At 36.2% G+C, this 55,625-nt stretch carries 56 protein-coding genes and 1 tRNA gene; 37 read left to right on the forward strand and 20 right to left on the reverse strand.

Features of this window, described 5'->3' with window-relative positions:
* Positions 1–140: 140 nt before the first annotated feature.
* The gene (locus HHL23_RS19295; protein WP_169236388.1) at positions 141–581 is read right to left on the reverse strand and encodes a hypothetical protein; all 441 of its coding nucleotides are present in this window, start codon (positions 579–581) and stop codon (positions 141–143) included.
* A 466-nt stretch (positions 582–1,047) separates the two neighbouring features.
* Positions 1,048–1,118, reverse strand: a tRNA-Gln gene (locus HHL23_RS19300).
* Positions 1,119–1,374: 256 nt separating this feature from the next.
* Between HHL23_RS19300 and der the strand changes: the two genes are divergently transcribed.
* Positions 1,375–2,685, forward strand: a complete 1,311-nt coding sequence (gene der / locus HHL23_RS19305; RefSeq protein ID WP_169236389.1) for a ribosome biogenesis GTPase Der — start codon at positions 1,375–1,377, stop codon at positions 2,683–2,685.
* 83 nt (positions 2,686–2,768) lie between these two features.
* Complete coding sequence (upp, locus tag HHL23_RS19310; RefSeq protein WP_169236390.1) at positions 2,769–3,422, forward strand: uracil phosphoribosyltransferase; 654 nt, start codon at positions 2,769–2,771, stop codon at positions 3,420–3,422.
* A 1-nt stretch (position 3,423) separates the two neighbouring features.
* Here upp and HHL23_RS19315 read toward each other — a convergent pair whose 3' ends face one another.
* The 3 genes from HHL23_RS19315 to HHL23_RS19325 all read right to left on the reverse strand — a co-directional run bounded on the left by HHL23_RS19315 (position 3,424) and on the right by HHL23_RS19325 (position 6,571).
* Positions 3,424–4,113, reverse strand: coding sequence for an alpha/beta fold hydrolase (locus HHL23_RS19315; RefSeq protein ID WP_169236391.1), 690 nt, complete (start codon positions 4,111–4,113; stop codon positions 3,424–3,426).
* Positions 4,114–4,273: 160 nt separating this feature from the next.
* Positions 4,274–4,927 carry a ComF family protein gene (locus tag HHL23_RS19320; protein ID WP_169236392.1) on the reverse strand — a complete coding sequence of 218 codons (654 nt, stop codon included), beginning with the start codon at positions 4,925–4,927 and terminating at the stop codon, positions 4,274–4,276.
* A 123-nt stretch (positions 4,928–5,050) separates the two neighbouring features.
* Positions 5,051–6,571, reverse strand: coding sequence for a helix-turn-helix domain-containing protein (locus HHL23_RS19325; protein ID WP_169236393.1), 1,521 nt, complete (start codon positions 6,569–6,571; stop codon positions 5,051–5,053).
* An 89-nt stretch (positions 6,572–6,660) separates the two neighbouring features.
* On the opposite strand from HHL23_RS19325, the gene aceB reads away from it, so the two are divergent.
* The 8 genes from aceB (at position 6,661) to HHL23_RS19365 (ending at position 13,943) form a co-directional block, all read left to right on the forward strand.
* Positions 6,661–8,238 (forward strand): malate synthase A, encoded by a 1,578-nt coding sequence (gene aceB / locus HHL23_RS19330; protein ID WP_169236394.1) that lies wholly within the window; start codon positions 6,661–6,663, stop codon positions 8,236–8,238.
* Positions 8,239–8,455: 217 nt separating this feature from the next.
* A complete protein-coding gene (gene aceA / locus HHL23_RS19335; RefSeq protein WP_169236395.1) occupies positions 8,456–9,736 on the forward strand; it encodes an isocitrate lyase in 1,281 nt (426 codons plus the stop codon).
* A gap of 126 nt (positions 9,737–9,862) precedes the next feature.
* Complete coding sequence (locus HHL23_RS19340; protein WP_169236396.1) at positions 9,863–10,252, forward strand: acyl-CoA thioesterase; 390 nt, start codon at positions 9,863–9,865, stop codon at positions 10,250–10,252.
* Positions 10,253–10,417: 165 nt separating this feature from the next.
* Positions 10,418–10,864: a 6-carboxytetrahydropterin synthase QueD gene (queD, locus tag HHL23_RS19345; protein WP_169236397.1), complete on the forward strand. Its 447-nt coding sequence runs from the start codon at positions 10,418–10,420 to the stop codon at positions 10,862–10,864.
* A gap of 29 nt (positions 10,865–10,893) precedes the next feature.
* Positions 10,894–11,685 (forward strand): UDP-2,3-diacylglucosamine diphosphatase, encoded by a 792-nt coding sequence (locus tag HHL23_RS19350; protein WP_185194895.1) that lies wholly within the window; start codon positions 10,894–10,896, stop codon positions 11,683–11,685.
* A gap of 179 nt (positions 11,686–11,864) precedes the next feature.
* Entirely contained in the window at positions 11,865–12,848 is a 984-nt protein-coding gene (locus tag HHL23_RS19355) for a LuxE/PaaK family acyltransferase (RefSeq protein WP_169236398.1), read from the forward strand.
* A 40-nt stretch (positions 12,849–12,888) separates the two neighbouring features.
* Complete coding sequence (locus tag HHL23_RS19360; protein WP_169236399.1) at positions 12,889–13,380, forward strand: phosphate ABC transporter permease; 492 nt, start codon at positions 12,889–12,891, stop codon at positions 13,378–13,380.
* A gap of 17 nt (positions 13,381–13,397) precedes the next feature.
* Positions 13,398–13,943 (forward strand): hypothetical protein, encoded by a 546-nt coding sequence (locus tag HHL23_RS19365; protein ID WP_169236400.1) that lies wholly within the window; start codon positions 13,398–13,400, stop codon positions 13,941–13,943.
* A gap of 26 nt (positions 13,944–13,969) precedes the next feature.
* On the opposite strand, the gene HHL23_RS19370 is transcribed toward HHL23_RS19365, so the two are convergent.
* From HHL23_RS19370 to aqpZ, 7 genes are all read right to left on the reverse strand, one after another.
* Positions 13,970–14,773, reverse strand: a complete 804-nt coding sequence (locus tag HHL23_RS19370; protein ID WP_169236401.1) for a GLPGLI family protein — start codon at positions 14,771–14,773, stop codon at positions 13,970–13,972.
* An 8-nt stretch (positions 14,774–14,781) separates the two neighbouring features.
* Positions 14,782–15,384, reverse strand: coding sequence for a hypothetical protein (locus tag HHL23_RS19375; RefSeq protein ID WP_169236402.1), 603 nt, complete (start codon positions 15,382–15,384; stop codon positions 14,782–14,784).
* A complete protein-coding gene (locus tag HHL23_RS19380; protein ID WP_169236403.1) occupies positions 15,368–16,339 on the reverse strand; it encodes a hypothetical protein in 972 nt (323 codons plus the stop codon). The genes HHL23_RS19375 and HHL23_RS19380 overlap by 17 nt, the downstream gene beginning before the upstream one ends.
* Before the next feature lie 12 nt (positions 16,340–16,351).
* Positions 16,352–16,543 carry a hypothetical protein gene (locus tag HHL23_RS19385; protein WP_169236404.1) on the reverse strand — a complete coding sequence of 64 codons (192 nt, stop codon included), beginning with the start codon at positions 16,541–16,543 and terminating at the stop codon, positions 16,352–16,354.
* Positions 16,533–17,483, reverse strand: coding sequence for a grasp-with-spasm system ATP-grasp peptide maturase (gwsG, locus tag HHL23_RS19390; protein ID WP_169236405.1), 951 nt, complete (start codon positions 17,481–17,483; stop codon positions 16,533–16,535). Before gwsG ends, HHL23_RS19385 begins: the two co-directional genes overlap by 11 nt.
* A gap of 52 nt (positions 17,484–17,535) precedes the next feature.
* Positions 17,536–17,709 (reverse strand): hypothetical protein, encoded by a 174-nt coding sequence (locus tag HHL23_RS19395; protein WP_169236406.1) that lies wholly within the window; start codon positions 17,707–17,709, stop codon positions 17,536–17,538.
* Positions 17,710–18,549: 840 nt separating this feature from the next.
* Entirely contained in the window at positions 18,550–19,266 is a 717-nt protein-coding gene (gene aqpZ, locus HHL23_RS19400) for an aquaporin Z (protein WP_169236441.1), read from the reverse strand.
* A gap of 219 nt (positions 19,267–19,485) precedes the next feature.
* On the opposite strand from aqpZ, the gene HHL23_RS19405 reads away from it, so the two are divergent.
* The 15 genes from HHL23_RS19405 (at position 19,486) to HHL23_RS19475 (ending at position 37,618) form a co-directional block, all read left to right on the forward strand.
* The gene (locus HHL23_RS19405) at positions 19,486–20,106 is read left to right on the forward strand and encodes a DUF5715 family protein (RefSeq protein ID WP_169236407.1); all 621 of its coding nucleotides are present in this window, start codon (positions 19,486–19,488) and stop codon (positions 20,104–20,106) included.
* A 186-nt stretch (positions 20,107–20,292) separates the two neighbouring features.
* Entirely contained in the window at positions 20,293–21,030 is a 738-nt protein-coding gene (locus HHL23_RS19410) for a hypothetical protein (RefSeq protein ID WP_169236408.1), read from the forward strand.
* A 67-nt stretch (positions 21,031–21,097) separates the two neighbouring features.
* Entirely contained in the window at positions 21,098–21,673 is a 576-nt protein-coding gene (locus HHL23_RS19415) for a hypothetical protein (protein ID WP_228464870.1), read from the forward strand.
* 110 nt (positions 21,674–21,783) lie between these two features.
* Positions 21,784–22,452 (forward strand): sensor histidine kinase, encoded by a 669-nt coding sequence (locus HHL23_RS19420; protein ID WP_317174717.1) that lies wholly within the window; start codon positions 21,784–21,786, stop codon positions 22,450–22,452.
* Positions 22,421–23,098 (forward strand): response regulator transcription factor, encoded by a 678-nt coding sequence (locus HHL23_RS19425; protein ID WP_169236410.1) that lies wholly within the window; start codon positions 22,421–22,423, stop codon positions 23,096–23,098. The genes HHL23_RS19420 and HHL23_RS19425 overlap by 32 nt, the downstream gene beginning before the upstream one ends.
* Before the next feature lie 156 nt (positions 23,099–23,254).
* Positions 23,255–24,595, forward strand: coding sequence for a T6SS phospholipase effector Tle1-like catalytic domain-containing protein (locus HHL23_RS19430; protein WP_169236411.1), 1,341 nt, complete (start codon positions 23,255–23,257; stop codon positions 24,593–24,595).
* 189 nt (positions 24,596–24,784) lie between these two features.
* Positions 24,785–26,710 (forward strand): ABC-F family ATP-binding cassette domain-containing protein, encoded by a 1,926-nt coding sequence (locus HHL23_RS19435; RefSeq protein ID WP_169236412.1) that lies wholly within the window; start codon positions 24,785–24,787, stop codon positions 26,708–26,710.
* A 319-nt stretch (positions 26,711–27,029) separates the two neighbouring features.
* Positions 27,030–27,386, forward strand: coding sequence for a hypothetical protein (locus HHL23_RS19440; RefSeq protein WP_169236413.1), 357 nt, complete (start codon positions 27,030–27,032; stop codon positions 27,384–27,386).
* 80 nt (positions 27,387–27,466) lie between these two features.
* Complete coding sequence (locus HHL23_RS19445) at positions 27,467–27,661, forward strand: hypothetical protein (RefSeq protein ID WP_169236414.1); 195 nt, start codon at positions 27,467–27,469, stop codon at positions 27,659–27,661.
* 189 nt (positions 27,662–27,850) lie between these two features.
* Positions 27,851–30,235 carry a TonB-dependent receptor gene (locus tag HHL23_RS19450; protein ID WP_169236415.1) on the forward strand — a complete coding sequence of 795 codons (2,385 nt, stop codon included), beginning with the start codon at positions 27,851–27,853 and terminating at the stop codon, positions 30,233–30,235.
* Positions 30,236–30,285: 50 nt separating this feature from the next.
* Positions 30,286–30,858, forward strand: a complete 573-nt coding sequence (locus HHL23_RS19455; protein WP_169236416.1) for a hypothetical protein — start codon at positions 30,286–30,288, stop codon at positions 30,856–30,858.
* 138 nt (positions 30,859–30,996) lie between these two features.
* Entirely contained in the window at positions 30,997–32,331 is a 1,335-nt protein-coding gene (locus HHL23_RS19460) for a trigger factor (RefSeq protein WP_169236417.1), read from the forward strand.
* A gap of 225 nt (positions 32,332–32,556) precedes the next feature.
* Positions 32,557–33,243 carry a hypothetical protein gene (locus HHL23_RS19465; protein WP_169236418.1) on the forward strand — a complete coding sequence of 229 codons (687 nt, stop codon included), beginning with the start codon at positions 32,557–32,559 and terminating at the stop codon, positions 33,241–33,243.
* A 153-nt stretch (positions 33,244–33,396) separates the two neighbouring features.
* Positions 33,397–36,252, forward strand: coding sequence for a M16 family metallopeptidase (locus HHL23_RS19470; protein WP_169236419.1), 2,856 nt, complete (start codon positions 33,397–33,399; stop codon positions 36,250–36,252).
* Positions 36,253–36,365: 113 nt separating this feature from the next.
* Positions 36,366–37,618, forward strand: a protein-coding gene (locus HHL23_RS19475; RefSeq protein ID WP_169236420.1) for an IS3 family transposase whose coding sequence is annotated in 2 segments (ribosomal slippage) — positions 36,366–36,693 and positions 36,693–37,618 — 1,254 coding nt in all. Because the reading frame shifts where the segments join, the coding sequence is not laid out codon by codon here.
* A 49-nt stretch (positions 37,619–37,667) separates the two neighbouring features.
* On the opposite strand, the gene HHL23_RS19480 is transcribed toward HHL23_RS19475, so the two are convergent.
* Both HHL23_RS19480 and HHL23_RS19485 read right to left on the reverse strand, forming a co-directional pair.
* Positions 37,668–38,252: a DUF3109 family protein gene (locus tag HHL23_RS19480; RefSeq protein WP_169236421.1), complete on the reverse strand. Its 585-nt coding sequence runs from the start codon at positions 38,250–38,252 to the stop codon at positions 37,668–37,670.
* Between the two features lie 5 nt (positions 38,253–38,257).
* Positions 38,258–39,163 (reverse strand): DUF6427 family protein, encoded by a 906-nt coding sequence (locus HHL23_RS19485; RefSeq protein WP_169236422.1) that lies wholly within the window; start codon positions 39,161–39,163, stop codon positions 38,258–38,260.
* Between the two features lie 42 nt (positions 39,164–39,205).
* On the opposite strand from HHL23_RS19485, the gene HHL23_RS19490 reads away from it, so the two are divergent.
* Positions 39,206–39,439, forward strand: a complete 234-nt coding sequence (locus HHL23_RS19490; protein WP_169236423.1) for a DUF6341 family protein — start codon at positions 39,206–39,208, stop codon at positions 39,437–39,439.
* 78 nt (positions 39,440–39,517) lie between these two features.
* On the opposite strand, the gene HHL23_RS19495 is transcribed toward HHL23_RS19490, so the two are convergent.
* The 6 genes from HHL23_RS19495 to HHL23_RS19520 form a co-directional block, all read right to left on the reverse strand.
* Positions 39,518–39,955, reverse strand: coding sequence for a universal stress protein (locus HHL23_RS19495; protein WP_169236424.1), 438 nt, complete (start codon positions 39,953–39,955; stop codon positions 39,518–39,520).
* A gap of 60 nt (positions 39,956–40,015) precedes the next feature.
* Complete coding sequence (locus HHL23_RS19500; protein WP_169236425.1) at positions 40,016–40,621, reverse strand: fumarylacetoacetate hydrolase family protein; 606 nt, start codon at positions 40,619–40,621, stop codon at positions 40,016–40,018.
* 13 nt (positions 40,622–40,634) lie between these two features.
* Positions 40,635–41,207: a hypothetical protein gene (locus HHL23_RS19505; RefSeq protein WP_169236426.1), complete on the reverse strand. Its 573-nt coding sequence runs from the start codon at positions 41,205–41,207 to the stop codon at positions 40,635–40,637.
* A gap of 20 nt (positions 41,208–41,227) precedes the next feature.
* Positions 41,228–41,626: a putative signal transducing protein gene (locus HHL23_RS19510; RefSeq protein WP_169236427.1), complete on the reverse strand. Its 399-nt coding sequence runs from the start codon at positions 41,624–41,626 to the stop codon at positions 41,228–41,230.
* A 3-nt stretch (positions 41,627–41,629) separates the two neighbouring features.
* Positions 41,630–42,394 carry a 3'-5' exonuclease gene (locus HHL23_RS19515; protein WP_169236428.1) on the reverse strand — a complete coding sequence of 255 codons (765 nt, stop codon included), beginning with the start codon at positions 42,392–42,394 and terminating at the stop codon, positions 41,630–41,632.
* An 85-nt stretch (positions 42,395–42,479) separates the two neighbouring features.
* On the reverse strand, positions 42,480–43,193 hold the full coding sequence (locus tag HHL23_RS19520) for a CDP-alcohol phosphatidyltransferase family protein (protein ID WP_169236429.1): 714 nt from the start codon (positions 43,191–43,193) through the stop codon (positions 42,480–42,482).
* An 89-nt stretch (positions 43,194–43,282) separates the two neighbouring features.
* Here HHL23_RS19520 and HHL23_RS19525 point away from each other — a divergent pair, with 89 nt between their 5' ends.
* From HHL23_RS19525 to HHL23_RS19575, 11 genes are all read left to right on the forward strand, one after another.
* On the forward strand, positions 43,283–45,211 hold the full coding sequence (locus HHL23_RS19525) for an LTA synthase family protein (RefSeq protein WP_169236430.1): 1,929 nt from the start codon (positions 43,283–43,285) through the stop codon (positions 45,209–45,211).
* A gap of 304 nt (positions 45,212–45,515) precedes the next feature.
* A complete protein-coding gene (locus HHL23_RS19530; protein ID WP_169236431.1) occupies positions 45,516–45,935 on the forward strand; it encodes a DUF2147 domain-containing protein in 420 nt (139 codons plus the stop codon).
* A gap of 108 nt (positions 45,936–46,043) precedes the next feature.
* Positions 46,044–46,541 carry an RNA polymerase sigma factor gene (locus tag HHL23_RS19535; RefSeq protein WP_169236432.1) on the forward strand — a complete coding sequence of 166 codons (498 nt, stop codon included), beginning with the start codon at positions 46,044–46,046 and terminating at the stop codon, positions 46,539–46,541.
* A gap of 1 nt (position 46,542) precedes the next feature.
* Positions 46,543–47,157 carry a hypothetical protein gene (locus tag HHL23_RS19540; protein WP_169236433.1) on the forward strand — a complete coding sequence of 205 codons (615 nt, stop codon included), beginning with the start codon at positions 46,543–46,545 and terminating at the stop codon, positions 47,155–47,157.
* A gap of 100 nt (positions 47,158–47,257) precedes the next feature.
* On the forward strand, positions 47,258–48,238 hold the full coding sequence (locus tag HHL23_RS19545) for a pyruvate dehydrogenase complex E1 component subunit beta (RefSeq protein ID WP_034748438.1): 981 nt from the start codon (positions 47,258–47,260) through the stop codon (positions 48,236–48,238).
* A 116-nt stretch (positions 48,239–48,354) separates the two neighbouring features.
* Positions 48,355–50,349, forward strand: coding sequence for a KUP/HAK/KT family potassium transporter (locus tag HHL23_RS19550; protein ID WP_169236434.1), 1,995 nt, complete (start codon positions 48,355–48,357; stop codon positions 50,347–50,349).
* A 67-nt stretch (positions 50,350–50,416) separates the two neighbouring features.
* On the forward strand, positions 50,417–50,890 hold the full coding sequence (locus HHL23_RS19555) for a Fur family transcriptional regulator (RefSeq protein ID WP_169236435.1): 474 nt from the start codon (positions 50,417–50,419) through the stop codon (positions 50,888–50,890).
* Positions 50,891–50,893: 3 nt separating this feature from the next.
* Positions 50,894–52,627, forward strand: a complete 1,734-nt coding sequence (locus HHL23_RS19560) for an OstA-like protein (protein ID WP_169236436.1) — start codon at positions 50,894–50,896, stop codon at positions 52,625–52,627.
* A 269-nt stretch (positions 52,628–52,896) separates the two neighbouring features.
* Positions 52,897–53,820 carry a hypothetical protein gene (locus HHL23_RS19565; RefSeq protein ID WP_169236437.1) on the forward strand — a complete coding sequence of 308 codons (924 nt, stop codon included), beginning with the start codon at positions 52,897–52,899 and terminating at the stop codon, positions 53,818–53,820.
* 1 nt (position 53,821) lies between these two features.
* Positions 53,822–54,649, forward strand: coding sequence for a hypothetical protein (locus HHL23_RS19570; RefSeq protein ID WP_169236438.1), 828 nt, complete (start codon positions 53,822–53,824; stop codon positions 54,647–54,649).
* Positions 54,650–54,651: 2 nt separating this feature from the next.
* Positions 54,652–55,428, forward strand: coding sequence for a hypothetical protein (locus HHL23_RS19575; RefSeq protein ID WP_169236439.1), 777 nt, complete (start codon positions 54,652–54,654; stop codon positions 55,426–55,428).
* Positions 55,429–55,625 lie beyond the last annotated feature (197 nt).

The raw sequence follows: 55,625 nt of genomic DNA on the forward strand, positions 1-55,625 counted from the left end.
TCAAAATGGAACTTCGGGATATGATTACTGCAATTTTAATCGTATTTGCGGGCGGGGATCCAGGAAAGGTTTTCAAAACATAAGAATGCAAAAAAAAATGACCGGAATTTCTTCCGACCATGACTAGAAATTTTCCGCTTTTATTTTTTAGGTATAATATCAAAATCAAGTCGATAAGAGATTATTTTAATAGAATCATTTTCTTTCTGGAGTCTAAAATATTCTTTTGTTTGAGTGGAATCTCTTGTAACAAGATATGAAAGTTTATATTTGGAGATAGGATTAGATCCCTTAATTATTTGTGTCCAGCTATCTGTAAGTTCATAATCTTTTACTTTTCCAAAATCATTATCTGTTTTATCTAAAATTTGTTCAAATCTTTCTTTTCCTACTTCCTTAAAAAATCGATCACTAAATAATTTAAAGACTTCTTTTTTATTATTATCTTCTTTTACTAAAAAATAAAATTTATTAATAACCTTTTGAGCGTCTTGTTTATCAGATTCTCTATTTTCATAGATTTTATCGTAGCTACAGCTTAAAAGAAATATGCTAAATAAAATTAAAAGGTATTTTTTCATTGTCTATAAAAATTGCTTAATGTGTTGAGCAAATATAGATATTTTACCCCTAATTAATAAAGTGTTAAATCCTAAAATGAAAGTCTTCCCGAAAAAGGTTAAGCCACTTTCAGCCACTCATTACTATTATACCATAGCTAACCTCGAAACTAGGTAAAACACCATTAGAATAGCTTGAAAATAATCTCTGAACTATATAGATTCCGTAACAGGAAACCAACCTTGCGTAATGCAGAAAGAATCGTGTATCGTCCAGATTGGAATTTTAGAATATTTATATTTTCTCTTCAAAGAAAACTTACCCTCATATATCTACATTGATTGGGAAGCTACAGCCAAGTTTCATAAAATGTAATAATGAATGTTTTTTACAAAAACAGTGACCAAAATCGTGACCAAGTGACCAAAGGTGACCAAAATAAAAGAGCAATCAACTGATATTCAGAAGATTGCTTAATTTAGATTGTAGACCCACAGGGATTCGAACCCCAACTGATGGTACCAAAAACCAGAGTGCTACCGTTACACCATGGGTCTGTGTTATTTTTTGGTGAGGCAAAATTATAAAAAATATTTGATTGAAAAAATATTTTTTGCAAATCAATAGCGAAAAAATGAGTGTTTATCTATAATTGCGTGATTTTTAACTAAATAGATCACATAACAAATGAGTGAAAAATAGTTTCAACGGTGGTGTTTTTTAATCACTAAATAATAAAATCTTATCTTTGCAAAAAATTGGGCTCCAAAAGTTGGAGATACCCATTAATAATTTCATTTATTAAACATTTTTATGTCAAATATTGTCGCAATCGTTGGGCGTCCCAACGTAGGAAAATCAACACTTTTTAACCGTTTACTAGAAAGAAGGGAAGCCATCGTAGATTCTACGGCTGGGGTTACCAGAGACCGTCATCACGGGAAATCTGACTGGAACGGAGTAGATTTTACAGTTATAGATACAGGCGGATATGATGTAGGAACGGATGATATTTTTGAAGAAGAGATCCGCAAGCAGGTTCAGTTGGCAGTAGATGAAGCTACGTCTATCATTTTTATGATGAATGTAGAAGAAGGACTTACTGATACAGATTATGAGATCTACCGTCTTTTAAGAAGATCAAATAAACCGATCTACGTTGTTATCAATAAAGTGGATTCTTCAAAAGAAGAACTTCCCGCTACAGAATTCTACCAGTTAGGTATTGAAAAATATTACACACTTTCTTCAGCTACAGGTTCCGGAACAGGAGAGATCTTGGATGATATCGTTAAAGATTTCCCGACAACAGACTACAAAGATCCATTTGAAGGTCTGCCTAAGATCACCATTGCAGGACGTCCAAACGTAGGAAAATCTACTTTGACCAATGCTTTACTTGATGTAGAAAGAAATATTGTAACCGATATTGCAGGGACTACAAGAGACAGTATCCAGACGCTTTATAATAAATTCGGATATGAGTTTGTGTTGGTAGACACTGCCGGAATGAGAAGGAAGTCTAAAGTAAATGAAGACTTGGAATTCTATTCGGTAATGAGATCCATTCGTTCCATTGAATTTTCTGATGTGGTCATCATTATGGTAGACGCTACATTAGGATGGGAATCTCAGGATATGAATATTTTTGGATTGGCACAAAAAAACAGAAAAGGAATTGTGATTGTGGTCAATAAATGGGACCTTGTAGAAGACAAGAAGACCAATACCATGCGTGATTTCGAGAAAGTGATCAAAGATAAAATCGGTCAGTTCAGTGATATTCCTATTTTATTTATTTCAGCTTTAACAAAGCAGAGAATTTTAAAAGCTGTGGAAGTGGCTATGGAAGTCTTCGAAGCACGTAAAATGAAGATCAAAACTTCAAAGCTAAACGAAATAATGCTTCCTATTTTTGAACGCACGCCGCCGCCGGCCAACAAAGGAAAATATATTAAAATCAAGTATTGTGTACAGCTTCCAACGCCGTCACCACAATTTGTATTTTTCTGTAACCTGCCGCAGTACGTAAAAGAACCTTACAAAAGATTTACTGAAAACCAGCTGAGAAAAGAATTCGGATTTACCGGAGTTCCTATTGAAGTGTATTTCAGACAGAAATAAAAAACAATCCCTTTTAGATTTTTCTAAAAGGGATTTTATTCATATTAAAGTTAATATTTTAAATAAAAAGTTTTTTCAGAATAATGAATACAATTGTATTGTCAAAACAATTTTCTTTAGTAAACTCCTGGATCAATGAGCTTAGGAATATAGACATCCAGCATGACAGAATGAGATTCCGTAGAAATATGGAACGTATAGGTGAGATTGCAGCTTTTGAGATCAGTAAAGGATTAGAATATAAAGAAGTAGAGATCCAAACGCCCTTAGATAAGATCAAAGTTCAGGAAATTGCAGTTCAGCCTGTGATTACCACTATTTTGAGAGCAGGAGTGCCTTTATTTGAAGGAATCCTGAGTTATTTCGACAGAGCAGACTGTGGTTTCGTTGCTGCTTACAGAAAGCACGATGCCAATGATTATTTTTCGATCAAACAGGATTATCTTACCTGCCCGAATATTGAAGGACGACCATTAATTGTCGCTGATCCAATGCTGGCAACAGGAGCCTCTTTAATTGAAGCCATTAAAGATCTTTTGACCAACGGAACTCCAACCCAGTTGCATATTGTTGTGGCTATCGCTTCCAGACAGGGCGTAGAAACCATTGAGAAAGCTTATCCTGATGCAAAAATTTGGGTAGGAGCTATAGATGAAGGCTTGACTTCAAAAGGGTACATCACACCAGGACTTGGCGATGCTGGAGATTTAAGCTACGGTGAAAAACTACAACGATAAATTAAGAAAGATTCCAGAAATCTTTCATCAGATCAAATAATAAATTAGGCCGTACTTTTTCCATAGGATGCTTGGTATCCGGAAGTATGGCCAATTTTGCATTTGGAATACTGCGGTAAGCAGCAAGACTTTCCTCTATACTCACCATATTGTCTTTGTCTCCGGTCATGATCTGTACCGGAATAGCAATAGCCCAAAGACTACTTTCGTTCAGGGGGGGATTTTTACCAAGTGAAACCATCATCTCTGCAATGGCAGGCAGGAGCTGTTTCCATTGTGCTCCGTGTTGGTTTTCCAGCTGTTCGGCATATTGGGGAACTTTCAGAAGAATAGCTTCCGGGTCCAGCATTTTACTTTCCTTTAAAGCCTGTTCCTCGGTCCAGTCGAATTTTGTACCCAGAGTCATAATAGAATGAATTCTTTCAGGATATCTTAGCGCACAGCAAAGCGCTGCATAACCTCCCATACTGTGTCCGAAAATACAGACCTCTTCTAAATTTTCTTTCTCTAAATAGTCTCTTACTTCCTCGGTGTATTTTTCAATACTGATGCCGTTTTCCGGGAGTTCTGTTTTTCCGTGTCCTGAAAATAAAAGCGTATGGATATTAAAATATTCTGACAATTTCTTTTCGTAAGGCTTAAAAATATCACGGTGTCCCAATGCACCATGCAGCAAAAGCAGATTTTTCATGATCTAATAGTTTACCGGAAAATTAGGAAAAAGAATTGAAAGCAGAAAGGGAATTGAGTTGGAGGGTATTAGTGTATGAGAGTTTTAGTGTTTCGATGGTTAACAACTAATAACTGCCAATCAACAACCAGATCTACCCTAAGACTCTCAAATCCTTATACTAAACATCCACCGCCATCACCAAAACACTCACTTTATTATCACCTGCATTCAAAATCTCCCAGGCGATCGAGGAGACTGTGTTTCCCGTGGTGAAAACATCATCAATCAAAAGAACATGCTTTCCCGAAATAGGTTTTGAAAGAGAAAACGGATTAGCCGTTTCCAAACGGTGTTTTTTATCCTTGAGTGCCTGTGCTTTTGAATAGTGATTTCTTTGGATTAATTCATGGTCAAACGGAATATGATAAAACGTTGATAAAGTTTCTGTAAATACATGCAGCTGGTTATAACCCCGTTCCTTTAATTTTTTAGGATGGAGTGGAACAGATACCAGAATATCAGGTTTTTCATCATTGAAACTCAGACGTTCTGTAACCAAATGCGCAAGAGTTTTACCTGCATTTTCTCTGCTTTTGTATTTTAGTTCGTGGATGAGTTTTTGACTTAAACTATCCTTCTGGAAATTCATCAAAGCATACGTGTTTTCAACTGGAAACAGCAACTTGCATTTTTCTTTAATGAAATTTTCGCCAAAATAATCAAAATGGGTAAAATGAATCTGTTCAAAACATAAACTGCAAACCAAAAGATCTGCGTCAATGATTCGGCTGCATTGAATACAGCGGTTGGGAAAAAATAAATCTAATATCATTGTGTGTTTTTTAAAATTAGAAGTTAGAAACCAGAGATTAGAAGTTAGAAGTGGAAATTTTAATTTTGCAACTATCAACTATCAACTATCAACTATCAACTATCAACTATCAACTATCAACTATCAACTATCAACTATCAACTGTTTTCTGATCTTCTCAATCGCATTCTTCATACTCAGGTTAAAATGCTCTTTTTCCAGTCGGACCGGCGGTGACTGCCGTACTTCACAATCCGGAATACTGCAGGACTCGCAGGTGACTCCTACATTAATTGTCTTTAAAGTCTGGGATTTTATAAAACCGATCTTTTTGATGGTCTGGGAGTTTAATAAAATTCCAAGGCAATAGCTTCGGTTACTTCCATCTGAAAACGGATTTTTCTGTGAAGTGGAAATCACCAGATAACTTACCCCTTGGTCCTTGTAATGGGAAATTTGGGCATCGGTAAGTGTCTCATTCTCCTTTAAATGATGCAGGTTTTTTACCGCAATCCATCTTCGGCAATAGTGTTCGTTCATGGCATTGGCGTGTGGCGCCTGCTGATGATTCAGGTGAAGTTCCTTTAAGATCTGGATCTTATCTGAATTCTTTTTCTTGACCAAACACAGGTAAAATAAATCCTTTATTCCCAATTCGGAAGAAAGCAGATTGGTAAGTCTGTAATAAAAAGTTTCCGGAGAATCTGTGAAACTTTCAATCAGCTCTTCAAAGCTTTTCGGTTCCCAGGTGTGCTGGAGTAAAAATTCTGAGGTTTTTTCAAGCGTTTTTTCCTTTGAAATTAATAAAGCTCCGGCAAAATAAGATGCATAAAAATTATTCAGAATTTCTTCAAAACTTCCGAAATCCAGCCACGAATAAGTATTGGGACGAATCTTTAATTCCAAAACATTAAACCCTATTTCCTTGGCCAGGATAAATGTTCTTTGATCTTTTTCAAGTTTCCGGTTCAACAGTAACAGTTTCTGTTCAGGAACAAACAGGGAACGGAGGTTATCCAGAATTCCAAACTGTTCAAAATCCTCAGACCGGATGCTGTAATGAAACTTTTCTGTAAGAATACTTTCCAAAACAGATGCTCTCAGATCTTTGTTGATATCCAATCCGTTTTCTTTAATGAATTCAGCTGTTTTATCCTCAATTTCAGGGAAATAATTATCATACAGCTCCTGAAAAGATCTGAGTACGGCAAAATAAAAACGTTCTTTTCCTAAATTATAATTCTGTGAAATCTCAATTAATGCATTAATGAAAGCGGTTACCTTTTTAGGCGCATCGCTGATGATGCTGATCAGGTTGTTTTTACTGATCCCAAAAAGATCCAGCGGTACTTCCTTGAAAAAATCCGATTGCAGGATCTCATTGAATGGTGCCAAACTTTTATCCAGTTTAGTAGAAACCAGTTCATCAAAAGTAGAGCCCAGTGATTCCGAAAGCTGGATGATTTTATCATGCTTCGGATATTTTTTTCCGTTTTCAATTTCATTAAGGTAAGATTTGGATAAACCGGTCTTTACTGCAAGATCCTGCAGAGACCAGTTTTTCTTTTGTCTCAGCTGTTTCAGCTTTAGTCCGAAAACTGTTTTGATAAAATCACTGTCTGAATTCATATTCAAATATAAATAATTGAATGCGATTATTCGCATAATAAATTTTTAAAATATTTAGCGAACGTTCGCTGATTGTGAAAATTTTTATTTATGTTTGTAACATCGAATCACAAAATCAATAGGTTATGGAAACCAGAACTCAATTAAAAATAAAAGCTAAGAAGCAGTTTGAAGAAATTTTCACTCCGGAACTGACCGATTTTCTGATAGCTCTTCATCAGAAATTCAACCCAAAAAGACTGACGCTTTTAGAAGAAAGAAAAAAAACACAGCAGTTTTTTGATTTGGGAAATCTTCCTCAATTTTTTCCTGAAACTGAAGACGTGAGAAGCGGAAGCTGGACCTGTGCATCACTTCCCGCTGACCTTTTAGATAGAAGAGTAGAGATCACAGGACCTGTAGACCGGAAAATGATCATCAATGCACTGAATTCCGGAGCATCAACCTTTATGGCTGATTTTGAAGACAGCAGCTCGCCAACCTGGGAAAACTGTATTCAGGGGCAGATGAATCTGGCGGATGCCGTAAGACGGAATATAGATTTCACCGCTGAAAATGGAAAATCTTATCAGCTCAATGAAAAAACAGCTGTTCTTCAGGTACGTCCAAGAGGCTTGCATCTCCCGGAAAAACATATAGAGATCAATGGTGAAGAAACATCAGGCTCACTGACTGATTTTGGAATCTATTTTTTTAACAATGTTCAACAGTTATTGAAAAACGGAAGCGGTCCCTATTTTTACCTTCCGAAATTAGAACATTATAAAGAAGCACGCTGGTGGAATGATGTTTTCGTTTTTGCCCAGAATTATCTTGGAATTCAAACAGGAACCATCAAAGCAACTGTTCTGATCGAAACCATTACCGCTTCATTTCAGATTGATGAAATTTTATTTGAATTAAAAGATCACAGTGCGGGACTGAATTGCGGAAGATGGGATTATATTTTCTCGTACATCAAAAAATTCAGAAATCTTCCCACGTTTATGGTGCCGGACAGAGATCAGGTGACCATGGCCTCACCGTTTATGAACGCCTATTCAAAAAGAGTAATCGAGATTTGTCATAAAAGAAACGTTCATGCCATCGGAGGAATGGCAGCACAGATCCCTGTAAAAAACGATGATGAAGCGAACAACGCTGCTTTTGAAAAAGTAAGAAAAGACAAGGAGCGTGAAGTGAAAAACGGTCACGACGGAACCTGGGTGGCACATCCTGCTTTGGTCTCCATTGCAAAAGAGATTTTTGACGAGCATATGCCAACTGAAAATCAAATCGATAAAAAATTTGAATACCATATTAAAGAAGCAAATCTGCTGGAAGTTCCACAAGGTGAAATCACCGAAAAAGGAGTCAGAAAAAACATCAATGTAGGTATTCTCTATCTGGAAAGCTGGCTGATGGGAGTTGGTGCAGCAGCCATTTACAATCTGATGGAAGACGCCGCTACCGCAGAGATCTCAAGAACGCAGCTGTGGCAGTGGTTACAAAACGAAGCCAAGCTCGATAACGGCAAGGTATTGACCCGTGAAATGATTCTTCAATGGGAAGCTGAAGAAATAGATCACATCGAAAACTATGTAGGTGAACAGCGTTTCAAAAACGGAAAATTCAATCTTGCGAAAGAACTTTTCAACGAACTGGTATTTTCAGAAAAATTTGAAGAATTCCTAACCTTGAAAGCATACCCGTTCATTGCGTGAGAGCGTATATGAGTAGGAGAGTTTTAGAGTAGGAGTGTGGGAGAGTTTTTGGGTAGGAGAGCTTTTAGTGTAAGAGAATTGAGGGGTAAAAAACATGAAGATTTTATTATACTAAAACAATCTACTTTAACTCATCATTCATATCTCATCAATTATATCTCAAACGATGCTAAGACTCTCTCACCCTAATCCCTAATAAACAATAAATCCAAATATTATGAAAACAAGACAAGAACAAATCCAGGCTTTAGAACAGGATTGGCTAAACAATCCCCGCTGGACCGGAGTAAAAAGAACGTATAGCGCTGAAGAAGTATTAAAACTTCGCGGCTCTTACAAAATAGACTATACCATTGCAACAGAAATGGCTAACAAATTCTGGGATAAATTAAATAATCAGGATTATGTAGCCGGACTTGGTGCCCTGACAGGAAACCAGGCGGTTCAGGAAGTGGATGCGGGACTGGAAGCGATCTATCTTTCAGGATGGCAGGTAGCTGCTGATGCTAATTTATCAGGAGAAATGTACCCTGATCAGTCATTGTACCCTGCGAACTCAGTGCCTTCTGTGGTGAAAAAGATCAATAATGCTCTGTTGAGAGCAGATCAGATCCAATCGGTAAGTGGAAACGGAGATAAAGAATATCTGGTTCCCATCATTGCAGATGCCGAGGCAGGATTCGGAGGCAACCTGAATGCTTTTGAACTGATGAAACAGATGATCGAGGCAGGAGCAGCAGGTGTTCATTTTGAAGATCAGCTTTCTTCAGCAAAAAAATGCGGACACCTGGGCGGAAAAGTTTTAGTTCCTACTCAGGAAGCTATTAATAAACTGGTTGCAGCCCGTCTGGCTTCAGATGTATTAGGCGTTCCAAGTATTATCATTGCAAGAACAGATGCAGATGCGGCAGATCTTCTGACCTCAGATATTGATGAAAGAGACCGGAGATTTGTGACGGGAGAAAGAACCACCGAAGGCTTTTACGTCGTAAACAATGGAGTAGAGCAAGGAATAGACCGTGGTTTGTCTTATGCGCCTTACGCAGACCTGATCTGGATGGAAACTTCTAATCCCGATCTGGAGCAGGCAAGAAAATTTGCAGAAGGAATTCATGCGCAGTTTCCGGGAAAAATGCTGGCTTACAACTGTTCACCGTCATTCAACTGGGCGGCAAGATTAAGTGTGGAAGAAATGGGTAATTTCCGTGAAGAGCTTGCGAAAATGGGCTATAAATTCCAGTTTATCACACTTGCTGGTTTCCATGCACTGAATACGGCCATGTTTGAACTTGCTCTGGCATACAAAGAAAGAGGAATGGCTGGCTATTCCGAACTTCAGGAACGTGAGTTTGCTCTTCAGCAGAAAGGATTCAGAGCGGTAAAACACCAGTCGTTTGTAGGAACGGGGTACTTTGATGAGGTACAGAATGTGGTGACTAATGGCTCTTCCGCAACGGTTGCTATGAAAGATTCTACAGAAACAGCACAGTTTCATTGATCATTTTCCATATTATATAAAATTTTTCGAGGTGAACCTTCTCAGTTTTGAGAAGGTTTTTTGATCGAAATTAGAATTAAAAATTTAAAGTTTATATATTTGATTAGTAATGAAGAAGAAAGCATAATGGAATTAATGTATCAAAAAGAAATACGGGTAACAGAAGAGCATATTGACAAAAATCGTCATGTCAATAATGTGCAGTATGTACATTGGGTAGAAGAAATTGCCGCTGAACATTGGGATTCTTTGAAGCACAAAACTGAATTTGCTGAATTTGCATGGATACTCGTTGATCACCATATTCAGTACAAAAAACAGGTGTTTTTAAATGATGTGATCACCATCAGAACTTATCCAAAACCCCCAGAAGGCATAAAGCAACCCCGAAAAGTTGAATTCTACTGCAATGATAAACTCGTGGTGGATTCAGATACGCTTTGGGTATTGGTGGATCTGGAAACTCAAAAGATGAAAAGACTGGAAAGTGACTGGCTAGATACGATTGCAGAATAACCATATTCATTCTGTGGAAAATTTATAACTGAGCGAACGTAATGGAATTTTAATACTTTATTCATGTGTTTTGCCAAATTTTTAACGCTAAAATAATAGCTTTCACTATTGTTTTTCCCGATGTAATACGCAACTTATAATTATGTTTTATCCTATCTTTGCATTATGATACGTATTACAAAAACTTTCACATTCGAAACAGCCCATGTGCTGTACAACTATGATGGGAAATGTAAAAATATGCACGGACATTCCTATAAACTGTTTGTAACGGTAAAAGGAAGGGTGATTAATGATTTGGAGAATCCTAAAAATGGGATGGTAGTGGATTTCGGAGATATAAAGAGTATCGTAAAATCTGAGATCGTAGATCTTTGGGATCATGCAGTCCTTGTTAATGCATTGTCTCCCCATAAAGAACTGGGCGAAGATCTTGAAAATAAAGGTCATAAGGTGATCTATTGCAGTTTTCAGCCTACCTGCGAAAATATGCTGTATGCTATTGCTGCAAAAATAAAATCAAAACTTCCGGCTGAGGTTTCTCTGGCCTATCTTAAACTTCACGAAACAGAAAACTCTTACGGAGAATGGTTCGCAGAAGATAATAAGTAACAGTATTTTACTCATAAAAATTCAGACCGGTGTTAAAAACGATCATTAATTTAGAACCTGGAAAAAAAGTCTATTTCGCTTCAGACCAGCATTTTGGTGCTCCTAATCCTAAGGAAAGCAAAGTGCGTGAAGAGAAGTTTATCCGCTGGATGGACGAGATCAAGGAAGATGCCCAGGTTTTGTTTTTAATGGGGGATCTTTTTGACTTCTGGCACGAGTGGAAACATGTTATTCCAAAAGGATATGTGCGCGTTCTCGGAAAAATTGCAGAACTGAAAGACAAAGGAATCCATATTTATTTCTTTGTAGGTAACCATGATCTCTGGATGAAAGATTACCTTGAAGAAGAAATAGGATGTACCGTTTTTTATAAGAAGCAGTATTTTGAGATGGGTGGAAAAGAATTTCTTCTGGCTCATGGAGACGGTCTCGGACCTGGCGACAAAGGATACAAAAGAATGAAAAAACTGTTTACCAATCCAGTAGCACAGTGGTTTTTCAAATGGTTGCATCCCGATATTGCGATGAAAGTGGCCCTGTATCTTTCACAGAAAAATAAAATGATCTCCGGCGAAGAGGATAAAGCCTTTTTAGGAGAAGAAAAAGAATTTCTGATTATCTACTCAAAAGAAAAACTGAAGACTGAGAAAATAGATTACTTTATCTACGGTCACCGCCACCTTCCGATGGTTCTGGATTTGGAACAGAAAGCGAAATATATTAATCTGGGAGACTGGATTTCCTATTTTACTTACGGAGTCTTTGAGCTTGATTTTGAACTGAAAACGTTTAAAGACGGCACAAAAAAAAATTACCCCTGAGAGAGGTAATTTTCGAATGAACCGAAGCTCACTCTTGTTTTTAATCCATATTCCAAATTAATAATTGCAAGAAGTTTACCAAAGTTTAATTCTTCAATTAAAAAAATATTAAAAAAAAATACACCTTTTTGTAATTGTCTCATTTTCAATAGTTAATGAGTTTTAAATAGTCTTTAAAATTGGAAAATATATTCAGCATACAGACAGAGCAGGATTTCCTGGATGCATCGTTGGCCGCTTTTCATTACCAATATGAACATGTTGAGATATACAGAAAGTTCGTGGATTATCTGAAAATAAACCCCGATGAGGTGAATACGGTGACGAAGATTCCTTTTCTACCGATAGAAATGTTTAAAAACCATCAGATCCTGGACAAAAATACAAAGACTGATTTGTTTTTTCAGAGTTCAGGAACGACGCAGATGAATCTTTCAAAGCATTATATTGCAGATCCTGATCTCTATGAACAAAGCATTTATAAGAGTTTTGAACAATTTATAGGAAAGCCTGAAGATTTTATTTTTCTGGGTCTGCTTCCGAGTTATCTCGAGAAACAGAACTCTTCTTTGATTTATATGGTGGATTATCTAATGAAGAGGTCTGCAAAACCGGAGAACGGCTATTTTCTTTACAATCATGCTGAGCTGTTTGAACTTTTAAATAATTTGAAAGATAAGAAGGTCATTCTTTTTGGGGTGTCTTTTGCTCTTTTAGATTTCCTGGATTCCGTGGAATCTCTTAATTTTTCTATTGCTGAATCTCAGAATCTGACGGTTATTGAAACCGGAGGAATGAAAGGAAGAAAAGAAGAGATGACCAAAGATGAACTTTTGAAAATTCTTCAGAGCGGTTTTAAAACAGAGAAGATCTATTCAGAATATTCAATGACGGAACTGCTTTCGCAGGCCTATTCTTTAGGAAACAATGAATATCAGTGTCCCAACTGGATGAAAATACTGGTGCGGAATGCAGAAGACCCTTTTTCCTATGAACAGGAGGGGAGAACCGGAGCAGTCAATATTATTGATCTGGCTAATATCCACTCATGCTGTTTTATAGCAACACAGGACTTAGGTAAAACGCTTTCAGGTGGCAAATTTCAGGTGCTGGGAAGAATAGACCATTCCGATATCCGCGGATGCAGTTTGCTGGTATCGTAAAATTCAGTTTTAAATAAAATAAATCCTTATTATGAATCTCATGAAAAATTTCTTTTTAATAACACTGTTGATTGGGTTTTCTGATCTTTTATCTGCGCAGAAAAAGCAAGAAAGAGATATCTGGTCCGGAACTTATCTGGTGAATGAGATCAATAATAAAGTTTCCACGATTACAGATACTTTAGTGATGTCAAGAATTAAGGATGCTAGTCCTAAAGAAATTCCGGCAAAAGAAGAATCCGATCTGGCCCGATGGTCGATGACCTCAAAAAGAGATGGAGGTAAGGATAAAATCACAGTCAAGCAGTTTTTATTTGATGTTGAAGATGACGAAGATGGCTATAAAGAATTTGGCTGGACAGATCTTCATAAGGAAGGAAAAATGAATTGTATCGATGGCGGACATTTTTTTATTTGCCAGACACAGCCCAATACGACCGTTATGTTCGGAAAAGATGAATCTTATTTTACAAAAACGGGTATTTTCGGGATTTGGCTGCATTATGGGGTGGTTGAACTGCAAAAGAGATAATCTGAATTTTAATTAATATGCTGAAGATAGAAGAACTTGTTCATGCTTATATCCATTCACACTGCGATTTTGAAAAAGAAATTGTACTGACGAATTATTTCCAGGCCGACTGGGAAGCGGATATGTTGTTCATTGATTCTGAAGGGTTCAGCCATGAAATTGAGATCAAGCTTTCAAAGAGTGACTTCAAAAATGATTTCAAAAAATCATATCTCAATAAAGAGACCGGCGAAAAATTCCTGAAACACGATAAAATCTCCTGCGGTGACTATATATGCAACGCGTTCAGTTTTCTGCTTCCGATGGGAATGATAGAACACACTGTGATCCCTGAACATTGTGGGATTATTGAATTCTATCATAATGCAGACACCTGGGAAACAGAATTCTACCTCATACGCAGTCCCAAAAGAGTACATGAAGATCCTTACTGGAAACTGAATGATAAAGATCTTTTTATCCGGAAAATGGCGTTAAATCTGCTACAGCGAAAAATGGAAATCAAGGGGAAACACGAAGAACTTATTTTTAAAAATCCTTTTGACATTAAAAAGATTAAATAACCCGAACTTAGGTTAAATTTAGTGAATTATGGATATTTTATAGCTTCCGAGAGTTCAATAGGGTTATTGTTGTTTTTCAACTGTTTTTGTTTAAATTCAGTAAGTTGCTTAAAGTTAGGGGTTACTACTCTTCCTGATTCATCCACAACCTTCATTACAGCTTTTCCTGCCTTGAGTTCCTTGTAAGGATCATTATAATAATCCTCATAAAGTTTGTTTAATTGTTTTTGAGTAACCGGAATGAAATCGGTTTCCATATTTACTTCTCCATTATCTTTTTTAAGTTCAGTCATTGTAAAAATATAATTATTTCCTGAATCTCTTATGTCTATTATAAGACCAGGCAAAGAATTAAAAACATAAGGTCCTTCCTGAAAAGGAATTTCTTTAGCAAACCACGCTATCCAATCTCTTCCCTTATAATGTAAAGTAGCTTTCTGGCAATTTATATTATCAATATTTTTTGTTTCTTCTATAATTTTCCAATCTAATTTAGGCCAGTCTTCTTTCAGAGAATACCTATCCAAACCAATTATATAATATTTTTCTATTTTATTCTCTTTTTTGTTTTTTGTTATCATAAAATCAAAATCCGCTGCTTTTGTCCGAACATCTAAATTATGAATAGCTAACGAATCTATATGATACAAATCGTAAGAATAAAACTTCGAAATTTCATCTTTGACATCTAATAGCATCTTTTTATTTGCTGATTCATTTTTTGTAGAATCTATTTTATATGTCATCTGATAATAAATCCTATATGTCTGGCCCTGAAAAGCAGTAAGGCATGATAAAATAAAAAGGAAAGTTAAAATATTTTTTTTCATAAAGTTTTTTAATTAAGAGGTTCTACATATCCGTCCCATAATAAGTTATTATTTTCAAAGAACATATCATTAATTTCTTTGTTAAACTTTTTATAGTCGGGATCTTTAGGATAGTTAGGATTATTTATTGCTACAAACCTGATCACCCCGCCATCAACTTTTTTGAACAAATCAAAAACCTGAAATTTTCCAAAAGAGTAACGAGAAAACACTTGATTTAAATCTTCTTTATGTGGTATTCCAGAATATCTTTTTTTCACTTCTTCAATAGAAACTCCTTTATAATAAAAGCCTAAAATATTTGAAAATGTAGGCTGATAAGTATACATAAATAAAAACTGCTCTGTATAATTTTGCGGAATATTATGATATAACAATTTTCTCATTTCTGAGGAAGTGAAATATATATATTGTTTATCCACTTTGTTATACACATAATCCCCATAAGTATAAAAATCAATTTGGTTTTTCCCTTGATCAAAGTATAATTTAAACTTGCTATATGAGTGATTATCAGATTCTACTCTTTGCTCTTTTAAAAAATAATAATTTTGACAACTCGTTAAGCAGAATAAAGCCAATATGCTTATATATTTAATAAATCCATTCATTGGTGTGAATATTATAATTACAATTTACGAAATATCCTTCTCTTTCCGGTATATATTCTGGGATAAAGCTTGCAGTACAGGCATATCTTAATTCACAATCTTTACATGGGTGAATTTTATCCCTACTTAAATTCCATAATACAGAGAGGATTAATAAACTTTCTTCTATTTCTTCTTTTGACCCTAAAAATAATCCATAATCTTTTTGATCTACGGCATTTAACCTTATTCTCCCCAAATGATCTACGAGAATAGTTTTGTATAGCCCAAGATTAAATTTTTTTGCTGTAAGGAATGCTCTATGATTGATAGCGATTGTATCAATACTCGATTTTGGAACAAATAAATTACTTCCATCTTGCTTTAAATAATATAAATTTATCCTGCCGTAGTTATCTTCCTTCGAATATGGCGACTGATAAAAATAGATACTTTTTAATCTTTGCTCTTTTAATACTACAGAGGAAGTGAAATTTTCTTGGTAGGGCAATGATACAGATAAATCTATAACACAAGATTTTTGAAGAGAATTCAGTACATTATGGATTTTTTTTACATCCACATTAAGTGAAAAATGTAGATGTAAACGCTTAACTCCCAAATAATCAATTCTATCCGAAATATATTGCATTTTGTCTATTAAATCATCTGATACAATAATTGTAGCAAATTCAATTTTTGAGACATCATCATTAAAACAATCATCTGAAAGATTCGGAAAATGGTCTTCATATGCGAAAAAAATAAACTCTTTTTCAATCAAAAATTCTATGTATTCCTGCGCAATATCATCATCTTTCCATTCTTCTATAATATTCATTACAGTTTTGGAATGAATATTATAAATAAAATCAATCAGAGAATTGGGAACCCGTTCAATATCATCCCTTTGCAAATCATAAATAGCCCCTAATTGAATACCTTTTACCGGGATACAACATGCAAAAAAAAGCATTTTTTATTAATATCAAGGTTTAGGTGGGCTAATTCCATCTTTATAAGGTTTTAAACAAAAAATTTCTGACTGATACTTTTTAGCTTCAATTTTTCTTAGTGACTGTGTTACTAATTTGTTATTTTCAGTAACCTGGGCAAAGATAACTGGAAGCAATTCTTTTTTATGTGGATTAAGTTCTTGTATTAAGCTCTTATTCATCATTCATTTTTTTTAACTGTTTTGCCATTTCATAATGCAGGTTATAGTTACAATGATAAGATGTCATTCTAAATTGTCCAGAAGGATTAATTTCTAAAAAATAATATTCTCCATCTACACCCTTTATAACATCAATAGAACCTGTATCCATATGACATGCTTTCATTAGTTGGCAGATTTTGTGGTTAAGATCTTCAGGTAATTGATAAGGAACAAATCTATTCGGCTTATTCTGATTATAATTCCTGAAATCTACAGAAGTTTGCTCATCATTTTGAGAGAACACAGCCATAGGGTAATTTTTTCCATTTAAATGAAAAATTCGAAGCTCATATTCTTTGTAAATATGCTGTTGAAATAAACTTGGGAAAAAGGAAACTGTAGAATTATTATATTCTACTGTCATTAAAGGAAATTTTTTTTGATTATGGCTGATGACCGCCCCTTCATTAACAGCTTTAGTAATCCAATCTTTCTTCTCGGTATCAAAATTATTTGCAATTACTGTAGACGGAATTTTTAATCCTATATTATTTGCTATAGTCAACATTTCAATTTTATTTAATCTGTTGATTTTTGAATGATGATTTATCCATTTTTTATCATTCAAAAAATATAGAATTGTTTTTAAAATGCCATAATACTCTGAATGTAAATATTGGAACATTTCATTTGAAATATTCTGATCAAGCAAATCTTTATATTTGTTAAAATTACCCCATTTTCTATACCATACAACTCTAACTTGGCTCAAATCCACACCTCCAAATAATTTATTCTCAACAGTTAATGAAGTGGGGGAAGAAATTTTATAATATATTTTCGTTGTTCCATTAAATAGATCGACATCATTAATACGAATACAGGATTCCCCCATATTCGCTAAATGTTCCATAACAACATTAGTGTCGTCATCATGTGTTGTAGATAAAATTAAAATCATAATAAAAAAAAGGGCTGATTCTATAAAGAAAAAGCCCTGATGTAAATTTTAATTAACACCCGTCAGATGCACCAGAAGGAATAACTACTGATGCTAAAACATAAGGATCATTAGCTGTTCCTGACCCACTACATACCCCTTCTGGAAGTCGTTTACCCCCTTGAATTTGTTTTAGGCTACCTGTGTTAAGTACTTTACCGTTTTTTAGTGACGTTAATTTTTTCATAACTGAATTTGTTTAATGGTTTAGAAGCTAAAAATATAAATTAAATAATTCCAACATAGTGTGATTTTTTTTATTATGTTAAACTACTTATAAAAAGGGTTTTACAGTATAAAATAAATCCCTTTGTATTTATTTATTTTGTATTGATCGGAAGCAGGTAATTATTTTATATAAGTTTATAGCATATTTTTCTAATTTTTCAGAAAAAAATTCTGAATTATTTATCTTTACAATATGGTAATAGGAGTAAAACTTAAACAAGCAAAGGAAGGAAAAAAAATGAGCCAGGATGAACTTGCGCTCATATTAAAAACAATACAAAAGACAATTTCAAACTGGTAAAGTGATAAGAGTATTCCTCATTAGATAATTTGGCAAAAATAAAAACTGTTTTAGAGATCGACATTTTATCCTGATTAGTTTAGCGCTGGAATTTGCATAGCCGGGAACATCGGATGTATAAATATCATTTCTGGTGACACTAATATTATAATTATCTATCACAGGAGTGATCACTTGCGCAGTTAGCTGATTTTGGCAAATCAATACAAAAGACAGTAAGAGGAGAATTTTTTTCATTTTAATTAGTTTAAGTTATTATTAATCTCGTTTCGATTAATTTATGCCCTAAAATTGAAACTTATAATTCTCGTAACAAATAGATAATTAGCAACTGTGGAATATGATCCAATAACTGTCTGAATTCTTTCTGTAAATGTAAAGACTCATTACTTCAAAAGAAAAAACAACTGAAGATAACAATCGCATTACATTGAAGATACTGTTGCAACAAAAAAATCCTGTCGTTTGACAGGATTTATATTGAAATCAATGATACTATTAATCAATAACTTCAGCGGTATCTCTCTGAAGTAAAAACTTGTAGATCAATCCTCCCACAATTCCTCCTGCAATAGGCGCTGCCCAGAACAGCCAAAGCTGTGACATCGCAAGCCCACCCGTGAAAACAGCCTGTGAAAGCGATCTTGCCGGGTTTACCGAAGTGTTCGTGATAGGAATAGAAATTAAGTGAATCAGCGTTAAAGCAAGACCAATAGCGATACCTGCAAACTTTCCGTTAGCCCACTTGTCTGTAGCTCCCATAATGACAATCAGGAAGAAAGCGGTTAATAAAAATTCTGCAAGGAATGCAGCGCCCATACTGAATGCTTTTCCGTTATAGACCGCTTCTCCGTAGAAATTGGTCGCGAAAGCTCCCGGTTTTGAAAAATCTACCACACCTGCACCGTTAAGGATAGCGTACAGGCATCCTGCTGCTGCAAGAGCTCCAAGACACTGTGCTACGACGTAAGGGATAAGATCCTTTGCAGAAAATCTGCCTCCTGCCAAAAGTCCGAAAGATACTGCCGGATTGAAATGTCCGCCAGAAATGTGCCCGACAGCATAAGCCATCGTCAGTACAGTAAGACCAAAGGCCAAAGCCACACCTAAAAGGCCAATACCGATATCGGGAACTCCGGCAGCAAAAACTGCACTTCCGCAGCCACCGAAAACAAGCCAAAATGTGCCGAAAAATTCAGCAAAAAGTTTTTTTATCATATGTTCATTATTTAAAAGTATCTCAAATGTAAAATTTAAATCTTAAAATAGAAAGATAAATCTTAAAAAATATTTCAATTTTTAGCGAAGAAAGATTAATGATTTAGTAATTTGGTTTGATGTTTGTTGGGAATTTTTTCAGGATAATAGTATGGAGGGGTTGAATGATATAGCATAAATCTTTATCTTTCGTTTAGTAATTTAAAAGGGTGGTTAATGAGAAAGTTTTTTTGTGTGGCCTTTGTGCCGTTTATGTATAGCTTTTATTATGCGCAGGCAGCAAAAAAGGTGCTTCCCTGCTATGATCTTACATCGGTACTAAAAGTAGAGCCCACCGCTCTGTACAAATCACATCTGGATGCCTCAAAAAGTTTTGGTGTAAAATTACTTACAGACTCTAAAACGGTTCAGAAATATATCAACAACGGAAAATTTCATAAAATAAAAAAGACCGGAAAAGGATACCGCGTTCAGAAACTGGATTACAGCCGGGCGTATATGGTTTCCAAAGCAAAGACTACCCTGGAAAAGATGGGTGCCAGATTCAGTAAAGAAACAAAAGGGCATACTTTTACGGTATCATCGATCACAAGGACACTTGAAGACCAATGCAGACTGAGAAAAGTGAATTCTAATGCGTCTTTGGGAATCAGCTCCCACAATTATGGAAACTCGTTTGATATTTCCTATGTACGATTCAACGATGTGCTGAAATACAGCCCGAAAATGGAAACTGCCCTAGAGAAGGTTTTAAAGTTTTATGCAGCTGCTGGGAAGATTTATTACATTAGAGAAAGACAGCAGAGCTGCTATCATATTACGGTAAGGAATTATTGATTCATACTCTGTTCTCGTGTCAGCCCAATATCATGATCAATAAGTCACAAAAGATATTATATGATAGAAAAAGCTTCATGTCTATCAAAATTAAATTTATTTTAAGAATAATAAATTTATGATGTGAATATTTGTGCAGGATGTTTAGTTTGTATAATTTTATGCAACTAAATAAACCATGAACTTATGAACGAGAACGATTACAAACTGGCGACCGCCGAGTGGAACAGGTACCGGTCAGATTATTTCCTGATCACAAATCTGATTAAAACAAATTATGTTTTTGAGCTGTCTAAAGACCAGATCGATACAATCAAAAACCAAAATAAATACATAGATGCCTGCGCAGAAGTAGGTGTATTTGGAGGTGAAATGGTCCTGATCTTTGTTCCTTTAAATGAACAGGGGTATATTGACAAAAGCATTGTTGAATATCAGTACACGACTCTTCGACCACTTAAACATAACATCAGACTGCAGGAAACAAAAGAATTTACGGTGACCAAAAATGCTGTTCTTTCCAGTGATCTTACAAAAGTAGATGGCGATACCAACACGTCCCTGCCGATAACCAATCAGCCTATCCTTGACCAGGATGTAGCCATAGAAGCTATTGAGCGCTGGAGAAATGGAGGAATGGAATGGTTCTACCGTGAGTGTACAGAATTCGGAGGAGAGAGAATTTTTAAAAGATTTTATATTCCTATGGAAGATTTATCTCATCCATATCCAGAGGTTGCCGGGATCAAATGTTCGTTCGGTCTCAGATACAATGATATTTTCCAGAGAATGCTGGTAACAGTGATCTTCATTTCCTTCCATGAGCTACTTCAGGAGGGAGAAAGCATAGAAACTATTTCCAATACCTACGATTGGGCGAAACCATGTCCGCCTGTCTGCCGTATTCCTGAACTTGGATCTTAAATACGAAGTATAGATAGGAATGACAGATTTTTTTAAAGCAATTCTATTCCTAAACTATGGCCTGCTTTTGTCCATAATATTTTTGGGAGCAGCAAAATACCGTATACTGAATAATAAAGAGAAGCAATATTTTCACTGTATTGCTTTTCTTTTTTTTATTGAACTGCTGAACTTGGTTCTGCCTTATGTGTTCAACCTTAATGATACCTCGTTTCTGTATCCTCTGTACATCGCCGGAGAGTTTTTTCTGGTTACGGCTTTGTTTATCAGGAAACTGGAGCTTCCGAAATATTTACCGGGCATCACGGCATTGCTGGCAACGGCATTTATGGTGTCAAAATATGTATTCGATTATCCTTTCAATAGCGATATTGTGAAGGTGATTTCAAATATTGCAATCATCTGTCTTTCAGGTTTTGCTTTACTCCGGGAGATTAAAGAAGGATCTACACAAAACCGTTTTCTTCTGGTAGATGCATGTATTTTTTTCTACTATTCGGTTTCGGTTTTTATTTTCATTATTCAGCACCAGATTGCTAACCTGTCAGAAAATGACTATCTTATTATTTTAAGCGCGAATAATATTCTGTCGAGCATTTTGTACTGTTCATTTTTATATACCTTCATCAAATTAAAGAAGTAACCCTAAATATTAGCCTGCTGATCCTTATAATTGTTACCATAGCAGTTATAGTATCTTTTATTCTCCTTGCCTACAGGTCTTTTATCAGCCGGATCATCAAGGAGAAGAACGTGCAGCATGAAGCCGAAGTGCTTCATCAGAAAAAACTGGTGCTTGAAAACATCAAAGCTCAGGAAGAAGAAAGAAAAAGAATCGCTGTCATGATCCATGACGATATAGGAAACCGGCTCAATATCCTTTCATTGTGGATGAATAATCTCGATACCAAAGGAGACGAGCTGATTAAAAAAAATATTTACGGCCAAATGTCATCGCTCATCGATGCGGCCAGAAGTATTTCCCATTCATTGTATCCCGTAAATCTTGAATCTGTGGGATTCGTTCTCTATGTAGAGGAGCTGATCGCCAACCTTTCGCACAAGATCAATATTTCCATGCAGGTCATGCCGGGATATGAGAAAAAAGATATCTTTGTTGAAGTACAGCTGTACAGAATTATTCAGGAATTTACCACCAATGTGATCAAGCATTCCACGGCGACGGATCTTTGGATCTACATAAAAGACTATCCCCTGAATATGGCTGTGATCATCTCTGACAACGGGCAGGGATTTGATTATGATCTGGTGAAAAAGGGAATGGGTATCAAAAATATCGAATCCAGAATAAAATCCATGAATGCCGTCCATAAATGGAAAAGTACTTTGAATAAAGGCAGCCGTTTAATCATTATAATTCCAAAAAACCATGAACTCCCAAATCAAAATAGCCTTAATTGATGATGAACAGCTGATCCTGGAAGGGGTGAAAATGCTGCTTTCAAATGAAAAGAATATATCCGTGTGCCTTACCTCCAGTAACGGTCCGGATTTTATTGAGAAACTGGGAAGCCTTTCAGAAGATGATTTTCCGAACATCGCACTGGTAGACGTACAAATGCAACCGATGAACGGCTTTGAGCTGGTAGAAGTTCTTAAAGAAAAATATCCTGATCTCAAGATCATTATCCTTTCCTCCCATTACAAAACTTCCATTTTGGGCTATATGGTCAAGTTGGGAGTTTCTGCTTTTCTGCCTAAAAATTCGGACCGGAAAACATTTATTGATGCCATTACCATGGTTTATAAAAACGGAGTTTTTTTTACTGCCGAAGACCATCAGATGCTTTTTACCTACATGAACAGTTCTGCAAAGAAGAAATCTCTTTTTGAAATGGAAGACGAACTGTCTGAAAGAGAAAAAGATGTGGTCAAACTAATCTGCCAGGAATACACGAATAATGAAATTGGCGAAAAACTATTCATCAGTCCCAGAACCGTAGAAAGTCACCGCCAGCGGATCCTGGAAAAGATAGGAGCCAAGAATACGGTAGGGATTGTTATCTATGCTGTTGTCAACAATATATATGCTCTCGATAAAATTTAATTCCGTAGAAATACGGAATTTTTTATTTGGTATTTTTCACGCTAGTATTGCTCCTTCTACTTCCGTTAATTTGAAAAATAAGTTTTACAGGATGTAAAGCAAAATTCAATCATGAAGATGTAGATGGGATTTTAATAATTAAAGCACAACACAGCGATGGAAAACGATACACTACTATCTGTCGGAATTTTTTTTGACGGAACAGGAAATAACGGGATCAATGCTTCTTCACCTGACAGGCCTTCACAAAATAATGAAAGCTACAAAGGAGCACCTACCAATATCTATAAATTATTCAATGTATTCAAAGGAAACAAAAAAATATATGTTGAAGGCATAGGAACAGTCACTGGTGGCGAGGATAATAATTTTGCGATGGCTACATGCGCCAATCCTCCCGATGGACAGGGATATTCTTCTGATGACAAACTGCAGAAGGCAGACCTTTTCGTACAGAATGTGATAGATGATAAAAATACAGATTATCATTTTTATGTCTACGGATTCAGCAGAGGAAGTATGCTCGCAAGAGAATTTTGCAATCAGCTTGTCACAAAATATCCATCTAAAAATATAACCATAAAGTTTTTGGGTGTTTTTGATACGGTTGAATCCAAGCCATTCAATACCTACGATATGAACCTGCCACAGGAAGTGGAAAATGCCCTTCATATGTGTGCCGTCAATGAATGTCGCTTCTTTTTCCCACTTACCGGTTTTTTTGAAAATTCAAAAAATATGCAGGATACCAAAACTGAAACTTCCAGCTCTGTCTGGAAAGAAGTTTTCGTTCCCGGAGCTCATGCTGACGTGGGAGGTGGATATCTTCAGGCGCCGCATTCCGTATATATTTCTACAGATTTTATCAATACCAATGATCTCAGAGATTATGTTTCAGATGTAAGAAATGCAAAAACCGATGCCGAAGGCAATAAAATATGGGACGCCCTGCTTTCCGGATTTCAGATCGAGCAGGGAGTGGTTCTTTCCCAAGCTTACGTTTCCAGAGAAGTGATTTTGAATACCCTTCCCATAGTATACGGAAGAATCATGCTGGAGGAAACCAATAGCGCCGTGGCCGGAATCTTCAGTACAGATCTTGTTAATTCAGGTCTGGAGATTACAGATGATGCTTTCCTTTCTGATTTTTATACAAACCTTGCAGCATATGTTAAAAATTTTTCACTTCCTGCGAAACCGAAGTATGATTATATACGTTTTGCAGATTACACCCATATTTCAGCCAATTTTGGAATATATAGTGCTGATTTGTTGCAAAGGTCAGAGGATGAGGTTGAAGCCGAATTGATAAATAATGGCCTGAACGTACCCAGCAGTACCTCTGTAGACCGTGGAATTCATACCAAACTTCTTACCGAACTGCACCTTCCTGAAGATAGTTTTGCAGCAGACTTTCTGTATGGAACCAATGTTCCCAATAATGATATCTGGAGCCGTACGATAGAGATAAGATCTTTTGCGGCAGAACAGAATTAGATAAATATCGTTAGTACTTTTCAGTTTTAAATTTAGGTTATGAAGGGATGTCTGGCAGGACATCCCTTTTTGTGGTCCGAAATACCCAGGCTATCAGGCTCCCCGTTTTTATTTCTGGGCTATTCATTTCTTTTTCCGTACTTTTGCACCCGAAAATTCATTATTCATCACTAACTTTTATTTAATAAAATGCTTTCGGTTCAAGGTTTAGGATTACATCATTCGGGAAACTATCTGTTTCAAAATACAAATTTCACCATTAAAAAGGATGATAAAGTGGGGCTCGTTGGAAAAAATGGAGCGGGGAAATCCACTTTATTGAAAATGCTTTCGGGAGAAATTAATTTCTACGAAGGAACTGTTGTTCGCGAAGGAGGGGCTACCATTGGTTTCCTGAAGCAGGACCTTGATTTCGTAAAAGGAAGAACAGTTTGGAATGAAACCATGCAGGCCTTTGAGCAAATCAATGCCTGGAAAAATGAACTGGAAGAGGTGAATCATCAGATGACTGTAAGAACAGATTATGAAAGTGATGCTTACACTGATCTGATCAACAAAATGACGGAGCTGAACGATCTTCTGATGAACCATGACGCTTACAATCTTGAAGGCGATATGGAAAAAGTATTGTTCGGTCTAGGATTTAAAGCGGATGATTTCCAAAAAATCACTGACGAATTTTCCGGAGGCTGGAGAATGAGAATTGAACTGGCTAAACTGCTGCTTCAGAAAAATGATATCATGCTTCTCGATGAGCCTACCAACCACCTGGATATGGAATCTATTATCTGGCTGGAAAACTTCCTGAAAGACTATCCCGGAGCCATCGTTCTGGTAAGTCACGATAAGCAGTTTATGACCGCTGTCTGTAACAGGACTTTTGATATCAACAATAAAAAAGTTGACGATTATAAAGCCAACTATTCCAAATATCTGATCATGCGTGAAGAACGCCGTGAGAAACTCATTGGCGCTAAAAAGAACCAGGATGCAGAGATCAAGCAGATGGAGGATAACATCAATAAGTTCCGTGCAAGTGCTACTAAGGCATCTTTCGCACAGTCACTTATTAAAAAGCTGGATAAAATCGAACGTATTGAAGTGGATAATGAAGACGTTTCAAAATTCAATATCCGTTTCGTACAATCTATGATTCCTGGAAAAGTTATTTTCGAAGCTGAGAATTTAGGAAAAGCATACGGAAAAAAACAAATCTTCGATGATGTAGACTTTATTGTTCAGAGAGGAGACAGAATTGCCCTTTTAGGACAAAACGGACAGGGAAAAACTACGTTAGCGAAAATTCTTGCAGGAGATATCAAAGATTATTCAGGAACCTGGAATTTAGGACACAATGTGAACATCGGATACTTTGCCCAAAATCAGGAAGAAGTACTGACACCCAATAAAACCGTTTTAGAAGAAGCCGAAGATGCGGCAACAGAAGAAACAAGACCAAGAGTAAGAGATTTATTAGGATCTTTCTTATTCCAGGGTGAGGCTGTTTCTAAAAAAACAAAAGTACTTTCCGGAGGAGAAAGAAACCGTTTGGCCCTCTGTAAATTGCTGCTTCGTCCTTTCAACACGTTGATCATGGATGAGCCTACCAATCACCTTGATATTCAGTCTAAGGAAATTATCAAACTGGCTTTACAGAACTTTCAGGGAACGCTGATCGTGATTTCTCACGACAGAGAATTCCTGGATGGACTTTGTGATAAGATTTATGAATTCCGTGACGGAAAAATGAAAGAATTCCTGGGGAGTGTTGGAGAATACCTTGAATACAGACAAAAGGAAACGCTTAGAGAAATCTCTGCTGAAAAAGCTAAACTTCACAGTGAAGATGTAAAAGTTGAGGTAAAGCAGGCTCCGATAGAAGTGAAGGTGGAAGAAAAATCAACCATTGTAAGCAAGGAACAAAAAAATATCCAGAATAAATTAAAGAAAGTAGAAGAGAAAATTTCTGAACTTGAAACGGAAATTGAAAAGATGGAAGTTACTTTTACCAAAGAAAACCCTTCTGAGGAAACTTTAGAAAAATATAATAAAACTAAAGAAGAACTGGAAGTTGCTTTACAGGAATGGGAGCATTTGGGTTCTCAGTTGGATTAAGATTGTGATTTTTTTGGAGTTTAAGAGTTCTTGAATATCCAATGATCATAAAAAACGATAAAATAGAGATCCTTCGACTTCGCTCAGGATGACAGTGTTACAATAATAATGTTTTTACTTTTGTGAATAATCACGGTAAATGACAGTTAGTATTAGGAATGTCATCCCGGGTGGAATCGAAGGATTTTTTAATAAAGAAAATAAATAAACATATACGCTGCAGTATCTTTTTGTAACAAAAAATTACTTTTACCGACGTATTGAACAGTTTTAATAAAAACTTAATTTAAAACTTAAATTATTTTTATAATTTTACCAAATGATTTTTAAGGAAAGCAGAAATCTGAAGAACTTTATTTCCAAACTTTTGTTTGGGATCTACTTCATTGCGCTGTTTTCCCAAAGTTTTCACCATCACGATGCAGTCGACTATTTTAAGAGCTTCAATCTTAAAAAGACAGAAAATACAATGGCTAAGACTTCAGCTAAAGAAAAGCCCGGCGACTGTCTGGCGTGTCATTTCTTAGCTACAGGACACACATTGGTTCCGGACGAATACAGTTTTTCTTTTGAGCATTTTACGCACGAAGTAAAGCAGGTTATTGCTGTTCAGGAAAAAATATGGTCTCAGACCAAATTCACTTTTCAGCTTCGGGGACCTCCCGCAGTTTCATAAATCATAGATTTTTATGGGCTTTAATTGATTTTAAAGTTCAATACTTTGGGTTTAAAGCTATTGATTAATAGCTGTTAGATATGGGATTTCGAATTTTCGGAATTCGAGATAGGTATACGAAATTCGGGTTTAAATTCGGGTTTTTAAGACTGGGAGAAGGAAGTTGGAAGATGGAAGTTTCCGGAGGTCTTAAATACGAATGCCATTCCCATTTAGATTTCGGGATGCGAGTTTCAGGATATATGAGTTTAAGAATATCCAAGTTCATGGATTAGCTTCGTATATTACTTAAAACGGTTGATAGAAAGAGTCTCATATCTCTTATCTCAAATCTAATTTCTAGCATCTAATCAATCATTACTACTTTTTACATTGTACATTTTACAATTTAAAAACAAACGCATTCAACAAAATTTTTACGAAAAAAATGTACCTGTAAAGGGTACGCAATCAATCTATAGACAATGAAATTGATATATAGTCTGATGTTGGTCTTTTGTGGACTGGCATCGATAAGTGCACAAAAATCGTATTCGATAGAAGGAACCGTTCAGGATTTTCACGATAAAACACTGCTGGAAAGTGCGGTAGTGAACATTGGCGGATTCACCACTAAAACGGATAGTAAAGGTAAGTTTACGTTTAATAAAATTCCTGCGGGAAAATATATACTTATTGCCAAACATCCTGATTGTAGTGATTATACTGAAAATATAGGAGTTGATCGGGATTTACACTTGGTGATTACCCTGGAGCATCATAGTCATGATATAGAAACGGTGACCATTCATGGGAGCCATAAATCTAATGGTTCTCTGATTATTAAAACCTTAGATAAATCGGAAATTGAGCGAAATTCTACGGATAACCTGGGGAATTTATTATCTAAAATTTCTGGGGTTACCACTTTAAAAACAGGGAATAATATTTCAAAACCTGTTATTCACGGCTTGTATGGAAGCAGAATTTCTATTTTAAATAATGGAGTAAAGCTTGCAGAACAGGAATGGGGGGTAGAACATGCGCCCAATGTTGATATTAACAATTTTCAGCACATCGATGTAATAAAAGGAGCTTCTGCATTGAAATATGGAAGCGATGCTATCGGAGGAGTAGTGGTGCTGGAACCTGAAATTTTCCCTAAAAAAGACACGATCAAAGGTTCAATAGGACTTACGGGGATTTCCAATGGCAGAGGTTTGGGACTTGATGTAGATGTTGCTAAAGTCTGGAAGAACGGCTGGGCTGTAAAATCCCGTGGTAGTGTCAAAAAATTAGGAGATCAGAGTGCTCCCGATTATAATCTGAAGAATACAGGAATGGATTTTTCTTCCTTTAATTTTACGGTTCAGAACAATAGTTATGAAAAAGGAATTTCTTTTGACTACTACCTGACGAACCAGAATATTGGAATTTTGAGAGATTCGCATGTTTCTACCTCAGGGGATTATGATAGGGCAATGACTGCAAATCCACCAATTTATTCAGGGAAATTCAGTTACGATATTGATAATCCAAGACAGGTTGTGGAACATCATATTGCAAAAGTTTCAGCTTTTAAAAGATTTGAAAATATTGGAAAACTTTCAGCAACATACAGTTATCAATACAATCACAGACAGGAATATGACATACGAAGAGGTGAATTGAATGATACGCCTTCCTTAGATTTGGAGCTGATGACCCATCAATTTAACCTTAATGATTTATTGGAAAGGGGGAAATGGTCTCTGGAAACAGGAATTGATGCGGGTTTTCAAAACAATTATTCAGATCCTGCGACAAAAGCAAGACGTTTGATCCCTAATTATGATAAATATTCTGCAGGAATATATTCTGTTTTTAAATACAAAATTTCTCACGATTTTAATTTTGAAGCGGGAGCAAGATATGATTTTACCCGTTATGATGTGACCAAATGGTACGATCAGAGTGATTGGGAGAAATTATATGCAGATACTTATCCTCAATTTTATGTGAAGAAAGACCAGAACAGGATTCTAACACGTCCTCAGCTTAATTACAATAATGTTTCCTTTAATGCAGGTTTGGAATACCGTCCAGGTTCAAATTTTGATCTGAAATTTAACTATGCAAAAGTGGGCAGATCGCCGAATGTTGCAGAGTTGTTTTCAGACGGATTACACCATTCTGCAGGAGTGATTGAGACTGGAGATATGGCGTTGAAAAGTGAACAGGGACATCAGTTTAATTTAACAGTAGATTCAAAATTCAGTGTTTTGAAAGGACTGAATATTTCTGTAAATCCCTATTTATTTATCACTAAAAACTTTATCAACCAAGTTCCTGTGGGAATTAAGGGAACAATCAGAGGAGTATTTCCTGAGTGGGCTTATCAGCAGATCGATGCCAAGATGTATGGGGTAGACCTTGATATCAACTGGAAACTTACGGATGATCTTACCTATGTGGGAAAAGGAAGTTACGTTCACGGACAGGATGATACCAATAATGAACCTTTAATTCTGATGATGCCTCCGAATTTCTCCAACGCATTGCAGTTTAAAAAGGAAAAATGGAATAACTTCTATTTTACCGTTGAAAATCAAACTTTTCTGAAACAAACCCGGTTCCCTGTCCGAAATGTTCCACTGGAAGTATATGTGGACGGTGAGTTGGTGGATAAAACCATTGATTTGAGTACGCCGCCAAGCGGTTATTCACTTTGGAATATCCAAACGGGAATCAATATCAGTAAAAATCTTTCTGCTGGACTTATCGTAAACAATCTCTTCAATACTTCGTACAGGGATTACCTGAACCGTTTGAGGTTCTTTGCAGATGAGGCAGGGAGAAACTTTATTTTAAACTTTAGATACAAATTCTAAGGATTCAGAAAAATAGTACATTAAAATTTCACAAACTTAAAATTCTAAAAATGAACAAACTATTCAATACTAAAAATATCATCAAATTATTAGCTGTTTTATTCATTACGATTACTGTTATTTCTTGCCAGAGAGACGGTTCTGTAGCAGAGGATGATCTTCCTCAGGAAGAACTTACCAATATTATTTTGTTGGTGAAAGAAGATACTCCGGGATCTACGGCCATCGAATATAATTACAGTATCGGAGCAGGAGGAATCCCCACCATTCCTCTGAAAGACGGAAAGTCTTATACCGTGGAAGCAAAATTCAGAAACGGAAATGAGGATGCTACCAATGAAATCATTGAGGCTAAAAATGAACATTTCCTTATTTTTGATTTTCCAAAATCTAACATCAATGTTACCAGAATAGATGGGAATGACCTGAGAAATGACGGAAAAAGAGTGGGACTTAAAACAAAATGGGATGTTGTAAAAGCTGTTGACGGAACTTCACCATTCCTGAAATTAACCCTTATTCATTCCCCTCAAAGTGTCAATGATGCGAAGTCCGGGTCAGCCTGGGGAAGTGTAGTAGGAGGAGAAACTGATGCAGAAGCTACTTATAATCTAAGTAATTAGAAATACTTCACATAGATAAAAACCGCTGATATTTTCAGCGGTTTTTTATTTATAAACATTTGAAGACTAAGAATTGATTAGAAGTAGGTTATTCTCATAAAATTTTCATATTTTTGCAACCTAAAATTTTAATCAATAATGAAGGTTACCGCACAAAACCATGATGACGTAAGTGCATTACTTACAGTGACATTGGAAAAATCTGACTACAAAGAAAAAGTAGACAAGCAGTTGATTAATTATGCTAAAAATGCGCAAGTTCCTGGTTTCAGAAAAGGGAAAGTGCCTTTGAGTATGGTTAAAAAACAATATGAAGCAGGTATTGCATTCGAAGAAATCAACAAACAGGTTTCTGACGCATTGAACAATTATGTTAACGACAACAAGTTAAGATTAGTTGGACAGCCTGTTCCTCAGCCTGTAAACCAACTGGATTACAACGCTGAGCAAATTGAAGTTGGTTTCGAAGTAGGATATGAGCCTGAATTCACTATAGATTTAGCTAAATATGAAGCTCCTCATTACAAGGTAGAAGCTTCTGACAAGGAAATCACAAAGAGCATTGAGAACATGCAGAAACGTTTTGCGGAGCAGGTTCCTCAGGATAAAATCGGTAAAGATTCTTATGTAGCTTTAGAAATTTCTCAGGTTGTAGAAGAAGATGCTGAAGGAGAGCACCACCACCAGCCAAAGAACGTTACCATTACTGCTGAAAACAAAGAAGCTTTCAAATTGGTAAAAGCTTTGAAAATGGATGGTTCTGTAAAAGTATCTAAAGAAACTCTTGCAGGTGATGAAGAATTAGCTAAAGAATTAGGATTCACTAAAGAAGAAGCAGAGCATTTACACCATGCTGAAGTTGAAGTTAAAGTAAAAGACTTCTATGCATTGAACTTAGCTGAACTTAATCAGGAATTATTCGACAAAGTATACGGAGAAGGAACTATTACTTCTGAAGAAGAACTTAAAGAAAAAGTAAAATCTGAATTGGATGAGTACTTCCAGCAAAATGCTGATGTTCACTATGTGAATAAAGTATTGGAGCAGGTTACTGAAAAAGAAGAAGTAAAACTTCCGGAAAATTTCTTAGTAAAATGGTTGTTATTCTCTAACCAGAATATCCAGTCTGAAGAGCAGGCTAAAGAAATTCTTGAAGCAGAGAAAAGTCAGTTAAGATACCAGATCATTGAAGGTAAATTAATGACCGATAACGAAATCAAGTTAGACTATGCTGATGTATTGGCACAGGCTGAGCAATTAGTGAAAAACCAGTTGGCTATCTACGGAATCCACCACTTAGGGGATGAAGAAATCCAGAAATATGCTGTTGAAATGTTGAAAGACCAGGAGCAGGTAAGACAAATTTCTTCTGAAGTAGCTATGGCTAAACTGAAAGATGTTATCCTTGAAAAAGGAGGAAAAAAAGAAACTAAAATCTCTCACGACGAGTTTTTAGAAGAACTTAAGAAATAATTTATTTTCGATATAAATATTTGAAAACCTCCGAGCAATCGGAGGTTTTTTTATTTTCGCTATCCTTAGCTTTTGTTTATACGATCAATTTAGAAACAGGTTCCATTGTCTTAAAAAATCTTAATGTATCCGGGCCGAAATGATAAGGTATTCCCTATAAATATCCCTTGATTAATTTGTTGCAGTCATTATTCATATATTTACACCCTTAAATTTATTATAGATATGAAAAAGATCATCATTCCGTTTTTCTGTGCCGTACTGTTTTCAGTGCCGGCAGCAGCTCAGCAGACCAGCGCAGCTCCCGCAAAGACGGAAGTCGTGAAATCTAAACTGACACCCAAAGAAGTTATTGAGAATTACTTCAAAGCGTTGGGAGGAAAGGATAAATTAGAAGCCGTAAAATCTACGGTAGTAGACAATACCCTTAGTGTTCAGGGAATGGATATCACCATGAGCACCATGAAGCAGGGCAATAAATTCAAATCTGTGCAAACCGCAATGGGGCAGAAAGTAACCCAATTTTTTGACGGTGAAAAAGGATATATAGAAAGAGGAGGACAGAAAACAGACTTCCCAGCCGATAATATCGCTGAATTGAAAAAAGGCAAGACCGTTGAAGCATTATCTTTTGATCCTGCAGGTTTTCAAGCGGTTACCGTAGAAAAAGCGGACACTAAAGATTATAACGTATTATCTTCAGAGAAAGGAAAATTTTACTTTGATGCTGCTACCGGACTTCTATACAAATCTACTGTAGGAGAAGGAAGTGTTATCGTGAAAAATTATATGACGGTAGAAGGGATCAAGTTTCCTTCCGAAGTTGATATTGAAGGAAAAGGTCAGAAAGTGACGATAAAAACCACCAAAGTTGTTTTAAACTCAGGGGTTTCAGATGCTGATTTTAAATAAAAAGCTGTCATTTTACAGAACAAAAGCCGGAAAATATCCGGCTTTTTTGTTGCCTTTATAATTTTAACTCAAATTTAACTATGATATGAATTTTAACATTTCTTCAGCTGGTGAATAATTGATACTTTTAGCACGAAAATAAATTCAAATAACATGAAGAAAGTTTTATCATCATTTGCGGTCATCTTCCTGATGTCTTCAAATGTTTTCGGACAGAATATCCCCGTGGATGCTTCTGTGAGAATCGGTACCCTTCCCAACGGAATGAAGTACTACATCAAAAAAAATACATTACCTGAAAAGAAAGTAGATTTCCGTCTGGCAATCAATGCCGGATCTATTCTTGAAGATGAAAACCAGAGAGGTCTGGCGCATTTTATGGAGCATATGAATTTCAATGGAACCAAGAATTTCCCGGACAACAAACTGGTAGATTTTCTACAGTCTATCGGGGTGAAATTCGGACAACACCTGAATGCTTACACAAGCTTTGATGAAACTGTATACATGCTTCCCGTTCCTCTGGATAAATCAGGAAACCTTGATGCAGGTCTGAAAGTAATGGAGGACTGGGCTTTTAATGCCACGCTTTCCGATGCGCAGATCAACAAAGAAAGAGGTGTAGTTTTGGAAGAATTAAGACTTGGTTTGGGAGCTGATAAAAGAATGTCAGACAAATACCTTCCCAAACTATTATATAAATCTAAATACGCAGACAGACTTCCAATTGGTAAAAAGGATGTCTTGGAAAACTTCAAGCCAGATGTGATAAGACAATTCCACAAAGACTGGTACAGACCGGATCTTATGGCAATCGTTGTAGTGGGAGATATTAATGTAGATGAAGTTGAAAAGAAGATCAAAGATAATTTCAGCAAATATAAAAATCCTTCTAAACCAAGAGAGAGAAAAGTATTTGACCTGCCTAACCATAAAGAAACATTAGTAGCGATTGAGACAGATCCTGATGCTACAAGTTCTATGGTGCAGTTCATCATGAAAGATGCTGAGGCTTACCAGCCGGATGTGACTGTAGAACAGTACAACCAGACTATTATAGAAGGTCTTTCTACTGCAATGCTGAATAACAGATTGAGAGAATTGATCAACTCAACCAATCCACCTTTTACATTCGGATCGGTATATCACGGAGGAACTTATGCGAGAAGCAAAGAAGCCTTCCAGGGATTTGCCATGGTAAAAGAAGGAAATCAGCTGAGTGCTTTGAAAGTTCTTTTGGAAGAAGTAGAAAGAGCAAAAAGATTTGGATTTACCCAGTCTGAATTGGACAGAGCAAAAGCACAGATGTTATCTAATCTGGAAAGATCATATAACAACCGTGATAAGACGGAAAGTGACATGCTGGTAGACGAATACGTAAGAAACTTCCTGGAGCAGGAACCGATGCCGGGAATTGCCTGGGAATATGAAGATACAAAATCGTTCCTTCCTCAGGTTACCTTGGCGCAGACCAATGAGATCATCAAGAAAATGGTGAAGGATGACAGCAGAGTGATCGTGATAACAGGCCCAAAGAAAGACAATGTTACCATGCCTACAGAAGCAATGGTTCTCAGTACATTTGAATCTGTGAAAATGGCAGACCTTAAGCCTTACGAAGAAAAAGCGGCCATCAAAAATTTAGTAAAGCCTTTCAAGTCTGAAGGAAAAATTGCCAAGACTGAAACAGATGCTAAACTGGGAACAACAACCTGGACGTTAAGCAACGGAGCTAAAGTGACTTTTAAAAAGACTGATTTCAAAGATGATGAAATTGTATTTTCAGCAAGAAGTTTAGGAGGAAACTCTCTTATTTCTGATGCTGATTTTATCAAAACCCAATTCGCTTTCGGAGCATTATCTGAAGCGGGAGTAGGCGGATTCTCAAAAGCTGATCTTACCAATTACCTTGCAGGAAAACAAGTAAGTGTCAATCCAATGATCGGACCTTACTTTGAAGGGATTTCCGGAAGAACTTCCCAGAAAGATTTAGGGACAGCTATGGAGCTTACTTACGCATATTTTACAGGTTTAAATTACAATCCTGCATCATTCAATGCCTATAAAGAAAAACAGTCTGCGATGCTGGATAACCTTCTGTCTAACCCTCAGGCGTATTTCTCCAATGAGCATGCGAAATTCATGAACCAGAAGAACCCAAGATTCATCGGATTGTTCCCAATGGAAAAAGACTGGGCCAATACAGATTACAAAAAAGCATATGATATCTATAAAGAGAAATTTGGCAACGCCGGAAACTTCCAGTTCTATTTTGTAGGGAATATTGACGAAGCTAAGCTAAAAGAACAGGTACTTCAGTATATCGGTGGACTTCCTACATCAGGAAAAACGGCAACGTTTAAAGATACAGGATACAGACAGATGACCGGAGATTATTCTAAAGTCTACAAAAAAGGAAAAGATCCTAAAAGTTTGGTAACCATTTCTTACAGCGGAGAAACGCCTTACAACGAAAAAGAAGCTTTAGCTCTTTCAGCCCTTGGAGAAGTCGCTACGATCAAAGTGATCGAAAAACTTAGAGAAGATGAAAGCGGGATCTATGGTGGTGGTGCCAGAGGAAGTATGAACAAAATTCCTTACAGTGCGTACAATTTCAGTATCAGCTTCCCTTGTGGACCTGAAAATGCAGAAAAACTGACAAAAAGTGCAATGACTGAGCTTCAGAAACTAATTGATAAAGGGCCTGAACAAAAAGATCTGGATAAGTACAAAGAAGGAGAGTACAATGATAACAAAACGGAACTTAAGGATAATATGTTCTGGATGAGTGCTCTTGCTAAAAATCAGTTAGATGGCAGCGATAAGTATGAAATCCTGAACTATCAGGAAAAAGTAAAAGCACTTACGGTGAAAGACCTTCAGGATGTTGCTAAAAAATACCTTGCAAAAGGAAAAATCACAGCTACACTGATGCCGGAAGACGGATGGGAAAATAATAAAAAGACTGAGACAAAACCGGCAGTAGTTGGAACCGCAGTTGTGAAATAATATTTTTCAGAATAATTGATAATGAAAAACCGCAGATACAATCTGCGGTTTTTTTATTGGTTTGTCTCGTCCTGAAAAAGGTTGACTATAAAACCATAAAAACAGTCATCCTTATGAATTTAAAAAAAACATTACCTCCTGTACAAGAATACAGTGAAGCGTTCAAAAGACAAGTTGTCTCCGAATATGAGCGAGGTTTATTTACAAAATCACAGTTACAGACTCGATATAACATTCGAGGTAATTCATGTATTTCCAGTTGGTTAATAAAATATGGTAACTTTACTTATGAGAAACAACTAAGTAAAGGCAGACCCATGAAAGATCCACAGAAACAGAAGATTAAAGAGCTTGAAGCTGCTTTATTCAAAAAGGAAGAAGAGCTCAAAGTGTTTAGGAAATTTATAGAAATCGCAGAGCGTGAGCTGAAGATTGAAATTGTAAAAAAGTCTGGTTCCAATCAATCCAGGAAATAAGGCCGTATACGAATCTTTCACTGGAAGATATCTGCCGATTGTTTGGATACAGTAAACAAGCTTATTACAAAAGGAAGAAACAGCCTGATTCTATAAATCATCAAGAAAGGATTATAGAACTCGTATTATCAATTCGTAAAAAGATGCCCAAAATAGGTACTCGAAAACTTTATGTCTTACTTAAGAATGATTTTGAGAAAGAAAAACTTCACGTAGGAAGAGATCAGTTGTTTAAGATTTTAAGATCAAATTATCTTTTAATTCCCAGAATACACCGCTACTTTAAAACAACGAACTCCAGACATTGGATGAAGAAATACCCCAATATTATCAAAGAAAAAGAGTTGAAATGTTCAGAGAAAGTCTGGGTTGCAGATATAACTTATCTCAAAACTAAAGATAAGAATTATTATCTTCATCTGATTACCGATGCCTATTCAAAGAAAATTGTAGGATATGAATTGAGTGATAATTTACAGACAAGCTCTACGTTGAAAGCATTAAAACAGGCTATAAAGAATCGACTCTACAAGCATCCCTTAATTCATCATTCAGATAGAGGGTTGCAGTATTGCAGTAAAGAATACACCGAAATGTTGAAGAAAAGTGACATTCTCATCAGCATGACAGAGAACTCAGACCCTTATGAAAACGCCGTAGCGGAAAGAGTCAATGGTATTCTGAAATATGAATTTGGATTGATTGATACTTTTGAAGACTTTAAAAATCTATCACAACAGCTTAAGCAATCAATTTACTATTATAATAATTGGAGACCACATTTTTCTTTGAATTATAATATTCCTAGCCAAGTACACATAAAAAATAATGTGAAATTAAAAACCTATAAAAAACAAAATCAGAATAGGAAAATTCCTACTCTGATTTAAGTATATTTGAGTAATAAAAACTAGTCAACCTTTTTCAGGACTAGTCAGTTTAAGAGCCATAGGCTTTTTTCCATTCATCGGCGGCTTCATTTAAAACGCCGTAGAACTCCTCACCATATTTTCTGGTCAGTGGAGTTTTCAGGAACTTATAAACAGGAACCTGCAGTTCTTTTCCAAGCGTGCAGGCATCGCTGCATACACTCCATTCGTGGTAGTTCAGGGCCGTAAAAGTAGAATATTCTGTAATACGGATCGGGTAGAGGTGGCATGAGATTGGTTTTTGCCAATCTATAGCACCGTCTTCATATGCTTTTTCAATACCACATTTCGTGATTCCTCTTTCATCGAAAGTTACATAGGCACATTCGCGGTCTTCCACCATAGGCGTCACATACATGCCGTCCTGCGGATCTGTGGTCCATGTTCCCTGTTCTTCAAGGGCTTTGATGCCTTCCTGTGTAAGATAAGGCTTTACTTTATCAAAAATACGGTCTAAAACCTCAAGTTCATCCTTATCTAGCGGAGCCCCTACATCTCCCTCCACACAGCATGCACCTTTACATTTCGTAAGGTTGCAAACAAATTCTTCGGAAAATATATCCTCTGAAATCAATTTATCGTCTATCTGAATCATAATCTTTAAAATAAATTAAAATACGTACCTGCTTTAAAAGCAATCAAACTCATAATGATAAGCCATAAGCTTACCTCCTGCATCCAGTATTTAGGCAAAAATCTCATCATCCTGCTCAGGATAATACTCGATGGGAATGCCAGAAGCAGTAAATATTCATAATTTTTATTCATATACAGAATAATAGTCACCAGCTGGGCCAGTGAGAAGACAAGCAGAAATGTGTATTTATATCTGCTAATCGGGCTTTTCTTGTTATAGTTTTTAAAATGGTCGTATACCGCATAAATCAGCATCAGGACAATAGGAATTAAAGGAAACAGGTCCAAATAATCCGTCATAGGTCTCATTTTTCCAAACGGGAAATAATCTATATTCCAGGTCGTAAAATGGAAAAAGAACATGATAGAGAAATAACTGAACGCGATTAATAGGGTTCCTAAAAGAAACCTGAAGAGATTTAAACTTATTTTTTGAGAAGTAGCTATCAAGTGAATGATCACAAAAAGAGCCATAGGCCACGTGGTGGGCAGGAAAATAAAGTTCAATGCAACAATGGCTCCCACCAATACATAAGACTTCTTTCTGATGTCTTCATCTGCACTCGTCAGAAGTAAAACCAGAAAAGAATTGGTGAGCAGCGAAACGGCAATTCCAATGTCCAGATTTCCAAGATAAAGCCCGAAAATAAAAAATGTATATAAAAATAATGGCAAGTGCGTCTGATAATTGAGCGCAATGCTGTGAAAACAAAAATATCCCAATGCAATTCCCAGGAAAGTTATTCCTGCAATAATTGCTTCATAAGTGTTGAAATTCAGTATGTTAAATATTATAACTACTAAAAGAAGAAAACCAATATAAACAGGAATTGAAAAAATATTGCTTTCTTTTGAAAGTAATTTAAACATTTTTTATAAATTTGTACAAAGTTAATTTAAAAAAGGAAAATAATGACGTCTTTCTGGTTATTCTTAAGTAAAGTTTTCAAATGGGCCTTCGGTTTTTTTGATACATTTGGAAATGTTCTAAACTGGATTCTATTTGCCGTTTGCTGCGTATTGTTTACATACTGGTGCTATGTATTGGTAGTAACATTGGGTGGTGATAAAGATAAAGACTATTATTCTCCAACTGAGGGTAAGAACCCTTACTACGATCCAAAGATCTACAAAAAAGAAGGTTAATTAATTGGTTATATAGTAAAAAACCGATTAGACTCAGGTCTGATCGGTTTTTTTATTAACAATTAAAATGTAATTTTCTTAGTCGTGGATGGGAAGCACCAGTACCGGAACATGTGAATCTTTTGTAAGACCTTTAGTTAAGCTTCCTACAAAAACATCGTAGATCCCACTTCTTCCATGTGATCCCATGACGATATAGTCGGCATTTTTATCCTTTGCATATTCCAGGATAGTATCTTTGGCAATCCCTTGTTTTAAAAGATGCTCACAGTCCACATCGTGTGCAATGATTCTTTGCTCAATCTTATTCAGCTCTACCAGTTCAGCTCTGATCTCATTAGCTTCTACTTCAGGAAAATATTGATATCCCATATCACCGATAGCAAAACCAATATCTGATGGCGCTACATGAATCAGAAAGATTCTGCCGTTTAATTGTTTTGCGAATTTTACGGCTCCTTCTACAAGCTGTTCTGTTTTGTCCCCAAAATCTACGGGTAGTACAATATTTATCATGACCTTTAATTTTGTTATTTTAAAGATAAGAAAAAATCGCCAAAACTTTATGTTAAATACTTATAATATTCGAATATCAAGAATTTTATCATCCTTCAGATAAGCTTCCAATACGTCATTTTCTTCCACTTTTCCGACTCCTTTTGGTGTCCCTGTAAAAATAAGGTCACCCACCCTCAAGGTAAAATATTGAGAAGCAAACGCGATGATATCATCAAAGCTGAAGATCATGTCTTTTGTATTTCCATCCTGAACCTCTTCTTTATTTTTGAGCAACGAAAACTCTAATCCTCCAAGGTCAAACTCCTCTTTTTTGAAGAAATTTCCTACCACCGCAGAACCATCAAAAGCTTTAGCAAGTTCCCATGGAAGGCCTTTAGACTTTAGCTCGCTCTGAAGATCTCGTGCCGTAAAATCTATTCCTAAGCTGATCTCTTCATAATGTTTGCTGGCAGCTTCTTTCTGGATGTATTTTCCTCCTTTAGAAATTTTTAAAACAACTTCCAGCTCATAGTGAACGTCATTCGAAAATTCAGGAATATAAAAATCATTTCCCTTTAAAACCGCTGTGTCAGGTTTCATGAAAATAACAGGTTTTTCAGGAATCTCGTTTCCCAATTCTTTCGCATGTTCGCTGTAGTTTCTTCCTATACAAATGATTTTCATAACTCTTAATTGTTTAATTTACTATGCCTTTAAAATAGCCTTTTCCTTCTTCAATGTATTTTTCAGGACCATACCTCTTTTGAATCTTAAACGAAGTATATCCAAAAATACTGTCTCCTTTTTTGTAAGAATCTTGATTAAGCACCAGTCGGCTGTCTAAAATTTTAAAATAATCTCCTGTGTCGAGGAAGTCAAAAGGTCTTATGACATCGGTATAATGATAGGGGGAAAGTTGGTGCCTGTTCTTTATAATCTCCAGTTCATAGCCTCCACCACTAAGACCATCTCCTACGGAAAATTTGATATCAAGGGACAGTTTATTGTCATTGATATAACACGTGTAAAATTCTTCACCGGTATCAGTATCTGTTTTTATTATTAAATTATTAGACTTTCCATCTTCCGATTGTTCTACGAAGAGTGTTTTTTGTTTTTGTCTGTCGAAAGCCTTAAAAATTGGATTTTTGGATAAATGAGGATCCGTTTCATTCTGTTTCCATGCTATACAATAATATGCCGCAATAAAGACTGGGATTGAAACAATACCAATACCAATGAATAAAAGAAGCTTTTTAGTTTTTATCATGAATTAAGATGAAGGGTATTTTAGTGCGTAAACTCATTCCCACAGTAATAACAGACAAACTTCTGACTTGCCAAAATGGAAATCCCAAAGAAGCTCGTTGATCTGTCGTCCCTGTAAATGTGATTGGAGCCACATTTCGGACATACAAAATCAAATGCCGGATCTTTGATGGTGTGTTCCACTTCCAATGAATAAGCTTCATTGTCATTATAATCCTGTAGAATCTGTTTTGCCTTTTCCAGATCATCCTCAAAAACCTGAAGCTGTATACCTCCCACAGCCTGTGAAAGTAGCCAGTCAGACTGAATCAGCTGCTCGTTCGCAATGAAGCCATTCACTCCGTTTTCGGCAAGGATCTGTTTGTCCCTGTTAGCTTCAAGGGCTGTTTCGTAGAATTTAAAACGGACCAGATTTGACATGTATTAAAATTTACCTGATAATTGAATTTTGGTGAAGACTTTCTTCGTGTACAATGGGAAATCCGCATTCTGAAGCCATCCATAATAGCCCAGATCCTTCTGGAAAACGGTTTTTACTACCTGTCCTTTATATTTTCCGAAATTGAAAACGGCCTCAGTTTTATCATTGTATCCAATAAATCCTGCCAGGTCGGCATTCTTATTATGGAATGTAAACTCACTTAAAGGCGCGATTTCATTTGGGATATCTTCATACTTTCCAACCTGCGCATCCAATACTTCAAAAGTAGCCATCACATCAGCTTCAGCCGAGTGGGCATTTTCCAAAACTTTACCACAGTAGAACTGGTAAGCAGCTCCAAGGTTTCTGGGCTCTTTTTTATGAAAAATAGTCTGTGCATCTACCAGTCTGAATTTGCTAAGGTCAAAATCTATTTCTACTCTCAGAAGTTCTTCTGCCAGAAGCGGAACATCGAAACGGTTTGAATTAAATCCTCCCAGGTCACTTCCGGCAAGCATTTCCATTACTTTTGAAGCGATATCTCTGAACGTAGGAGCATCCTTTACATCTTCATCATAAATTCCATGGATCTCGCTGGATTCATTAGGAATCGGCATTTCAGGATTTACACGCCATGTTTTGCTTTCTCTGGACGCGTCCGGATTTACTTTTAAAATACAGATCTCTACAATCCTGTCTTTTCCAATATTGGTTCCTGTCGTTTCCAGATCAAAAATGCAAAGGGGTTTATGGAGTTTTAAATTCATGTCTATAATTTGATAATGTTTTAATTTGAAAATGAAGCTAATTTAACTTCTGAAAATCTGATGTCTGATGTCTGAAATCTAGCATCTAATTCAGCTGTCTCTGAAAAACCAGTGATACTAATATATAATAAATAACAAGCATTGGGATACCTACAATCTGAAATATAATCAGAATAGCAATTCCGCCGCCTAATAAAATAACTTTCGGATAATTGTCCTGCAGTTTTTTCGACTTGAATTTCATGGCCATCATCTTGATCGGGCTGATTAAAAGCCATGACGTAACAACCGTCAATAACACTAAAAACAATGAATTTTCAAATAAAAATCCAAAAGTTCCTGTTTCTTTGAAAGCATAATACAATCCAAAAAGCAATACGGTATTGGTTGGTGTATTCAGTCCCTTAAAATAATAACGCTGCTCTTCATCAAGATTAAAGATAGCCAATCTAAGGCAAGAAAATATCGTTATCAGAAGACCAATATAACTGATGTCAAAAGGAAGATGAAGTCCTAAAATTTCATTTCCGAACGGCTCCAGGGCTTTGTACATCGTAAGACCGGGAATCAGCCCGAAACTCACCATATCCGCAAGAGAATCCAGCTGAAGACCCAGATTAGAATTTGATTTTACGGCCCGGGCTACAAACCCATCAAAGAAATCAAAAATGGAAGAAAGAATGAGACAGATGGCCGTGGTCTGGTAATCTCCTAAAATAAGATGGATCGCACCTACACAGCCCGCAAATAAATTGGCAAGTGTCAATAAATTGGCAAGATTATTTTTTATGAAATTCATGTCAACAAAAATAGGGTTTTTCCAAATTTTATCCTGAAATTTTATCAAGGAAAAAATACATTAATCCGTTTTTGATGTAAATTTGCCGAATGAAATTTTTTAAAGAATTTAGAAAACAAGAAGTTCTGGTCCTATTGTACAGGATTTTCTTAGCATACATTTTTTATCAGATTGCCCGGCTTTTGTTTTGGTATTTCAATAAAAAACTCATCAAAGTGGATTCCGTTTCAGATTATTTCAACCTGGCGTTTCATGGAACAGCCTTTGATACAACGGCGATTCTATATGTCAACGCTTTATTTATTCTGTTAAGCCTGGTCCCGATTGTCATCAATACAAAGAAAGTTTATCAGACCGTTTTGTTGTGGCTGTATTTCATCACCAACGGCATTGCCTATGCCATGAATTTCGGAGACTTTATCTATTATAAGTTTTCTCAGGCAAGATTGACATCTACGGCTTTGGATGTGGCAAAACACGAGTCCAATGTCTTTAAAGTCTTCACTGTTTCTCTAGGACAGCATCCTTTTGTCTTGATCTGGTTTGTTGTTTTAATGGCACTTTGGGTGTTTCTGTATAAAAAAGTGAAGATTACAGAACAGAAACCTTTAAAACTTATTCCATACTTTATCTGGTCTGTGGTGGTTCTCTGTGGGACTATTGTTTTGGTCATTGGAGGAATTCGCGGGGACTTCAAGCACAGTACGAGACCTATTAATTTAGTAGATGCCAACCGTTTTGTAGTCAATCCTCTGCAGGGTAATGTGGTTTTGAACAGTACATTTTCATTTTTCAGAACATTAGGAACCAATAATTTTAAAGAAGTTCATTTTGTAGACGAAAAATATATCAATGATAATGTTCAGCCTTATAAAATATATGACAGGGAAGTGGCCAACCGTCCCAACGTTGTTATTTTTATCGTTGAATCCTTTGGAAGAGAATATTCCGGAGCTTTTAACAAAGATAAAAATATAAAAGGCTATGTTTCCTACACCCCTTTTATAGACAGTCTTGCAGGTCAGAGTTTGATTTTTCCCAATACTTTTGCCAATGGAAGACAGTCCATTCATGGGATGAGCAGCGTGTTGGCGGGTATTCCAAGTCTTACTGATGCTTTTACAAGTTCTCCCTATTCCAATCAGAAAATTCAGTCTATTGTTTCCGTGTGTAATGATTTGGGCTATGATACTTCTTTTTATCATGGGGCTCCGAACGGATCGATGGGCTTCCTTGGATTTGGAAATATATTAGGCTTTAAACATTATTTCGGGAAAAATGAATACAATCACGATGAAGATTTTGACGGAATGTGGGCGGTATGGGATGAACCTTTCCTTCAGTATTTTGCAAAGAATGTAGGAAAGAGACAACCTTTTATGGCAACCGTATTTACGGCATCATCACACCACCCGTTTAAAATTCCTGAAAAATACAATGGTAAATTCAAAAAGGGAACCATAGAAATGCATGAGCCTATGCAGTACACAGATTATGCAATCAAAAAATATTTTGAAACGGCTAAAAAACAACCATGGTTCAATAATACGATCTTTGTTTTCACAGGAGACCATACCAATCAGGTGGCTTATGGTGAATATGAAAAAGCGATGAACCGTTTCGCCGTTCCTCTGATCCTGTACTCTCCAAATCCGGAATACAACCTTAAAGGCGTGAATCCCGAAACCGCTCAGCAAATAGATATCTATCCTACACTGGCAGATCTTATAGGATACAATAAACCCATAAGAAGCTGGGGAAGAAGTGTGGTAAGTGATAAAAAATATCCTTCTATTGTAGTTAATTCAGACGGAAGTTCAGAACAATTTATCATTGGAAACCATATGTACCGTTTCGACGGGAAAGAAATCACAGGAGTATACGATAAAAATGACCTTGGATTTGAAAACAATCTGATGGGCAAACTGAAAACTCCGGAAATAGAAAAAGGAATGCAGACGGCAAAAGCATGGTTCCAGGATTATATGGACAGAGTAATCAACAGAAAACTTAAATAAGTTTGAGAGTCGGAGAGTTTTAGGGTTTTAGAGTATAGTTGTTGGTTGTTAGTTCTCACTCCGAAACCTTATGAGTTGCTGAAATCTACAGTGAAAAAAGTCTCGTGTCTCATATCTTGTGTCTGAAATCTGAAATCTTGGTTCTTATTTTGTATCATCATAACTGTTAACATAACCTGTTTACGCTTTTGGCCTATCATATGCTCTGTATAGTAAAAGTTTTTGTCTGTTTAAAATTTAATTTATACTTTTAGCAATAGATAGATAACAAATAACGTATATCGAAATTAAAACAATAAGAAATATGAAAAAATTATTATTAACATTCGTGCTGTCTCTGTTTGGCGTATTATCGTTTGCACAGATTGAAGGCAAGTGGAAGACTATGGATGATGAAACAAAGCAGGCTAAATCTGTTGTGGAGATCTATAAAAAGTCAGATGGAAAGTATTACGGAAAAGTTTCTCAGCTGCTTATAAAGCCTGCAGATCCAAACTGTTCTTCTTGTAAAGATGACAGAAAAGGAAAACCAATCTTAGGACTGGAGATCATCAGAGGGCTTAAAAAAGACGGTAATGAATTCACAGGAGGAACAATTACAGATCCTAAAACAGGTAAAACTTACAAATGTACCATCACAAAAAGTGGTGACAAACTGAATGTAAGAGGATATATGGGAGTTTCCATACTAGGAAGAACTCAGATTTGGGATAAAGTAAATTAACCCTATTTAAATAGAATTTTAAGACGGCATTTCAGCAATGAGATGCCGTTTTTTTATTTTTTTTTGAAAAAATATGTAACGAAAATAAAAACTTTCCACTCATAAGGTATGAGCACAGAACTGGAGAAAACTTTTGTTGATTTTTTTAAGCCCAACCAGAGGCTTATCCACAAAATATGCAGAATATATACAGATAATGTTGAAGATCATGAAGATCTCTTTCAGGAAATTACCGTCCAGCTCTGGAGATCTTTTCCCGGATTTAAAGGAGAAGCTAAATTTTCAACATGGATGTACAGAGTTGCACTCAACACAGCGATGACTCTTTTCAGAAAACCAAAGAAAAGAGAACTAAAGCACGCTGATGTAGACGTTTCCTCTTTGAAAATAGAATATGAAGCATATGAAGATAATGAGCACAAACTGAAAAAAATGTACAAAGCCATCTACGAACTATCCGATGTAGAAAAGGCTTTAATCATGATGTACCTGGAAGATAAACCGTATAAAGAGATTGGAGAGATCCTTGGGATAACAGAAGGTAATGCAAGGGTGAAGATGAACAGGGCAAAGAATAATTTAAGATCCAAAATAAGCACAAGATAATATGGAAGAATTAGAACTTTTGAAAAAAGACTGGAATAAAGATAAAGGAGAATTTAAAGATTATTCTGAAAATGAAATTTATTCCATAATCAAACACAGGTCCGTTTCTGTGACAAAAACATTATTGGTGATTGGTTTAATAGAAATTATGTTGTGGTCGGTGTATGGATATATTAATGGAGAGTTTCCTTATCTAAGAATCATCCTGTTTTCCGGATTTATAATCCTTACCGTTTTATTGTTCCGGAGATTGAAAACCGGAAAGAATTCCCTGTCATTGATGAAAAACATTCTGGATCTGAGAAAGCTGATCTTAGGCTATGCAGGAATTTCTTTTTTTCTGGTTATTCTGGATAACTTGATTCATTTTGATTTCTATACAAAGGATTTTATGGCAGGTGCAAAAGATGGATGGAATAAAGGACACCATATTGTAACCCATACCAATCCCGAAAGTATGGATCCTGAATTGGGAAATTATGCTTTGTTTGGATTTTGTATGCTTGTCAGCTTTTATCTTTTGTATCTGATTTATAAAAGAACGTATGGCAAAATTCTGTCCGATCTCAGAAAAAACTACAGAGAACTGAGCCAGGCGGAAGAAAAACCTTTTTAATTCAATTAATATTTAAGGCATCTCATTCAATGAGATGCCTTTTTTGTTATGTTAGTAATAAAAAAACACTATTTTTGTAGTCTAAATTTTTCAAATAAATATGGCAGAATATACTTTTCGTGAGGTAATTGCACAAGCAATGAGCGAGGAAATGCGTAAAGACGAATCCATCTTTTTAATGGGGGAGGAAGTTGCAGAATACAATGGTGCGTATAAAGCTTCAAAAGGAATGTTGGATGAATTTGGTCCTAAAAGAGTAATCGATACACCCATTGCTGAGCTTGGTTTTACAGGGATTGCTGTAGGTGCTGCGATGAATGGTAACAGACCAATTGTAGAGTATATGACGTTCAATTTCTCATTGGTAGGTATTGATCAGATTATTAATAATGCGGCTAAGATCCGTCAGATGAGTGGTGGTCAGTGGAACTGTCCTATCGTTTTCAGAGGTCCTACTGCTTCGGCAGGACAATTGGGAGCTACACACTCTCAGGCTTTTGAAAACTGGTTTGCCAACGTTCCTGGTCTTAAGGTAGTCGTTCCTTCAAATCCTTACGATGCGAAAGGATTGCTGAAAACAGCTATTCAGGATAATGACCCGGTTATTTTCATGGAATCTGAGCAGATGTACGGAGACAAAATGGAAATTCCTGAAGAAGAATATTATTTACCAATCGGAAAAGCAGATATCAAGAGAGAAGGTACAGACGTTACTTTAGTTTCTTTCGGAAAAATCATGAAGCTGGCTATCCAGGCTGCTGAAGATATGGCTAAAGAAGGAATCTCTGTAGAAGTGATCGACCTGAGAACAGTTCGTCCTCTGGATTTTGATACCGTTTTAGCTTCTGTTAAAAAAACAAATAGATTGGTGATCCTGGAAGAAGCGTGGCCATTTGGTTCAGTATCTTCTGAAATTACTTACATGGTACAGCAAAAAGCATTTGATTATTTAGATGCTCCTATCAAGAGAATTACCACTCCTGATGCACCTGCACCATATTCAGCTGCACTGTTTGCAGAATGGTTCCCTAAACTTGAAAAAGTGAAAGAGGAAATCAAAAAAGCGATGTACGTAAAATAACTATTATAGAGAAAAACTTCCGAAAGGAAGTTTTTTCATTTATTCTATTCATGAAGAATAGTTCTTGACGTCATAAAATTAGTATAAATTTGCGCGTTTAAAAAAAATAAGCTGACATGGCAGAAGTTACAGAAGAAGGTTATCATTTTGACATAAAAAAACTTTCTTTTATTGGAGTTTTAGTCTCTCTCGGAATTGTTTTCGGGGATATCGGGACATCACCGCTTTACGTAATGAAAGCGATTGTAAATGCAAGAGATGGGGGTAGCAATATGCCTTTCAACGAATACATAGAAGGAGCTCTTTCCTGTATTATTTGGACATTGACTCTTCAGACTACAGTAAAATACGTAGTGATTGCTTTAAGAGCAGATAACAAAGGAGAGGGAGGTATTTTAGCCTTATTCTCATTAGTTAAAAACCTTAAAAAAGGATGGCTCTATCTTATTGCTATTATAGGCGCAGCTGCACTTGTTGCAGATGGTGTGATCACACCGTCACTTACCGTGATGTCTGCTATTGAAGGTCTTGAGATCTATAATCCGCATACCCCTGTTGTTCCTATTACTATCGGAATTCTCATTGTTATTTTCGTGGTGCAGCAGTTTGGAACCAGTTTTATCGGGAGATTTTTTGGTCCTGTAATGGTTGTTTGGTTTCTGGTACTAGGTGGATTGGGTGTCATGCATTTGAGCGAAAATTTGGAAATTCTGAGATCTTTCAACCCTTATTATGCCTATAAACTTATTGCTAACTCTCCTAGTGCCATTGTAATTCTTGGTGCTGTTTTTCTTTGTACAACGGGGGCAGAAGCTCTTTATTCAGACTTAGGACACTGTGGTGCTAAAAATATAAGAGTAAGCTGGGGCTTTGTGAAGATCATGCTGATTTTAAACTATCTGGGACAGGGAGCATGGCTTTTAACTAATCATGCAAAACCGGGCTTTTCTGTAATCAACCCATTTTTTGGAATCATGGAAGAATGGATGATTGTACCAGGAGTAATTTTGGCAACTGCAGCAGCAATTATTGCGAGTCAGGCCTTAATTACAGGTTCTTTTACCATTTTCTCAGAAGCAATGTCTCTTAACTTATGGCCTAATCAAAAAATCGATTATCCTTCCGGGGTTAAAGGACAAATGTATATTCCAAGAATCAATTGGGGTCTTCTGATTCTATGTATTATTGTAGTGCTCCATTTCAGAGAATCAGGAAAAATGGAAGCTGCCTATGGACTTTCCATTACAGTCACAATGCTGATGACAACAATTTTGCTTATTTTCTGGCTATTAAAACATAGAGTAAGTAAAGTATTAATTCTATTCTTTGCCTTGATATATCTGTCTATTGAACTAGGATTCTTTAGCGCAAATATCATCAAGTTCATGGAAGGCGGTTGGATCACCGTAGTATTGGCTGGTTCTATTGGGATCTCTATGTACGCTTGGTATAACGGACGACTGATAAAAACAAGATTTATCCAGTTTGTGAAAATTGAGAAATATGTATCTATCATAAAAGATATGAAACTCGATGAAAGCATTCCAAAATATGCGACCAATCTTGCCTATCTGAGCAGAGCCAAAAGAAATGATGAGGTAGAATCAAAAATCATCTATTCCATCATCAAGAAACAACCGAAAAGAGCAGATCATTATTTTATATTAAGTATTGTCAATCAGGAAGATCCGTATACTTTCAAATATACCGTAGATGAAATCTTACCCGGAACAGTATATAAAGTCAATTTCCTTTTAGGATTTAAAGTAGACCGCAGGATCAATGACTATTTTAATATGGTATTGAAAGATCTTATGGCAGAGGGAACCATTCCGTCAAGAAGCAGCCATCCATCTTTAAGATCCCATAATATTCCGCCAGATCTGAAGTATGTGATTATAGATAATACATATATTAACGATATACTTTTAACTGTTAAACAGAAGATTACACTCAATATCTACAACTTTGTGAAGTACATCGGAAGTGATGACTTTAAAGCGTGGGGAGTATCGTCACATAACGTGGAAGTGGAGTCTGCACCCATTACAGAACTGACGGTTTATGACAACAAGATTGAGCAATCTGGCTTCTTCCGTCATAATTCCTAAAGGTCCGGACACCAAACCAGGCGGTGTATTTAAATAAAAATCAATAAATTTGTAGATAATTTTTTTGATGGATACAATACAAAAAGAAAAAAATATTGCCTTGATCAAGGATGTTTTAAGAAACTACTTATTAGAAAAGGGTTTCAGAAACACTCCTGAACGATATACGATATTAGAAGAGATTTATGGTATGGATCATCACTTTAATGTGGATGATCTGTATCTTTTGATGATGCAGAAGAAATATCATGTTTCAAAAGCAACCATTTACAACACTATTGAAATTTTCCTTGATGCCGGTTTGATCCGTAAGCATCAGTTTGGAGAAAAAACATTGACCTCCTCATCTTATGAGAAGTCTTATTTTGACAAGCAGCATGACCACTTGGTGATCTACAAAAAAGGCTCTGATAAAGAAATTGAAGAGATCATAGAATTCTGCGATCCAAGAATTCAGGGAATTAAAGAAGCAATTGAAGAAGCCTTTGGCGTAAATATTGATTCGCATTCGCTGTATTTCTATGGCACTAAGAATGATTAATTAATGAGAATATTTCTTTTTCTGTTACTTTTTATTTCTGCGTTCAGTTCCGCACAGGACAATAAAACCACGCAGATGGATCCCTATATTCAAAATAAAGGTAAACCTTTACCGGCAGTACGACCTGAAGATAAGGTGAAGATCATCCATGCCGATGAATTTAAAAAAGACACCAAGTACGAAGGAAGCCAGTACATGGTAGGTCACGTGCAGATAGAGCATCAGGGATCTATTCTTTATGCCGATGAGGTTATTATTTATAACGATCAAAGTCTCGTAAAAGCGATTGGTAATGCAAAGCTGCAGAATGCAGACGGTTCCGTCATTACTGCCCACGAAATGGAGTATAATGGAGTTACCCAGAAAGGAGTGGCCAAAAAGGATGTAGTTCTTACCGATCCTAAGCAGACCATCAAAACTGATATTCTTTATTACGACAGACTTGCCAATCAGGCGTATTTCAATACCGGAGGAACGATTTATGAGGGGCAGAACGTTATGTACACCAAGTCTGCAACCTATTTTCTCAATACCAAAATGATAGATTTTGTTGATAATGTAAAAATAGATACTCCGGATTATATTATAGACGGAGTCAATATCAAACAAAATCAGAATACAAAAGTTGCTGAGTTTTTTGGACCTACGACGATCACCAACCGAGCGAATCCTAAAAACCGGATTTATACAGAAAGAGGAACTTACAGAATGGAGACCAAGGAAGCTTTCCTTACTAAAAACTCCAAAATATTTTATAATGATAAGATCCTTACCGGTGATGATATGTATTTTAATAATATCACAGGTTTCGGTAAAGCAACCGGGAATGTTACTCTTGACGATCCTATAGAAAGGAGGTACCTCAAAGGAGGATACGGAGAGATTTTCCAAAAGAAAGATTCTGCCATGATGACCAAAAGTCCTTATGCCGTTAAAATCATGGAAAAAGATTCCATTTATTTTGCAGCAGAAAAGATTCTCTCTTACCAGAGACCGGATTCGGCAGATATTACCATAAAGAAAAGCTTTTTAAGAGCTTATAAAAAAGGACGTATCTATAAATCAAATGCACAGGGTAGAGCAGATTCCATTGCCTTTAACGAGACAGATGGGATCATGCATATGTATACAAAACCAATTCTTTGGAGCGGTGAAAAACAGGTAACCGGTGATAAAATTGAAGCCTACTTCAATACCAAAACGGAAAATATAGATTCACTAAAAGTCATTGGAAATGCCTTTGCGATAAGCAAAGTAGATTCCTTGAACCTTAAAGATGAATTTAACCAGGTGAAAGGAAAGTTTATGACCGTTTACTATCAGAATAACGAGATTAAAGAAGCTAGAGTAGTCGGAAATGCCCAATCGATCGCTTACGTAGATGATGTAGATCAGGAAACAAAACAGCCGCAGAGAATTGGTATTACGCTTTCTACCTGTGGAATCATAGGGGCCTTGTTTGAAGAAACCGGATTGCAAATTATCTCATGTAGCATCGGAGCCAACTCAGATACCTATCCCATGAGTAAAATAGAGCCGGAGAAAAAAAAGTTCTCCGATTTCAACTGGAATACCAAAGACCGGATCAGAAAATGGCAGGATATTCTTGTAGATAGCCCTAATTACGAAGAAATAAAATATTCTTCTGACAATGAATTGTTTAATAAAGCTCAGGAGGCTATAGATAAAGAGAGAGCCAAAGAAGAAGCTAAAAAACCTAAAAGGGTTAAAAAATAAGAGTTGATTAATTTTAACGCAAACAATACATCACCATTTTCTATTTGAAATGGTGATGTATTTTGCAGTCAAACGATATAAATTTTCAATAAAACGTGAATAATTGCCATTTTTTCAGATTAAAATTAATCCAAAAGTACCTAAAAACCCTTTAAAACCTACGTTTTTTCTCTTCTTTTTTTATTTAACGCTAATTTTTAAAAAGTTTTATCATTTAAGTTATAATATTTTATAAATTTAATACACAAAAAATGATAAAAAATTTAAAAATGAAAATCACCTATTTCCTCTTGGCCCTTGTTTTTTGCTTCATCAAGGTAAGTGCACAGGTTGGGATTGCGAAAACCCCGGGCTTTGAACCTGATACAAGAGCGCTTCTGCATGTAAAACAGGATAATAATGCAGCCCGAATGCCCAGGGCCAATACAGCTGTAGTACTGCCCACATCTGCAGTTGGCACAACAGGGAATGGGACACAGGGTTCCATTATTTTCAATAGAGAAACCGGAAGTATCGTACAGAATGATGGGACCGTCTGGAAAATATCAGATCCTATTGTGACCAGTCTGAAGAACAACAAAATGGCACGTTTTATAAGAAGTGCTGTTGTAACAGCAGATTGCGGAACGTGCGGATTAGGATGTGGAGGTGTCAACAGGCTTTGTCCGCAGGCAGGAGGATCAATGGATGTTCCTTTTACAAGCTCTAGCCCAAGTTATAATGATATTTCAGCAGATGTTTCCCTCGCTTCAGCCACAAGCAATATCATTAATATCAAAACAAGAGGTTTGTATAAAATTTCTTTTAAAAGCGGTGCCATAGATGTTAAAACGCCAGCTCTATGCGTAGGAGTAACCATTAATTTATACTCAAAGGTTGATCTGGAAACAAGTACTGCTGCAGCGCCTGCTACTTGGAGACCTATTACAAATAATACCACCAGTTCTACCAGCGGTGCATTATCCTTAGGTAGCTTAACGCCAGGTGCCATTGATGTGGGACAATCATTAGTGCTCACGTATATAGGGAGTTTTGAGGCGGGTGATAATTTAAGACTTAGATTTTATGGAAACCAGAACATTGGAACAGGGATATGTACCGGCATCATTGGAGGGAATGTATTGTCTTTTTCAATGAATACCACAGGAAATGGTGTATCAGAAATTATTGTTGAAAAAATAAACATGCAATAAGATGAAAAAGATTACATTACTTTTCGTGCTCATTTTTCATTATGCATTAATGGCACAAGTTACTATCGGTAGTAGCACTGTTAGCAATCAAAATATACTGAAAGTTCAGGACGGTACAAGAGGAGTGATCCTTCCATACTCTAATACCTATACCACTTTCCCGAAGTATGATGCGGCATCAACAGATCTTTTTAGCGACTATCCTAATCTTGTAGGAGGTCTTATCTATAATAAAGCTGATGATCAATATTACAAATATGATGGCTTTGCCTGGAATCCTGCAAGACAGTTACAGGGAGTTTTTCAATTGAAAGGCTCAAGATTGGGTATTTCTTCGGGTATTACCATCCCCTGTTTAGCTTTTGGACTTGGAATATGCCTTTCTTTAGGTGCTCCGGTTTATCTTGCACCAGATGATAAAAGTCAAGTTCTTGTTGATAATCTGCTTCTGAAAAATGCGAGCTCCGTGACCATCAAACAAAATGGAATGTATGATATAGCAGCAGCTTTGGGTTTTACCGGTGGGAGCGTAGGAGCCCAAATAGGGATTACAGAATTTAAATTAACACTACAGGTTAAATATACACCGGCTTCGGCTTGGGAAACTATTGTTACCAAGAGTAATTACTCTATCATATTCATCATTGATACTCAGGGAAGTAAAACATCCAGTTTTTCTCAAACGGTATCATTACCAGCTGGTGCTGAACTAAGGGTTGTTCCAACGATAACAACTGTTGGTGGGTCAGGAGGATCTCTGTCTGCTTATGGCACAGATACCAGTTCTGTAAACTCATATATCGGAGCACGTTTAATCAAAGCCTATTAATCATGAAAAAATATATATTCTGCCTGTTCATGTTTCTATTAAACATATATAGCGCACAAGTCAATTTTACAAATATACCCAATCCTGATTCCAATGCTAATGGTAATGATCAGGTAATGATGTATATCACCAATACAAGTGAAGCCACCGGGGTTAAAGGTTTTGGACTGCCGGCTGTTGAAACCGAGACAGATTTACCTTATACAGGAGTAAATACCCCTGCAACCAGGATTGAAGCTTTGAGAGGAATGCTCCTATTTGTTAAAAGTACAGGTCAGGCGATGGTATTCGACGGGCTGGTTTGGAGCAAAGCTTTTGAAATTGAATCTGACAATGTTTCCCGTTTTGGAATCAACCCGGTCAATACCACTTCAGGTTCCGTAATGCTTCCTATTAACTCTTTAATTGATAAACCCAATTTTTTAGCGGATCCGTTAAGACTTAAAACAAATGCAGCTACAACAGGTGCAGATTTGAACAGACTTTACATTCGTGAAAGTGGATTGTACAGAGTGAATGTAAGTCTGAATTTTACCGGAGCTGCGGGCGCATTTAGCAGTAGATTAGGGGCAAGTTTATACGTCAATGACGCTAAGAGATTTCAACTTCTAGAAAATACAGTGAATTTTGACGGGACAATCAGGAAAATCAGTGTGGATTTTTCTGTGTATGCCGTTCAGGGACAGTATATTACTTTAGAGGCGATTTCTGAAGTTGGAGGAACAACAGCCTATAATGTAATTAATAATAGCTACGTAACAGTGGAAAAAGTGTTTTAAAAAACAACATTCTACTTTTTTATTTATGTGTTACCCTTAATTTTTATTAAGGGTATTTTTTTATTCCGGACAGGGCAAACGCATGATAGAAGTCACATAAGATAGTATATAATTATTTGATAATAAATAATTTATCATTAGTTTGTTGAGATAAAATATTGTATATTCATCTGATAATCAATAAATTAATTCATTAT

Source organism: Chryseobacterium antibioticum (genome assembly GCF_012927325.1).
Lineage (GTDB): Bacteria > Bacteroidota > Bacteroidia > Flavobacteriales > Weeksellaceae > Chryseobacterium > Chryseobacterium antibioticum.

Excerpts from the sequence above, each read along its gene's own strand:
- HHL23_RS19525 (WP_169236430.1), top strand. The coding sequence starts at position 43,283 with ATGAAATTTTTTAAAGAATTTAGAAAACAAGAAGTTCTGGTCCTATTG.
- HHL23_RS19295 (WP_169236388.1), bottom strand. The coding sequence starts at position 581 with ATGAAAAAATACCTTTTAATTTTATTTAGCATATTTCTTTTAAGCTGT.
- HHL23_RS19465 (WP_169236418.1), top strand. The coding sequence starts at position 32,557 with ATGAAAAAGATCATCATTCCGTTTTTCTGTGCCGTACTGTTTTCAGTG.
- HHL23_RS19535 (WP_169236432.1), top strand. The coding sequence starts at position 46,044 with ATGAGCACAGAACTGGAGAAAACTTTTGTTGATTTTTTTAAGCCCAAC.
- HHL23_RS19575 (WP_169236439.1), top strand. The coding sequence starts at position 54,652 with ATGAAAAAATATATATTCTGCCTGTTCATGTTTCTATTAAACATATAT.
- HHL23_RS19540 (WP_169236433.1), top strand. The coding sequence starts at position 46,543 with ATGGAAGAATTAGAACTTTTGAAAAAAGACTGGAATAAAGATAAAGGA.
- HHL23_RS19495 (WP_169236424.1), bottom strand. The coding sequence starts at position 39,955 with ATGATAAATATTGTACTACCCGTAGATTTTGGGGACAAAACAGAACAG.
- HHL23_RS19470 (WP_169236419.1), top strand. The coding sequence starts at position 33,397 with ATGAAGAAAGTTTTATCATCATTTGCGGTCATCTTCCTGATGTCTTCA.
- HHL23_RS19370 (WP_169236401.1), bottom strand. The coding sequence starts at position 14,773 with ATGAAAAAAAATATTTTAACTTTCCTTTTTATTTTATCATGCCTTACT.
- HHL23_RS19515 (WP_169236428.1), bottom strand. The coding sequence starts at position 42,394 with ATGAATTTAAAACTCCATAAACCCCTTTGCATTTTTGATCTGGAAACG.
- HHL23_RS19380 (WP_169236403.1), bottom strand. The coding sequence starts at position 16,339 with ATGCTTTTTTTTGCATGTTGTATCCCGGTAAAAGGTATTCAATTAGGG.
- HHL23_RS19445 (WP_169236414.1), top strand. The coding sequence starts at position 27,467 with ATGGGATTTCGAATTTTCGGAATTCGAGATAGGTATACGAAATTCGGG.
- HHL23_RS19545 (WP_034748438.1), top strand. The coding sequence starts at position 47,258 with ATGGCAGAATATACTTTTCGTGAGGTAATTGCACAAGCAATGAGCGAG.
- HHL23_RS19560 (WP_169236436.1), top strand. The coding sequence starts at position 50,894 with ATGAGAATATTTCTTTTTCTGTTACTTTTTATTTCTGCGTTCAGTTCC.
- HHL23_RS19385 (WP_169236404.1), bottom strand. The coding sequence starts at position 16,543 with ATGATGAATAAGAGCTTAATACAAGAACTTAATCCACATAAAAAAGAA.
- aceB (WP_169236394.1), top strand. The coding sequence starts at position 6,661 with ATGGAAACCAGAACTCAATTAAAAATAAAAGCTAAGAAGCAGTTTGAA.
- HHL23_RS19510 (WP_169236427.1), bottom strand. The coding sequence starts at position 41,626 with ATGTCAAATCTGGTCCGTTTTAAATTCTACGAAACAGCCCTTGAAGCT.
- HHL23_RS19530 (WP_169236431.1), top strand. The coding sequence starts at position 45,516 with ATGAAAAAATTATTATTAACATTCGTGCTGTCTCTGTTTGGCGTATTA.
- HHL23_RS19320 (WP_169236392.1), bottom strand. The coding sequence starts at position 4,927 with ATGATATTAGATTTATTTTTTCCCAACCGCTGTATTCAATGCAGCCGA.
- HHL23_RS19555 (WP_169236435.1), top strand. The coding sequence starts at position 50,417 with ATGGATACAATACAAAAAGAAAAAAATATTGCCTTGATCAAGGATGTT.
- HHL23_RS19455 (WP_169236416.1), top strand. The coding sequence starts at position 30,286 with ATGAACAAACTATTCAATACTAAAAATATCATCAAATTATTAGCTGTT.
- HHL23_RS19570 (WP_169236438.1), top strand. The coding sequence starts at position 53,822 with ATGAAAAAGATTACATTACTTTTCGTGCTCATTTTTCATTATGCATTA.
- HHL23_RS19375 (WP_169236402.1), bottom strand. The coding sequence starts at position 15,384 with ATGAATGGATTTATTAAATATATAAGCATATTGGCTTTATTCTGCTTA.
- HHL23_RS19460 (WP_169236417.1), top strand. The coding sequence starts at position 30,997 with ATGAAGGTTACCGCACAAAACCATGATGACGTAAGTGCATTACTTACA.
- HHL23_RS19505 (WP_169236426.1), bottom strand. The coding sequence starts at position 41,207 with ATGATAAAAACTAAAAAGCTTCTTTTATTCATTGGTATTGGTATTGTT.
- HHL23_RS19410 (WP_169236408.1), top strand. The coding sequence starts at position 20,293 with ATGAACGAGAACGATTACAAACTGGCGACCGCCGAGTGGAACAGGTAC.
- HHL23_RS19325 (WP_169236393.1), bottom strand. The coding sequence starts at position 6,571 with ATGCGAATAATCGCATTCAATTATTTATATTTGAATATGAATTCAGAC.
- HHL23_RS19480 (WP_169236421.1), bottom strand. The coding sequence starts at position 38,252 with ATGATTCAGATAGACGATAAATTGATTTCAGAGGATATATTTTCCGAA.
- queD (WP_169236397.1), top strand. The coding sequence starts at position 10,418 with ATGATACGTATTACAAAAACTTTCACATTCGAAACAGCCCATGTGCTG.
- HHL23_RS19340 (WP_169236396.1), top strand. The coding sequence starts at position 9,863 with ATGGAATTAATGTATCAAAAAGAAATACGGGTAACAGAAGAGCATATT.
- HHL23_RS19395 (WP_169236406.1), bottom strand. The coding sequence starts at position 17,709 with ATGAAAAAATTAACGTCACTAAAAAACGGTAAAGTACTTAACACAGGT.
- HHL23_RS19315 (WP_169236391.1), bottom strand. The coding sequence starts at position 4,113 with ATGAAAAATCTGCTTTTGCTGCATGGTGCATTGGGACACCGTGATATT.
- HHL23_RS19550 (WP_169236434.1), top strand. The coding sequence starts at position 48,355 with ATGGCAGAAGTTACAGAAGAAGGTTATCATTTTGACATAAAAAAACTT.
- HHL23_RS19450 (WP_169236415.1), top strand. The coding sequence starts at position 27,851 with ATGAAATTGATATATAGTCTGATGTTGGTCTTTTGTGGACTGGCATCG.
- upp (WP_169236390.1), top strand. The coding sequence starts at position 2,769 with ATGAATACAATTGTATTGTCAAAACAATTTTCTTTAGTAAACTCCTGG.
- HHL23_RS19365 (WP_169236400.1), top strand. The coding sequence starts at position 13,398 with ATGCTGAAGATAGAAGAACTTGTTCATGCTTATATCCATTCACACTGC.
- HHL23_RS19440 (WP_169236413.1), top strand. The coding sequence starts at position 27,030 with ATGATTTTTAAGGAAAGCAGAAATCTGAAGAACTTTATTTCCAAACTT.
- HHL23_RS19500 (WP_169236425.1), bottom strand. The coding sequence starts at position 40,621 with ATGAAAATCATTTGTATAGGAAGAAACTACAGCGAACATGCGAAAGAA.
- HHL23_RS19405 (WP_169236407.1), top strand. The coding sequence starts at position 19,486 with ATGAGAAAGTTTTTTTGTGTGGCCTTTGTGCCGTTTATGTATAGCTTT.
- HHL23_RS19360 (WP_169236399.1), top strand. The coding sequence starts at position 12,889 with ATGAAAAATTTCTTTTTAATAACACTGTTGATTGGGTTTTCTGATCTT.
- der (WP_169236389.1), top strand. The coding sequence starts at position 1,375 with ATGTCAAATATTGTCGCAATCGTTGGGCGTCCCAACGTAGGAAAATCA.
- HHL23_RS19435 (WP_169236412.1), top strand. The coding sequence starts at position 24,785 with ATGCTTTCGGTTCAAGGTTTAGGATTACATCATTCGGGAAACTATCTG.
- gwsG (WP_169236405.1), bottom strand. The coding sequence starts at position 17,483 with ATGATTTTAATTTTATCTACAACACATGATGACGACACTAATGTTGTT.
- HHL23_RS19425 (WP_169236410.1), top strand. The coding sequence starts at position 22,421 with ATGAACTCCCAAATCAAAATAGCCTTAATTGATGATGAACAGCTGATC.
- HHL23_RS19520 (WP_169236429.1), bottom strand. The coding sequence starts at position 43,193 with ATGAATTTCATAAAAAATAATCTTGCCAATTTATTGACACTTGCCAAT.
- HHL23_RS19565 (WP_169236437.1), top strand. The coding sequence starts at position 52,897 with ATGAAAATCACCTATTTCCTCTTGGCCCTTGTTTTTTGCTTCATCAAG.
- HHL23_RS19490 (WP_169236423.1), top strand. The coding sequence starts at position 39,206 with ATGACGTCTTTCTGGTTATTCTTAAGTAAAGTTTTCAAATGGGCCTTC.
- HHL23_RS19485 (WP_169236422.1), bottom strand. The coding sequence starts at position 39,163 with ATGTTTAAATTACTTTCAAAAGAAAGCAATATTTTTTCAATTCCTGTT.
- HHL23_RS19430 (WP_169236411.1), top strand. The coding sequence starts at position 23,255 with ATGGAAAACGATACACTACTATCTGTCGGAATTTTTTTTGACGGAACA.
- aceA (WP_169236395.1), top strand. The coding sequence starts at position 8,456 with ATGAAAACAAGACAAGAACAAATCCAGGCTTTAGAACAGGATTGGCTA.